This is a genomic window from Streptomyces sp. NPDC000134, assembly GCF_042899225.1.
Classification (GTDB): domain Bacteria; phylum Actinomycetota; class Actinomycetes; order Streptomycetales; family Streptomycetaceae; genus Streptomyces.
Genome location: NZ_JBIAZN010000010.1, coordinates 113,262 through 170,932, shown reverse-complemented (window position 1 = coordinate 170,932; position 57,671 = coordinate 113,262). Strand labels below are relative to the sequence as shown.

Here is a 57,671-nt window from a genome sequence, read left to right as displayed (position 1 = left end):
ACTGGTGCATCCCGCAACCTGAGGCAGAGGGGTATCCGCCCATGCACCGCTCGCGTATCACCGGCGTCGGCCACTACCAGCCCGCCCGCGTCCTCACCAACGAGGACCTGGCCGGTCTGGTCGACACCAGCGACGAGTGGATCACGAGCCGGGTGGGCATCCGCACCCGCCGCATCGCCGGCCCCGACGAACCGGTCGACGAGCTGGCCGCGCACGCCGCCGCCAAGGCCCTCGCCGCGGCCGGGGCCGCCCCCGGCGAGGTCGACCTGGTGCTGGTCGCCACCTCCACCGCCATCGACCGCTCCCCGAACATGGCCGCCCGTGTCGCCGCCCGGCTCGGCATGGCCGCGCCCGCCACCCTCGACATCAACGTGGTGTGCGCCGGCTTCACCCACGCCCTGGCCAGCGCCGACCACGCCGTGCGCGCCGGTGCCGCGCGCCGCGCCCTGGTCATCGGCGCCGACAAGATGTCCGACGTCACCGACTGGACCGACCGCACCACCTGCGTCCTCGTCGGCGACGGGGCGGGCGCCGCCGTCGTCGAGCCCTGCGCCCCGGACGCGGAACCCGGCATCGGACCGGTGCTGTGGGGCTCGGTCCCCGAGATGGGCCACGCGGTACGCATCGAGGGCACGCCCCCGCGCTTCGCCCAGGAGGGGCAGAGCGTCTACCGCTGGGCCACCACCAAGCTGCCCGCCGTCGCCCGCGAGGTCTGCGCCCGCGCCGGGACCGACCCCGCCGACCTCGCCGCCGTCGTCCTGCACCAGGCCAACCTGCGCATCATCGAGCCCCTCGCCGAGCGGATCGGCGCCCACCGCGCCGTCGTCGCCCGCGACGTCACCGAGTCCGGCAACACTTCGGCCGCCAGCATCCCGCTCGCCCTCGCCAAGCTGGTCGAACGCGGCGCGGTCGGCAGCGGCGACCCGGTCCTCCTCTTCGGCTTCGGCGGCAACCTCTCCTACGCGGGCCAGGTCGTCCGCTGCCCCTGACCGCCCTGACCGCCCTGGCCGCCCGGCTGCGCCGTAGACTGTAGACGAAAGACAATTGACACTTCCTTTACTGTCTTTACCATCTGCATTGTCTCTACCGTCTGCCGTCGTCTGCGCCGAGGGGACCGCGATGTTGTCGACCGGACTGCCCCAGGGGGCGGTACCCAAGCTCGAACGCCCCGGCCCGCTGCGGGACCGGGTCTATGAGGCGCTGCTCGAACTCATCACCACCCGCGCCCTCGGTCCGGGCCAGCACCTCGTGGAGAGCGAACTCGCCGGCCACCTCGGGGTCTCCCGCCAGCCCGTGCGCGAGGCCCTCCAGCGGTTGAACACCGAGGGCTGGGTCGATCTCCGCCCCGCCCAGGGCGCCTTCGTGCACGAGCCGACCGAGGCCGAGGCCGACCAGCTCCTGACCGTCCGTACGCTGCTGGAGGCCGAGGCCGCCCGGCTCGCCGCCGCGGGCGCGTCCAGCGCGGGCGTGGCCGCCCTGGAGGAGCTGTGCGCCGAGGGCGAACGGGCCGTCGCCGCCGACGAGGTGGACGCCGCCGTCGCCCTCAACGCCCGCTTCCACGCCAAGGTGATGGAGCTGGCGGGCAACGCCGTCCTCGCCGAACTGGCCGCCCAGGTCGACCGCCGGGTCCGCTGGTACTACACGCCGATCGCCCGGCGGCGCGGACAGCAGTCCTGGGTCGAGCACCGCGAACTGATCGCCGCCATCGCCGACCGGGACGAACAGCGCGCGACCCGGCTGATGCGGGAGCACACCGAGCACACCCGGCGGTCGTACCACGCCCGTTCGGCGTCCTGAGGGGTCCCCGCCGGGCTTCGCGGGGGGCCGCGCGGGGCCCTGAGGGGTCCTCCGTCACACCGCTCTTTGTCCTGTGAGTGGAGAAAGTCGGCGGCAATCTGTGCACAGCTTCTTCCCAGTCTGGGCAGCCGCTGCTACGTTCCCTTCGAAAGCACCACAGCAGGCGGCCGATTGAGGCGGGGAGGGGCTCGTGAGACGCATGACCGCACGACCCGCCAACGCCCACCAGGCCAGGCTGCTGAAGCTGTTGCGCGACGGCGGCCCCAACTCCCGGGCCCAACTGGGCGACCAGGTCGACCTCTCCCGGTCGAAGCTGGCCGTCGAGGTGGACCGGCTGCTGGAGACCGGGCTGGTCGTGGCCGACGGACTCGCCGCCTCCCGCGGCGGGCGCCGCTCGCACAACATCCGGCTCCACCCGCACCTGCGTTTCCTCGGCGTCGACATCGGCGCGACCTCGGTCGACGTCGCCGTCACCAACGCCGAGCTGGAGATCCTCGGACACATCAACCAGCCCATGGACGTCCGCGAGGGACCCGTAGCGGTCTTCGAGCAGGTCCTGTCCATGGCCGCCAAGCTGCGGGCCTCGGGGCTCGCGGAGGGCTTCGACGGCGCCGGCATCGGCGTCCCCGGGCCGGTCCGCTTCCCCGAGGGCGTCCCCGTGGCGCCGCCGATCATGCCGGGCTGGGACGGCTTCCCCGTGCGGGAGGCGCTCAGCCAGGAACTCGGCTGCCCGGTCATGGTCGACAACGACGTGAACCTGATGGCGCTGGGGGAGCAGCACGCGGGCGTCGCCCGCACCGTGCAGGACTTCCTCGTCGTCAAGATCGGCACCGGTATCGGCTGCGGCATCATCGTCGGCGGTGACGTCTACCGCGGGACGACGGGCAGCGCGGGCGACATCGGACACATCCAGGCCGTGCCCGACGGCCGCCCCTGCGCCTGCGGCAACCGGGGCTGCCTGGAGGCCCACTTCAGCGGCGCGGCGCTCGCCCGCGACGCCGAGGAGGCCGCCCAGCAGGGCCGGTCGGCCGAACTCGCGGCCCGGCTGGAGACGAACGGGGGCCTCAGCGCCGCCGACGTCGCCGCCGCGGCCGCCGCGGGCGACGCCACCGCCCTCGATCTGATCCGCGAGGGCGGCAACCGCACCGGCCAGGTCATCGCCGGCCTGGTCAGCTTCTTCAACCCCGGACTCGTGGTGATCGGCGGCGGGGTGACCGGCCTCGGCCACACCCTGCTCGCCGCGATCCGCACCCAGGTCTACCGCCAGTCGCTGCCCCTGGCGACCGGCAACCTGCCCATCGTGCTCGGCGAACTGGGCCCCACCGCCGGCGTCATCGGCGCGGCCCGGCTCATCAGCGACCACCTGTTCTCCCCCGCGTAGAGCCGCACCACCGTACGCACCACCGTACGCACACCCCTGGCAAGAGAACGCCTTCCCGCGCAGCGCTCCGCCCCGCTGTGCCCAGTGACACCAGCGATTCTCGGCAGAGCCGCACGACGCCGAGCACCGCCCGGCCACGTCCCGCCCTACCGCTCCGCCCTGATCTGCCCTGACACCGGCCCGCACGCCCGCCGAGGGGACCACACATGGCACCAGAACCACCGCTGCTCAGCATGTCCGGCATCACCAAGTCGTTCCCCGGAGTCCGGGCCCTGGACGGCGTCGACCTCGACGTCCAGGCCGGCGAGGTGCACTGTCTGCTCGGCCAGAACGGGGCCGGCAAGTCCACCCTCATCAAGGTCCTGGCCGGTGCCCACCAGCCCGACACCGGCACCATCCGCTGGCGCGGCGAGGAGGTGACGCTCCGCTCGCCCATCGCCGCCATGCGCCTGGGCATCGCCACCATCTACCAGGAACTCGACCTGGTGGAGCACCTGTCGGTCGCCGAGAACGTCCACCTCGGCCACGAACCGACCGCCGCCGGATTCGTCGTCCGCGGCAAGGCGGCGCGCGCCTCCACCGGCGCCCTGCTCAAGCGGCTCGGGCACCCGGAGATCGAACCCGGCCGCCTGGTGGGGGAGTTGTCGGCGGCGCAGCAGCAGATCGTGTCCATGGCACGGGCCCTCTCCCACGACGTACGGCTGATCGTGATGGACGAGCCGTCCGCCGCACTCGACCCGGACGAGGTCGACAACCTCTTCCGGATCGTCGGCGACCTGACCGCCGCCGGTGTCGCCGTCGTCTACATCTCGCACCGCCTGGAGGAGATCCGCCGCATCGGCGACCGGGTCACCGTCCTCAAGGACGGCCGCGCCGTGGCCCGCGGACTGCCCGCCAGATCGACGCCGACCAGCGAGGTCGTCGCCCTGATGACCGGCCGCAACGTCGCCTACGTCTTCCCGGACCGGCCTTCCTCGCCGCCCTCGGCCGAACCGGTGCTGAGCGTGCGGGGGCTGACCCGCGAGGGCGAGTTCGCGGCCCTGGACCTGGACATCCGCCCGGGGGAGATCGTCGGGCTCGCCGGACTGGTCGGCTCCGGCCGCTCCGAGATCCTGGAGACCGTCTTCGGCGCCCGCAGGCCCACCGCCGGGCAGGTCCTGGTCGAGGGACGGCCGTTGCGGCCCGGCAGCGTACGGGCCGCCGTCCGCGCCGGACTCGGCCTGGCCCCCGAGGAACGCAAGGCCCAGGCCCTGCTGATGCTGGAGTCCGTCACCCGCAACGTGTCGGTCTCCACCATGTCCCGCTTCGCCCGCGCCGGCTGGATCGACCGCCGCGCCGAACTGGGCGCCGCCCGCGCCGCCACCCGCGAACTGTCGCTCCGGCCCGACAACCCGGACGTGCCCGTGCGCACCCTGTCCGGCGGCAACCAGCAGAAGGCGGTCCTCGCCCGCTGGCTGCTGCGCGGCTGCCGCGTCCTGCTCCTGGACGAACCCACCCGCGGCGTCGACGTCGGCGCCCGCGCCGAGCTGTACGCGGTCATCCGGCGCCTCGCCGACGAGGGCCTCGCCGTGCTGCTGGTCTCCAGCGAGGTCCCCGAGGTGCTCGGCCTCGCCGACCGCGTGCTGGTGCTGCGCGAGGGCCGGGTCGTGCACGAGGCGCCCGCCCGCGAACTCGACGAACACCGCGTACTCGACCTCGTGATGGAAGGAAGCCCGGCGTCATGACGCAGCACGCATCCCCGCCCCGGGACGGCACCGGCAAGGCGGCACCCGTGGACGGGCCGCCCGCCTGGCGGGGCGTGATCGCCCGCGCCGACGTCCGCACCCTCTCCCTGCTCGGCGTCCTCGCCGTCCTGGTGATCATCGGCGGTGTCACCAAGCCCGACGAGTTCCTCGACACCCGCAACCTCCAGCTCGTCCTCACCCAGGCGTCCGTGATCGGCGTCGTCACCGTCGGCATGACCTTCGTCATCATCTCCGGCGGCATCGACCTCTCCGTCGGCGCCATCGTCGCCCTCGCCTCGGTGTGGGCCACCACGGTCGCCACCCAGGAGTACGGATTCCTCGGCATCCTGTTCACCGCGATCGTGGTCGGCGTCGGCTGCGGACTCGTCAACGGCGTCCTCATCGCGTACGGCGCGATGGTCCCGTTCATCGCCACCCTCGCCATGCTCGCCTCCGCCCGCGGCCTGGCCCTGCAGATCACCGACGGACGGACCCAGATCGTCACCGTCGACGGCATCCTCGACCTCGGCGAACGCGACTCCTACGTGCTCGGCGTCCCGCCCCTGGTGCTGGTCTTCGCCGCCGTCACCGTCGTCGGCTGGCTGGTGCTGAACCGCACCACCTTCGGCCGCCGCACCGTCGCCGTCGGCGGCAACGCCGAGGCCGCCCGCCTCGCCGGCATCGACGTCCGCCGCCAGCGCCTCTACCTCTACCTGCTGTCCGGGCTGTGCTGCGGCATCGCCGCCTTCCTGCTGATCGTCCTGTCCGGCTCCGGCCAGAACACCAACGGCAACCTCTACGAACTCGACGCCATCGCCGCCGCGATCATCGGCGGCACGCTGCTCAGCGGCGGCCGGGGCACCATCGTCGGCTCCGTGCTCGGCGTCCTGATCTTCACCACGATCACCAACATCTTCGCCCTGAACAACCTGCAGAGCGACGTCCAGCAGATCGCCAAGGGCGCGATCATCGTCGCCGCCGTGCTGGTCCAGCGCCGTACCGCGAGCACGACCTGAGGAAAGGGTTCACCGCCATGCCCGAGCACACGCCCCTCGCCAGCCGCAGAGGACTGCTCTTCGGAGCCGCCGCCGTCTCCGCCGGCGCCTTCCTCACCGGGTGCACGAGCAACGAGTCCGACGACGACAAGGAGGCCGCCGCCGACACCCGGCCGGCCGCCGACGACAAGCCCGGCAAGCCGGTCACCATCGGCTACGCCGGTCCGCTCGCCGACCACGGCTGGCTCAACGCCATCAACGACCAGGCCAAGAACCGGGCGGGGAAGTACTCCGACGTCACCCTCGAAGTCACCGAGGGCTCCAACGACACCGCCCAGCAGATCGGCCAGATCGAGACCCTCATCAACAAGAAGGTCGACGTCCTGGTGGTGCTGCCCGCCGACGGCAAGGCGCTCACCCAGGTCGGGCTGAAGGCGATGCGGGCCGGGATACCGGTGGTCAACCTGGACCGGGTCTTCAACACCCCGCAGGCGTACCGCTGCTGGATCGGCGGTGACAACTACGGCATGGGCCTCAACGCCGGGCACTACATCGGCGAGAAGCTCAAGGGCAAGGCCGGCGCCCGGGTGGTCGAGCTGGCCGGCCTGGACAACCTGGAGCTGACCAAGCAGCGCAGCCAGGGCTTCGACGACGCCCTGAAGAACTACCCCAACATCAAGAAGGTGGCCCGCCAGGCCGCCGACTTCACCGTGGAGTCCGGCCAGGCCAAGATGGCCCAGCTCCTCCAGGCCCAGTCGAAGTTCGACGCGCTGTGGAACCACGACGACGACCAGGGCGTGGGCGCCCTGCGCGCCATCGAACAGGCCGGACGCGACGACTTCCTGATGGTCGGCGGCGCGGGCGCGCTCTCCGCGTTCCAGGCCATCAAGCAGGACAACGGCGTCCTGAAGGCGACCGTCCTCTACCCGCCGACCATGGCCGCCTCCGCGATCGACCTCGCCCGCGCCCTCGGCCAGGGCAAGGGGATCGGCGGCCTCGCCGAGTACGAGATCCCCGCGTCGATCACCCTCTACTCGGCCGTCGTCGACAAGGACAACGTCGACCAGTACATGTCCACCGGCTTCAAGTGAGGAGCCCCGCCCCACGGGCCTGACCAGCCCTTCGGGGTGGGGACCACCCCCCACCGCGCCACCACGACGAGGAGGACAACCGCATGGGACAGCCGCAGCAGCCCGAGGGGGCCGGGGCGCAGACACCGGCCCCCGGGGCGCAGGCACCCGCCCCCGGGACCGGGACCGCCGCAGCCACGGGGACGACGGCCGGTGAGGCCACCGGAACGGCGCCGCCGGCCCCCGGGGCGGTCGGCACGGTGACGCCACCGGCCCCGGAGGCGGCCGGTGCGGTGCCGGCCCCCGGGGCGGTGGGCCCGGTGCCGTCGGCCACCGGAGCGGTCGGCACGGCGCCGCCGACCGCCGGGGCCGTGGACGGCGCGGCCACGGGGGCGTCGGCCGTCGGGGGCGTGGTGTCGTCGGCCGTCGTGGGCGCGGTGACGCCGACCGTCGGAGCCGTCGAAGCCGGCGGAGCCACCGGCACCGAGGCGTCGGCCGTGGTGGTGCCCCGGCCCGCCGGGGCGTCCGTCGGCAGGCCGGCGCTGCGGGTCGGCATGGTCGGCTACGCCTTCATGGGCGCCGCCCACTCCCAGGGCTGGCGCACCGCCGGCCGGGTCTTCGACCTGCCGCTGAACCCGGTGCTCGCCGCGATCTGCGGCCGGGACGCGGACGCGGTGCGCGCCGCCGCCGACCGGCACGGCTGGGCGGCCGCCGAGACCGACTGGCGGGCGCTGATCGCCCGGGACGACGTCGACCTCGTCGACATCTGCACCCCCGGCGACAGCCACGCCGAGATCGCGCTCGCCGCGCTCGCCGCCGGCAAGCACGTCCTGTGCGAGAAACCGCTCGCCAACACCGTCGCCGAGGCCGAGGCGATGACCCGCGCCGCCGACGAGGCCGCCGCCCGCGGCCAGCTCGCCATGGTCGGCTTCAACTACCGCCGGGTACCGGCCACCGCGCTGGCCCGGCGGATGGTCGCCGAGGGCCGGATCGGCAGGCTGCGGCACGTGCGGGTGACCTACCTCCAGGACTGGCTGGTCGACCCCGAGGCCCCGCTGACCTGGCGGCTGCGCAAGGAACTCGCCGGGTCCGGCGCGCTCGGCGACCTCGGCGCGCACATCGTCGACCTCGCCCAGTACCTGACCGGCGAGAAGCTGGCCGGTGTCTCCGCCCTCACCGAGACCTTCGTACGGCGGCGCCCGCTGCCCGCCGGCGCCGCCCGGGGCCTGACCGCCGGGTCGGCGGACGGCACCACCGGAGAGGTCACCGTGGACGACGCCGCCGTCTTCACCGGCCGCTTCCCCTCCGGCGCCCTCGCCTCCTTCGAGGCCACCCGGTACGCCACCGGCCGCAAGAACGCCCTGCGCATCGAGCTCAACGGCGAACACGGCTCCCTCGCCTTCGACCTGGAGCGGCTCAACGAGCTGGCGTACCACGACGGCACCGAGCCCGGAGAGCACGCCGGTTTCCGCCGCATCCTCGTCACCGAACCCGAACACCCCTACCTGGCCGCCTGGTGGCCGCCCGGCCACGGCCTCGGCTACGAGCACACCTTCGTCCACCAGGCCCGCGACCTGGTCCACGCCGTGGCCGACGGCCGCCGCCCGGAACCCTCCTTCGCCGACGGACTCCAGGTGCAGCGCGTGCTCGCCGCCGTGGAGGAGAGCGCCCAGAAGAACTCCGTCTACACCCCGATCGCCCCCTGAGGAGGCTGGCAGCGACATGCCGCGCAACTTCACGCTCTTCACCGGCCAGTGGGCGGACCTGCCCCTGGAGGAGGTCTGCCGACTCGCCCGCGACTTCGGCTACGACGGCCTCGAACTCGCCTGCTGGGGCGACCACTTCGAGGTCGACAAGGCCCTCGCCGACCCCTCCTACGTCGACTCCCGCCACCAGCTTCTCGACAAGTACGGCCTGAAGTGCTGGGCCGTCTCCAACCACCTGGTGGGCCAGGCGGTCTGCGACGCCATCATCGACGAACGCCACCAGGCGATCCTGCCCGCCCGCATCTGGGGCGACGGCGACGCCGAGGGCGTACGGCAGCGGGCCGCCGCCGAACTCAAGGACACCGCGCGGGCCGCCCGCCGGCTCGGCGTCGACACCGTCATCGGCTTCACCGGCTCCGCGATCTGGCACCTGGTCGCCATGTTCCCGCCCGCCCCCGAATCGATGATCGAACGCGGCTACCAGGACTTCGCCGACCGCTGGAACCCGATCCTGGACGTCTTCGACGCCGAGGGCGTCCGCTTCGCCCACGAGGTCCACCCCAGCGAGATCGCCTACGACTACTGGACCACCCGGCGCGCCCTGGAAGCCGTCGACCACCGCCCGGCCTTCGGCCTCAACTTCGACCCCTCCCACTTCGTCTGGCAGGACCTCGACCCGGTCGGGTTCCTGTGGGACTTCCGCGACCGGATCTACCACGTCGACTGCAAGGAGGCCCGCAAGCGCCTCGACGGCCGCAACGGCCGCCTCGGCTCCCACCTGCCCTGGGGCGACCCGCGCCGCGGCTGGGACTTCGTCTCCGCCGGGCACGGCGACGTGCCCTGGGAGGACGTCTTCCGGATGCTGCGCTCCATCGACTACCAGGGCCCGGTCTCCGTGGAGTGGGAGGACGCCGGCATGGACCGGCTCCAGGGCGCCCCCGAGGCCCTCGCCCGCCTGAAGACCTACGACTTCGAGCCGCCCAGCGCGTCCTTCGACGCGGCGTTCGGCAACTAGCCCGCACCCCTTCCGGGGTGACGGCGCACCCCGGCGCCCGCACCGCACCCACCCGTACGGCACACCCGTTTCCGGAGGGACTTCGTGCACAGAACCAGGCTCCGCAGCACCCGCGCGCCCAGAAGGCGCAGACTCCGCACCAGCCTCGCCCTGCTCACCGGCCTGCTCCTGGCCGTCGGCACCCCCGCCACCGTGGCCGGCGCCCACCCCGGCCACCCGGAGCACGACAGCCCGGCCCCCGCGGCCGAGGGGCAGTTCCAGCAGGTGCCGCTCGCCAAGGGCGAACCCGAGATGGGCGAGCCGATGTCGCTCGCCGTGCTCCCGGACCGCAGCGTCCTGCACACCTCGCGCGACGGCACCCTGCGCCTCACCGACCAGGGCGGCGTCACCAAAATCGCCGGCAAGCTCGATGTCTACAGCCACGACGAGGAGGGACTGCAGGGCGTCGGCATCGACCCGGACTTCGAGCACAACCGGGCGATCTACCTCTATTACGCCCCGCCGCTCGACACCCCTGAGGGCGACGCCCCGGAGAACGGCACCGCCGCCGACTTCGCGAAGTTCGACGGCGTCAACCGCCTCTCCCGCTTCGTGCTCAACCCCAACGGCACGCTGGACCTGGCCAGCGAGAAGAAGGTCCTGGACGTCGCCACCTCCCGCGGCATCTGCTGCCACGTCGGCGGTGACATCGACTTCGACGCCGAGGGCAACCTCTACCTCTCCACCGGAGACGACTCCAACCCCTTCGCCTCCGACGGCTTCACCCCGATCGACGAGCGGTCCAGCCGCAACCCGGCCTTCGACGCCCGCCGCAGCTCCGGCAACACCAACGACCTGCGCGGCAAGATCCTGCGCATCAAGGTCGCCGAGGACGGCTCGTACACCGTCCCGGAGGGCAACCTCTTCGCCCCCGGCACCGCGAAGACCCGCCCCGAGATCTACGCGATGGGCTTCCGCAACCCGTTCCGGATGAGCGTCGACGACGAGACCGGCATCGTCTACGTCGGCGACTACGGCCCCGACGCCGGCGCCGCCGACCCGAACCGCGGCCCGGCCGGACAGGTCGAGTTCGCCAAGGTCACCGAGCCCGGCAACTTCGGCTGGCCGTTCTGCACCGGCGACAACGACCCGTACGTCGACTACGACTTCGCCACCGGCACCTCCGGCGAGCCCTTCGACTGCGCCGCCCCGAAGAACACCTCGCCGCACAACACCGGCCTGGTCGACCTGCCGCCCGCGCAGCCCGCCTGGATACCGTACGACGGCGGCTCCGTGCCCGAGTTCGGCACCGGCTCCGAGTCCCCGATGGCCGGACCGGTCTACCACTACGACCCCGACCTCGACTCCGAGGTGAAGTTCCCCGAGGCGTACGACGGCGACTTCTTCGCCGGTGAGTTCGGCCGCCAGTGGATCAAGCGGATCGAGCAGAACGAGGACGGGACGGTCGCGTCGATCAACGACTTCCCGTGGACCGGCACCCAGATCATGGACATGGAGTTCGGCCCCGACGGGGCGCTCTACGTCCTGGACTACGGTCTCTCCTGGTTCCAGGGCGACGACGACTCCGCCCTCTACCGGATCGAGAACGCCGAGGACGGCTACTCCCCGATCGCCGAGGTGAGCGCCGACAAGACCTCCGGCGCGGTGGGCCTGAAGGTCGCCTTCACCGGCTCCGCCAAGGACGCCGACTCCACGGACCTCACCTACCGGTGGGACTTCGGCGACGGCACCACCGGCACCGGCCTCACCCCCACCCACCGCTACAAGAAGGCCGGCACCTACACCGCGGTCTTCACCGCCGAGGACCCCGAGGGCAACACCGGCAACGCCAGCGTCCGCATCGTGGTCGGCAACACCGAACCCAAGGTGCGGATCGACATACCCGGCAACGGCACCCTGGCCGCCTTCGGCGAGCCCGTCCCGTTCAAGGTGACCGTGACCGACCCCGAGGAGACCGTCGACTGCTCCAAGGTCAAGGTCACCTACAGCCTCGGCCACGACCACCACGCCCACGAGCTGACCAGCGAGATGGGCTGTGAGGGCACCCTGAAGCCGCCGGCCGGCGAGGGCGGACACGACCCCAACGCCAACATCTACGGCGTCGTCGGCGCCAGCTACACCGACGGCGGGGCGAACGGCCAGGAGGCGCTGACCGGCACCGCCCGCGCCGTGCTCCAGCCGCTGCACCGCCAGGCCGAGCACTTCACCACCCAGTCCGGCATCCAGACCTACGACAAGTCCGGCGCCAACGGCGGCAGGACCGTCGGCGACATCAACGACGGCGACTGGATCTCCTTCAGCCCCTACAAGTTCGACGGGCAGAAGAAGATGACCGTACGCGCCTCCTCCGGCGGCTCCGGCGGCTACCTCGAACTGCGCACCGGCTCGCCCACCGGCCCGTTGCACGGCTCGGCCTACATCCCGCCGACCGGAAGCTGGGAGACGTTCCAGAACGTCGACGTGCCCCTGCGGGCGCTGCCCAGGAAGACCACCGACATCTACCTCGTCTTCCGGGGCGGCGACGGCGCGCTGTTCGACGTGGACGACTTCGAGTTCTCCAAGGAGCCCTTCAAGAACGGCAAGAAGGTCCTGGTCTTCTCCAAGACGGCCGGCTACCGCCACGACGCCATCCCGGAGGGCATCGCCGCCCTGAAGGAACTGGGCGCCCCGGCCGGCATCACCGTCACCGCGACCGAGGAGGCCAAGCAGTTCACCACGGCCAACCTCGCCAAGTACGACGCGGTCGCCTTCATGTCCACCACCGGTGACGTCCTCGACGCGGAACAGCAGACGGCGTTCGAGAACTACATCAAGAACGGCGGCGGCTACCTGGGCGTGCACGCCGCCGCCGACACCGAGTACGACTGGCAGTTCTACGGCGGCCTCGTCGGCGCCTACTTCGCCTCGCACCCCGCCATCCAGCAGGCCACCGTGCGCGTGGAGGACCACGACCACCCGGCCACCGCCCACCTGGACGACACCTGGGTGCGCACCGACGAGCTGTACAACTACCGCAGCAACCCGCGCGAGCGGGCCAAGGTCCTCGCCACCCTCGACGAGACCACCTACCAGGGCGGCACCATGAAGGGCGACCACCCGATCGCCTGGTGCCAGAGCTACCAGGGCGGCCGCTCCTTCTACACCGGCCTCGGCCACACCAAGGAGTCCTACGCCGACGAAGCCTTCCGCGCCCACCTGCTCGGCGGCCTCCAGTACGCCACCGGCCAGGTCAAGGCGGACTGCAAGCCGGACAAGGGCTACCGCGAGATCTTCAACGGCCAGACCCTGGACGGCTGGAAGCAGGCCGGCCCCGGCGGCTTCGACGTCAAGGACGGCACGCTGGAGTCCGACGGCGGCATGGGACTGCTCTGGTACCAGGCCAAGGAGCTGAAGTCGTACTCGCTCACGCTCGACTGGAAGATGCGCGGCGACGACAACTCCGGGATCTTCGTGGGCTTCCCCGCCTCCGACGACCCCTGGTCCGCGGTGGACAAGGGCTACGAGGTCCAGATCGACGCCACGGACGCCGCCGACCGCACCACGGGCGCCGTCTACTCCTTCAAGTCGGCGAACATCAAGGCCCGTGACCAGGTCCTGCGCCCACCCGGGCAGTGGAACTCCTACGAGATCAAGGTCCAGGGCGAACGCCTCCAGGTGTTCCTCAACGGAGTCAAGATCAACGACTTCACCAACAAGGACCCCGAGCGGAGCCTGACGGACGGCTACATCGGCCTCCAGAACCACGGCGCCTCGGACAAGGTCTCCTTCCGGAACATCCAGTTGAAGGAGCTGTCCTCCTAGCCCCTCACGGGGCCATCGGACGGCGACGGGCGGGGGACGCCGGACCCCCGCCCGCCGCCACCACCACCCGGCCGTCCGGCCGGTTCCCCAGGGGGCCCGCCGGTCGGCCGGCTCTCCGGGGCCACCCCGGTGTCCCCGGGGCCACCACCCGGTCCTTCCGGTGCTCTGCCCGGTGCGTCCGGGGTTCCACCACGACGCGTTCGACAAGGAGGCTGCCCATGTCCGCGTCCCCTTCCTCATTCTCTTCGTCCTCCGTCTCCCGTACTGGCGTGTGGCTGATCGGTGCGCGCGGTTCCGTCGCGACGACCGTGGTGGCGGGCGCCGCCGCGCTGACCGCCGGCCTGCACCCCCCGACCGGCCTGGTCACCGAGACCCCCCACTTCGCCGGGTCCGGACTCCCGCCCCTGACCTCCCTGGTCTTCGGCGGCCACGACACCGTCGACTGCCCCCTCCCCAAGCGCGCCGAGGCTCTGGCCGCCGGTGGTGTCCTGCCCCCCGGCCTGCCCTCCGCCGTCCGCGCCGAACTGGCCGCCGCGGAACGCGAGATACGCCCCGGCGGTCCCCTGCCCGGCGACACCCGGACCGCCGAGGAACTGATCACCGCCTTCGCCGCCGACATCCGCGACTTCGTCCGCCGCACGGGGGTCGCGCGGGCCGTGGTCGTCAACGTGGCGTCCACCGAGCCGCTCGCCACCGGCCGGGACCTGCCGCCCAGCTCCCGCTACGCGGCGGCGGCCCTGCGCGCCGGATGCCCGTACGTCAACTTCACCCCCTCCACCGGCCTCCACCACCCGTCCCTGGCCGACGAGGCGACCGCCTCCGGCCTGCCGTACGCGGGCCGCGACGGCAAGACCGGCCAGACGCTGCTGCGGTCCGTCCTCGGCCCGATGTTCGCCCAGCGCGCCCTCACCGTCCGGGCCTGGTCCGGCACCAACCTCCTCGGCGGCGGCGACGGCGCCGCCCTCGCCGACCCGGCCGCCGCGGCGGCGAAGAACGCCGGCAAGGAACGCGTCCTCGCCGACACCCTCGGCGCCCCCGTCGAGGGTGAGGTCCACATCGACGACGTCCCCGCGCTCGGCGACTTCAAGACCGCCTGGGACCATGTCGCCTTCGACGGCTTCCTCGGTTCCCGCATGATCCTCCAGACCATCTGGCAGGGCTGCGACTCCGCGCTCGCCGCCCCGCTCGTCCTCGACCTCGCCCGCCTCACCGCCCGCGCCCATGAACGGGGCCTCACCGGTCCGCTGCGCGAACTGGGCTTCTACTTCAAGGACCCGGTGGGGGACGGGCCCTCGGGGCTGGGGGAGCAGTACGCGGAGCTGCTGGGCTTCGCGGAGAAGCTGCGGGGGGACGCGCCGTCGCCGACCGGTTCGGGCTCGGCCGGGTCGGGTGCCGGTGCCGCTGTCCACGCGGATGCCGCCGCCGACGCCGGGGAGCGCCGGTGAGCCGGGGGAGCGGAGCGACCGGGTCCGCCGGGTCGGCGCGGCACGGTGCGACAGGCGTCGCGGCGAACCGGAACCCGGGCGATGCCGTCGACGCGACCGGCGCCGGGGACGCGGGCGGTGTCGATGACTGGACCGGCACAGGGGACGTGACCGGTGCCGGGGACGCGACCGGCGCCGGGGACGCGACCGGCGTCAGGGACGCGGGCGGTGTCGATGACTGGACCGGCACAGGGGACGCGACCGGTGCCGGGGACGTGACGGGTGCCAGGGACGCGACCGGTGCCGTTGCCGCGGGCGGTGCCGGCGTCCGCCCCTCCCGTGCGCTCGCCTGGGCCGAACTGCTGCGCCTGCCCGCCCTGTTCACCGTCCCCGGTGACGCCCTGGCCGGCGTCGCGGCGGCCGGGGCCCGGCCGGGACCCCGCACCCTCCTCGCCATCGGTTCCTCCGTCTGCCTGTACGAGGCCGGCATGGTCCTCAACGACTGGGCCGACCGCGCCGAGGACGCCGCCGAACGCCCCCACCGCCCCCTCCCCTCCGGCCGCGTCCACCCGTCCGCCGCCCTCACCGCCGCGGGCGCCCTCACCGCGGCCGGCCTGGCCCTCGCCGCGAGGGCGGGCCGCCCCGCGCTCGCCGTCGCCGCACCCCTCGCGGCGACCGTCTGGGCCTACGACCTCGCCCTGAAACACACCCCCGCCGGTCCCGTCGCCATGGCCGGTGCCCGCGCCCTCGACCTGGTCCTGGGCGCCGCCACCACCGGGCGCGTCCGCCCGGCGCTGCCCTCCGCCGCGCTGCTGGGCACCCACACCCTCGCGGTCACGACCGTCTCTCGCCGCGAGACCACCGGCGGCTCGGCACTGGCCCCCCTCGCGGCCCTCGCCACCACCGCGCTGCTGGCCCGGCTGACGGCCCGGCAGCCCACCCGGCTCCCGGCAGGCCGACGGGAAGCAGCCTCCCGCGGCCTGCCGGGCCTTTCCGCGACGGGCCGCGCGGCCCCCGCGACACGGCACCCGGGGCGGCGCCCCGCAGGGAGCGGTGAGCGGCTCGCCGCCGCCCTCGCCGCCGCTTACGCCGCCACGGCGGCCCGCCCCTTTCTGCACGCCGCCCTCAACCCCTCACCCCCGCTCACCCAGCGCGCCGTCGGCGGCGGCATCCGCGCCACTATCCCCCTCCAGGCCGCCCTCACCGCCCGCTCCGGCGCGAACGCCCTCGCGGTGCTGGTCGCGGGACTCGCCCCGCTGGGCCGGCGGTTCGCGAGGAAGGTGAGCATCACATGACGCGCCGCACACCCCCCGTACCGGCCCGTCCCGCCGTCCCCCCGTTCCGCTTCGGCTACGGGACCAACGGCCTCGCCGACCTCCGCCTCGACGACGCGCTGACCCTGCTCGCCGACCTCGGATACGACGGCGTCGGGCTGACCCTGGACCACATGCACCTCGACCCGCTCGCCCCGGACCTGGCCGCCCGCACCCGCCGGGTGGCACACCGCCTGGACGCGCTGGGCCTCGGTGTCACCGTCGAGACGGGCGCCCGCTATGTCCTCGACCCGCGCCGCAAACACGGTCCCTCCCTCCTCGATCCCGACCCCGACGACCGCGCCCGCCGCGTCGACCTGCTGCTGCGGGCCGTCCGGGTCGCCGCCGACCTCGGTGCCCACGCCGTGCACTGCTTCAGCGGTGTCACCCCCACCGGCACGGACACCGACACCGCGTGGAAGCGCCTCGCCGAGGCCCTCGCCCCGGTCGTGGACGCCGCCGCGGCCTGCGGAGTCCCGCTCGCCGTGGAACCCGAGCCCGGTCACCTCCTCGGCACCCTGGCCGACTTCCACCGGCTTCGCCGTGCCCTCGGCGACCCCGAGGCCCTCGGCCTCACCCTGGACATCGGGCACTGCCAGTGCCTGGAACCGCTCTCTCCCGCCGACTGCGTACGCGCCGCCGGTCCCTGGCTGCGGCACGTCCAGATCGAGGACATGCGACGCGGCGTCCACGAACACCTCCCCTTCGGCGAGGGCGAGATCGACTTCCCGCCCGTCCTCGCGGCCCTGGCCGCCGCCGGCTACCAGGGCCTCACGGTCGTCGAACTCCCCCGCCACTCCCACGCGGGCCCCCACTTCGCCACCCACTCCCTTCCCTTCCTCCACATAGCGGCGACCTCGGCCGTCGCCACCTCGCCGACGACGGCCGCCACCACTGCGGCGACGACGGCCGGTGCCACCTCGCCGGCGACGGCCGCCACCACTCCGGCGACGACGGCCGCCACCACCCCGGCAACAGCGGACGGCGCCACCCCGGCGCCCCCCGTCCGTCCCCCCGCGCCGCCCCCCACCGGCGCCACCCCGGCGGCCTCCGACGCCGCCACCGACGTCCAGCCGTCGGCCGCCCCACCCACCGGCGTGCCCTCGGCCACCCCACGAGGGAGCACCTCATGAGCCACCCCCACACCACCCACGGGACCGCACACCCGGACCCCAGCACCGCCCCCCGGCCCCCGGAGGACCCGGCCGCCCCCCACCGCGAGGACGCGCCCCCCACCGCCCCGGCCACCCCCACCACCCCGGCCCACACGCCCCCGGCCGCCCTGCGCACCGCGCTCGACGCCCACCTGGCCGGGGCCGCCCGTGCCTGGCTGGACCAGGCGCTGGACGAGGCGGCCACGCACCCCGGCGGGCACGGGCCGATCTCCGTGTGGGAGCTGCGGCTCGCCGAGGCCGCCCGCCGCTGCGGCCCGGTCCACGCCGACGCGGCCCGCGTGCTGATCCTGCACGCGGCCGGCGCCGACACCGACGCCCTGGCCCGGGTCTACCAGCAGGGCACCGCCGACGAACGCCGTGCCGTCCTGTACGCGCTGCCCCACCTCGTGCCCGGACCCGAGGCCCTCCCGCTGGTCGAGGACGCCCTGCGCACCAACGACACCCGGCTGCTGGCCGCCGCCGTCGGGCCGTACGCGGCCCGTCACCTCGACGCCCACCAGTGGCGGCACGCCGTGCTGAAGTGCCTGTTCACCGGCGTCCCGGTCGGTCACGTGGCGGATCTGGACCGCCGGTCCCACGGGGACGGCGAACTCGCCCGGATGCTCGCCGACTACGCCGCCGAACGCACCGCCGCCGGCCGTCCCGTGCCCGAAGACCTGCACCGCGTCCTGGCCCTGACCGGCCCCGCGACCCCGTCGCCGAGGCCGGCCGGCCCCCACGGCAAGGAGTCCTGATGCGCATCTTCGACCCCCACATCCACATGACCTCCCGCACCACCGACGACTACCAGGCCATGTACGCCGCGGGCGTCCGCGCCGTCGTCGAGCCCGCGTTCTGGCTCGGCCAGCCCCGCACCTCGCCCGCCTCCTTCCACGACTACTTCGACTCCCTCCTGGGCTGGGAACCCTTCCGCGCCGCCCAGTACGGCATCGCCCACCACTGCACGATCGCCCTCAACCCCAAGGAGGCCAACGACCCGCGCTGCGCCCCCGTCCTCGCCGACCTGCCCCGCTATCTCGTCAAGGACCGCGTCGTCGCCGTCGGCGAGATCGGCTACGACTCGATGACGCCCGCCGAGGACACCGCGCTCGCCGCCCAGTTGCAGCTCGCCGCCGACCACGGGCTGCCCGCCCTGGTGCACACCCCGCACCGCGACAAGCTGGCCGGCCTGCGCCGCACCCTCGACGTGGTCCGCGAGTCCGCGCTGCCCCCCGGGCGGGTGCTGGTCGACCACCTCAACGAGACCACCGTCAAGGAGGCCAAGGACAGCGGCGCCTGGCTCGGCTTCTCCGTCTATCCGGACACCAAGATGGACGAGAAGCGGATGGTCGCGATCCTCCGCGAGTACGGCCCCGACCGGGTCCTGGTGAACTCCGCCGCCGACTGGGGCCGCAGCGACCCGCTGAAGACCCGCAAGGTCGCCGACCTGATGCTCGCCGAGGGCTTCGGCGCGGACGACGTGGACCGGGTGCTGTGGCGCAACCCGATCGCGTTCTACGGGCTCAGCGGACGGCTCGACCTCGACGTCACCGCGCCCGACGCCACCCACGAGGGCAACTCGATCCTGCGCGGCGGGGAGTGAGCGATGCGCTTCCGGCACCCCGACGGCTCCGTCGTCCACCTCGCCTACTGCACCAACGTGCACCCCGCCGAGACCCTCGACGGCGTCCTCGCCCAGCTTCGCGACCACTGCGAGCCGGTCCGCCGCCGCCTCGGCCGGGACCGCCTCGGCATCGGCCTGTGGCTGGCCCGCGACGCCGCCCACGCCCTGGTCACCGACCCGTCCGCGCTGCGCGCCCTGCGCGCCGAACTCGACCGGCGGGGCCTGGAGGTGGTCACCCTCAACGGCTTCCCCTATGAGGGATTCGGCGCCGAGGAGGTCAAGTACCGCGTTTACCAGCCGGACTGGGCCGACCCCGAACGCCTGGACCACACCACCTCCCTCGCCCGTGTCCTCGCCGGACTGCTCCCCGACGACGTCACCGAGGGCAGCATCTCCACCCTCCCGCTCGCCTGGCGCACCGCCTACGACGACGCCCGCGCCGAGAAGGCCCGCGCCGCCCTGCTCACCCTCGCCGAGCGCCTGGACGCCCTGGCGGAGCTGACCGGCCGCTCCATCCGCGTCGGCCTGGAACCCGAGCCCGGCTGCGTCGTGGAGACCACCCGGGACGCCATCACCCCGCTCACCGCGATCGGCCACGACCGCGTCGGCATCTGCGTGGACACCTGCCACCTCGCCACCTCCTTCGAAGATCCGCGCACCGCCCTGGACGCCCTCGCCGCCGCCCGCGTCCCCGTCGTCAAGTCGCAGCTCTCCGCCGCCCTGCACGCCGAACACCCCCGTCTCCCCGAGGTCCGCGCGGCCCTCGCCGCGTTCGCCGAACCCCGCTTCCTGCACCAGACGCGCACCACCACGCCCGCCGGCCTGCGAGGCACCGACGACCTCGACGAGGCCCTCACCGGTGCCGCCCTGCCCGACTCGGCGCCCTGGCGGGCCCACTTCCACGTCCCGCTGCACGCCGACCCCGCCGCGCCGCTCACCTCCACCCTCCCCGTCCTGAAGTCCGCCCTGACCGAGCTGGTCGGCGGCCCGCACCCCCGCACCCGGCACCTGGAGGTCGAGACCTACACCTGGCAGGCCCTCCCGCCCGAGCTGCGGCCCCGCGTCCGCGCCCAGCTCACCGACGGCATCGCCGCCGAGCTGACCCTCGCCCGCGATCTGCTGACCGACCTCGGTCTGAAAGAGCTGCCATGACCCGGCCCGAAGGCCCCACCCCGCTCCTCGTCCTGGACGTCGTCGGCCTCACCCCCCGTCTCCTCGACCACATGCCCCACCTCCAAGCGCTCGGCCGGTCCGGGTCCCGCGCCCCGCTCGGCACCGTCCTGCCCGCCGTCACCTGCGCCGCCCAGTCCACCTTCCTCACCGGCACCCTCCCCTCCGAGCACGGCATCGTCGGCAACGGCTGGTACTTCCGCGAACTCGGCGACGTCCTGCTGTGGCGCCAGCACAACGGACTCGTCGCCGGCGACAAACTCTGGGACGCCGCCCGCCGCGCCCACCCCGGCTACACCGTCGCCAACATCTGCTGGTGGTACGCCATGGGCGCCGACACCGACATCACCGTCACCCCCCGTCCCGTCTACTACGCCGACGGCCGCAAGGAACCCGACTGCTACACCCGGCCCCCGGCCCTGCATGACGAACTCACCGAAAAACTCGGCACCTTCCCCCTCTTCCACTTCTGGGGACCCGGCGCCGACCTGGTCTCCAGCCAGTGGATCATCGACGCCACCCGGCATGTCATCCGCACCCGCCACCCCGACCTGACCCTCTGCTACCTGCCGCACCTCGACTACGACCTCCAGCGCTTCGGCCCCGACGACCCCCGCTCCCTGCGGGCCGCCGCCGACCTGGACGCGGCGCTGGCCCCGCTCCTCGACGACGCCCGCGCCGAGGGACGCACCGTCGTCGCCCTGTCCGAGTACGGCATCACCCGCGTGAACCGGTCCGTCGACATCAACCGCGCCCTGCGCCGCGCCGGCCTCCTGGAGGTGCACACGCAGGACGGCATGGAGTACCTCGACCCGATGGCCTCCCGCGCCTTCGCGGTAGCCGACCACCAGATCGCCCACGTCTACGTCCGCCGCCCCGAGGACCTCGCCGCCGCCCGCGCCGCCCTCGACGGGCTGCCCGGCATCGAGCAACTCCTCGACGACGAGGGCAAGAAGGCCCACCACCTCGACCATCCGCGCGCCGGAGAACTCGTCGCCGTCGCGGAGCCGGACGCCTGGTTCACGTACTACTACTGGCTCGACGACGACCGCGCGCCCGACTTCGCGCGGCTCGTCGAGATCCACCGCAAACCCGGCTACGACCCGGTGGAGCTGTTCATGGACCCGCTCGACCCCTACGTCAAGGTCAAGGCGGCCACCGCCCTGGCCCGCAAGAAACTCGGCATGCGCTACCGCATGGCGGTCGTGCCGCTGGACGCCTCGCCTATTCGCGGCAGCCACGGCCGCCTTCCGGCGAGCGACGACGACGGTCCGCTCCTCATCTGCTCCACCCCCCGTGCTGTCGGTGACCGTGTCGCGGCCACCGACGTCAAGCAACTCCTGCTCCGATTGGCCGGACTCGCATGACCGCGGCCATCTGATCCCGGCTCCATTTCAGTGAAGCACGCACCACTGACAACGGCCCGCCCCGAGCACATCGGGGCAGGTCACGACCGAGAAGGCAGGCACCCGTGACCCTGTTCTCCCGCACCACCGGCACCGACGCCCCCGCGGCCGACGGCCCCGACGAGGCCCTGCGCCGCAGCCTCGGCGTCGGCCGCCGCCGGTTCCTGACCACCTGCACGGCCGTGGCCGGCGCCGCCGTCGCGGCCCCCGTCTTCGGCGCCTCGCCCGCCCTGGCCCACGACCAGGACCGCGGCAGAGGCCACGGACATGGCCACGACCACGGGCACGGTCACGGCGGTGACGTCCTGGTCCCCGCGCACAAGCGCGGCATCATCCTCTACACCGTCCGGGACGCCACCGCCCGCGACCCGCTCGCCAGCGACCTGCCCTCCGGCTTCCGCGAGGTCTTCAAGCAGCTCGCCCGGCACGGCTACCGGCAGGTCGAGTTCGCGGGCTACAACCAGCACGCCAACGCGCCCGGCGGGGCCGTTCTGGAGTCCGTCGCCGGCGCCAGGCTGCTGCGGTCCTGGCTGGACGAGTACGGCCTGCGTGCTCAGGGCAACCACGGCTTCATCCCGCCGTCCTGGCCGCTGACCAGCGCCGATCTGGACACCTTCAAGAAACACCTGGAGATCGCCAACATCCTCGGCATGGCCCACATGGGCACCGGCGGCGACCCCACGAACAGTTCCTACCGCGCCGACTGGGACGTGGCCGCCGACAAGTGGAACGCCCTCGGCGAGATCGCCCGCCGCGAGGGCATCAAGCTCTACACCCACAACCACGACGCGGCCTACGGCTTCCTCCTCGACGGCGGCCCGCTGGACGCCCAGGGACGGCCCACCCGCAGCTCCGGCATCCGCAAGCTGGAGTACTTCCTGAAGGTCACCGACCCCCGGGCCGTATGGCTGGAGATGGACATCTTCTGGGCGCACGTGGCCCAGTACAAGTTCCACACCTACACGGCCCACGACGGCTCCGCCCGCCGGAACGTTTTCGACCCGGCCGGCCTGGTGGCCCGCCACAACAAGCGCTACCCGCTGTTCCACGCCAAGGACGGCGTCGTCAGCACCACCAACGGCATGGGCTACGAGATGGTTCCCTTCGGGACCGGCGTCATCGACTACACGACGTTCTTCTCCCGGGTCGGGCAGCGCAACTACCACAACCCGATGATCGAGGACGACAACTCCCCGAGCGCCACCGATCCCGCGCAGTCGCTGCGCGAGGCGAAGATCAGCTACGACAACCTGGCGGCCCTGCGCAAGCGCCGCCGCTGACCGACGCGGCCGGCCCGACCGCCCCGTCGCCCCGGTTCGCGACCGGCAGCGGTGGCGTCCGCCGCCAGGTCACGTCATCTCCTCGCCGAGCGGGTGGGGGTTGGGGACGACGCGCCTCGCTCCGGGCCTGCCCGGTGCCTTCAGGAACAGCGCCAGCACCGCCGAGGCCAGTCCGATCGAGCCCGCCAGGACGAACGCGCCCTCGTAGTCCCAGGCGCCGACGACGACCGCGCCCAGGCCGGAACCGACGAGCCCGGAGATCAGCTTCGAGCTGTAGACCATGCCGTAGTTGGTCGCGTTGTTGTTCTCACCGAAGTAGTCCGCCGTCATCGCCGCGAACAGCGGGAAGATCGCGCCGCCGCCGAAGCCGGAGACCATGGAGCAGAACAGGAAGAACGGCATGCTGCCCATCCGGCCGGAGACCAGCACACCGAACTGGGCGCCGCCGAGCACGACGCACACGATGACCAGGGTGCTGCGGCGGCCGCAGCGGTCGGAGATCCAGCCGATGACGCCGCGTCCGGTGCCGTTGACGATCGCCTTCAGGGACATCGCCGTCGCCACGATCCCGCCGGCGAAGCCCATGTCCTTGCCGAACGGCACCTGGAAGGCGATGCCGAAGATGTTGATGCCGGCCGTGCACAGCAGGCAGAACCACATCATCCACAGCACGGGCGTGCGGGCGGCCTCCCTGGGGGCGTACTGCTTGACCGCGGGCGGGTTCTTGGCCAGCGCCCGGCGGATCTTCGGGTCGTCGGTCCACCGCAGCGGGTCGACGTGCGGGGGCCACCAGTTCTTCGGCGGGTCCCGGAAGAACCAGCCCGCCGAGCCGACCACCAGGCAGAGCCCCACGCCCGCGCAGACCAGCACCGTCTCGTAGTTGCCCAGGTCCATGTACGAGGTGAACAGGAAAACGAACGGCACGGAGCCGTAGGCGAAGCCGCCGTTGACGAAACCCGTCTTGCCGCCCTTGCGCTCCGGATACCACTTGCCGACCATGTTCACGCACGTCGCGTAGACGAGACCGGCGCCGATGCCGCTGCACATGCCGAAACCGAGGTAGGCGACGACCACATGCGGCGCGTACGCCAGGGAGACGTAGCCCGACAGGGTGCCCACCGCGCCGATCAGCATCGCCGACCGCGCGGGGAGCCGGCCGCTCTCACGCAGCCGGCCGGCCGGGAAGGCCACGGCCGCCTGGAAGAACACCCAGACGCCCATCAGCCAGAAGATGTGCCCGCTGCTCCACAGGTGCGCCTCGTGGAGGGTGTCCTCCGCGGAGGTGAACGCGTACTCGGCGGAGCTGATGCCCATCATGCCGATCCAGGGCAGGATCACCATCCACTTGCGGGGGCGGCCCATGATGTCGGTGTCGGACTCGCCGATCCGGTACACGCGGCCGTTGCGGTCCGTCACCTCCCGGTAGGGGACGGACGTCGAGATGTCGGTGGTCGTCATGTCGTGCAGCACCCCTTGCGTTCGAAAGCTCTGGCCAGCGCCCCCTGTCCAATGCCTTTCGTGCGCGCCCGGGTCCTGGGGCCGGCCGACGCGCACCGTCGGCCGGCCCCGCGCTCGCTCACCTCATGTACCGCCCCCCGAGGAGCCCCGCCGCCCGTGCCCAGCGGTACTTGGCACCGAGCACGGCGACCGGTTTCTCGGTCGTGTAGGGGTACGCCACGACCCCCCGGTCGAAGAGGTACCGGCCGGCCTCCTCGACCTCCACGTCACCCGCGAGGGAGGCCACGACCGGCTTTTCCACGCCGCGTTCGCGGAACTCGGCCACCACACGCGCGGTGAGTTCGGCGAACACCATGGGAGGCGTGACGACGGTGTGCCAGTAGCCGAGCACCAGCGCGTGGACGCGCGGGTCCGCCAGCCCCAGCCGGATGGCCGCCTCGTACGTCGACGGCGGCTCGCCCCCGGTGATGTCCACCGGGTTGCCCGCCGCCCCGAAGGGCGGGATGAACCGCCTGAAGGCCGCGTCCAGATCGGGCGGGATCTCCATCAGGGACAGCCCGTTGTCCGTCACCGCGTCGGACAGCAGCACCCCGCTGCCGCCGGCCCCGGTGATGATGACGACGTTGTCGCCCGCGGGGGTGGGAAGCACCGGCAACGCACGCGCGTACTCCAGCATGTCGTTCAGCCCGGGAGCCCGGACCACACCGGCCTGCCGCAGGATGTCGTCGTACACGGCGTCGTCCCCGGCCAGCGCCCCGGTGTGCGACCCGGCGGCCCTGGCGCCCGCGGCCGTGCGGCCCGCCTTGAGGACCACGACCGGTTTCTTCGCGACCGTCGCCCGCGCGGCGGCCACGAAGGCCCGGCCGTCCTTGAGGTCCTCCAGGTGCATCGCGATGCACTCGGTGTGCGGGTCCTCGCCGAACCAGATCAGCAGGTCGTCCTCGTCCAGGTCGCACTTGTTGCCCAGCCCGACGATCGCCGACACACCCGTCCCCATGGTGCGGGCGAAGCCCAGGACGGCCATCCCGATGCCGCCCGACTGGGAGGTCAGCGCCACGCCGCCCTTGACGTCGTACGGGGTGCAGAAGGTGGCGCACAGGTTCTGCCAGGTCGAGTAGTAGCCGTAGATGTTCGGTCCCAGCAGGCGGACGCCGTACCGCTCGGCGACGGCCACGATCTCGTCCTGGAGGGCGTGTTCGCCGGTCTCCGCGAACCCGGAGGGGATCAGCACGGCGTTCGGTATCCCCTTGCGCCCCACTTCCTCCAGGGCCGGGGCCACCAGCCGCGCGGGGATCGCGAAGACCGCCACGTCCACCTCGCCGGGCACATCGGTGACGCTCTTGTACGCCTTGCGGCCCAGGATGTCGTCGGCCCGGGGGTTCACCGGGTGGATCTCCCCGGCGAAACCGCCGTCGACGAGGTTGCGCATCACCGAGTTGCCGATCTTGCCGGGCTCGTTGGAGGCGCCGATCACGGCCACCGACGACGGCCGCATCAGGCGGCGCATCGAGGTGAGGATCTCCTCGCGCGAGTAGTGGCGCCGCTCCCTGGGCGTCCCGGTGGCCAGGATCACCCGGATGTCGGCCGCCACCGCGCCGTCCGCGGTGGCGATCACCGGGTTGAGGTCCACCTCGGCGATCTCGGGGAAGTCCGTGACCAGTTCGGAGACCCGCCGGATCTGCTCGGCCACCGCCCGCCGGTCCACCGCCGCCCGGCCGCGCACCCCGCGCAGCACCTCGGCGGCCCGGACGGAGTCCAGCATCGACAGTGCCTCGTCGGCGTCCACGGGCGCCAGCCGGAACGTGACGTCCTTGAGGACCTCCACCAGCACCCCGCCGAGCCCGAACGCCACCACCTTCCCGAACGTCGGGTCGGTCACCGCGCCGACGATCACCTCCTGCCCCGCGGGCAGCAGCTCCTGGATCTGCACGCCCTCGATCCGGGCCCCGGGAGCGTACGCGAGCGCGTTCCGCACGATCCGGTGGAACGCGGCCCGCACCTCCGCGGCCCCCTCGACGCCGACCACCACACCCCCGGCGTCGGTCTTGTGGAGGATGTCCGGCGAGACGATCTTCATCACGACGGGCCCGCCGAACCGCGCGGCGCACGCCACCGCCCGGTCGACGTCGCCCGCCACCTCCTCGCCGGGTACGGCGATCCCGTAGGCGTCGGCGATCAGCCTGCCCTCGGGGGCGGTCAGCGCGGTCCGTCCTCCGGCGCGCACGGAGTCCAGGAGTGCGCGCACCCGCGCCGTCCGGTCTTCGGCCCTCACGTCAGATCACCCCGTTCGACCTGAGCAGGCGCAGCTCCTCGTCGCCGAGCCCCAGCTCACCGACGTAGACCTCTTCGTTGTGCTCGCCCAGCAGGGGCGAGGAGGTGACCTCGACGGGGGAGTCGGAGAGCTTCAGGGGGCTGCCGACGGTCACGAACTCGCCGCGCTCGGGGTGCGGGACGCGGACGATCATCTCGTTGGCGGCCAGCGACGCGTCCTCGATGATCTCGCGGGTGGACAGGATCGGCCCGCACGGGATGTCGTGCGCGTTCAGCCGCTCCAGCACCTCCCACTTGGGCAGCGTGGCCGACCACTCCTCGATCAACTGGAACATCTTGCCCAGCTTCGGCAGCCGGGCCTCCGGCGTGGCCCACTCGGGGTCGGCGGCCAGCTCGGGCCGGCCGATCAGCTCGCTGAGAAGCCGCCAGCCGACCGGCTGCACGATCACGTACACGTAGTCGTTGGGACCGCCCGGCGCGCACTTGACCGCCCAGCCGGGCTGCCCGCCGCCGGAGGCGTTCCCGGAGCGGGGAACCTCGTCGCCGAAGTCCTCGTTGGGATATTCGGCGAGTGGACCACGGCTCAGGCGCTGCTGGTCGCGCAGCTTCACCCGGCAGAGGTTGAGCACCGCGTGCTGCATGGCCACGTTCACCCGCTGTCCGCGCCCGGTGCGCTCCCGCTGGTACAGGGCGGCGAGGATGCCCGCCACGGCGTGGACGCCCGTGCCCGAGTCCCCGATCTGGGCCCCCGTCGCCAGCGGCGGCCCGTCCTCGAAACCGGTGGTCGACATCGACCCGCCCATGGCCTGCGCGACGACCTCGTACGCCTTGAAGCCGGTGTACGGGCCCTCGCCGAAACCCTTGATGGAGGCGTAGACGATCCGTGGATTGATCTCCTTGACGCGGTCCCAGGTGAAGCCCATCCGGTCCACCGCGCCCGGTCCGAAGTTCTCGACCATGACGTCGGAGCGCCGGATCAGCTCGGTGAGGAGCTGCCCGCCGCGCTCGGTCTTGGTGTTGAGGGTGATGCTCCGCTTGTTGCAGTTGAGCATCGTGAAGTAGAGGGAGTCGGCGTCCGGGAGGTCGCGCAACTGCCTGCGCGTGATGTCACCGGTCGGCGCCTCCAGTTTGACCACGTCCGCGCCGAGCCAGGCGAGCAACTGGGTCGCGGAGGGCCCGGACTGCACGTGCGTCATGTCCAGCACGCGGATGCCCTCAAGAGCCTTGGCCGTCATGGGCGTGCCACCTCACTTGTACATCGTCTGGTTCATGGTTCCGGGGGCGTACGCGTCCGGGTCGACCCAGACGTTGATCAGCGACGGCTTGCCGGACTCGCGGGCCCGGCGCAGCGCGGGGCCGATGTCGGCGGGGTCGCGGACCTCCTCGCCGTATCCGCCGAGCATCCGCGCGAACCGGTCGTACGGCACGTCGCCGAGGGTGTTGCCGACCCGCTCGCGGTCCTTGCCGTACTTGGCGGCCTGGCCGTAGCGGATCTGGTTCATGGAGGAGTTGTTGCCGACGACGCCGACGAAGGGGAGGTCGTAGCGGACCAGGGTCTCGAAGTCCCAGCCGGTGAGCGAGAAGGCGCCGTCGCCGAAGAGGGCGACCACCTCCTTGTCGGGCCGTGCCTGCTTGGCGGCCAGCACGAAGGGGACGCCGACGCCGAGCGTGCCGAGCGGTCCCGGGTCCATCCAGTGGCCCGGCGACCTGGGCTGCACGACCTGGCCGGAGAAGGTGACGATGTCGCCGCCGTCGCCGATGTAGACCGAGTCCTCGGTGAGGAAGTCGTTGATCTCGCTGACCAGCCGGTACGGGTGGATGGGGGAGGCGTCCGACCTGAGCTGCGGCAGTCGCTCGCCGAGCGCGGCCTGTTCCGCCGCGCGCAGTTCGTCGAGCCACTCCTTGCGCTTCGGCGCGCCGCCGTCGATCCGGCCGGAGGCCGCCTCGGTCACCGACCGCAGCACCAGGCCCGCGTCGCCGACGATGCCGAGGCCGATGTCGCGGTTCTTGCCGACGGTGCGGTAGTCGAGGTCGATCTGGACGACGGTCGCGTCCGGGGAGAGCCGCTTGCCGTAGCCCATGCGGAAGTCGAAGGGCGTGCCGACCACGACGATGACGTCGGCGTGCGAGAAGGCGTACCGGCGGGAGAGCTGGAAGTGGTGCGGGTCGCCCGGCGGGAGGGTGCCGCGTCCGGCGCCGTTCATGTACGCGGGGATGTCGAGGGCGCGCACCAGTTCGACGGCGGCCTCGGTGCCGCGGGTGGTCCACACCTGGCTGCCGAGCAGGATGGCCGGTTTCTCGGCGTGCGTCAGCAGGTCGGCGAGTTTCTCGACCGCCTCGGGGTCGCCGGCCGAGCGGGTCGAGGCCCGGTAGGCGTCGGCCGTCGGCACCCGCGCGGAGGACACCGGCACCTTGGCGTCCAGGACGTCGCGGGGGATCTCCAGGAAGGAGGGGCCGGGGGCGCCGTGGTAGCACTCGCGGAACGCCATCGAGACCATGTCGGCGGCGCGGGCCGTGCCCGGCACGGTCGCGGCGAACTTGGTGATCGGCGCCATCATGTCGACGTGCGGGAGGTCCTGGAGCGAGCCCATCCTGTGCTGGCTCAGGGCGCCCTGGCCGCCGATCAGCAGCATCGGTGACTCCGCGCGGAAGGCGTTGGCGACCCCGGTGACGGCGTCGGTGGTGCCGGGTCCGGCGGTGACGACCGCGCAGCCGGGTTTGCCGGTGACCCGCGCGTAGCCGTCGGCGGCGTGCGCGGCGACCTGCTCGTGGCGGACGTCGACGACCTCGATGCCTTCGTCCACGCAGCCGTCGTAGATGTCGATGATGTGACCGCCGCACAGGGTGTAGATGCGGTCGACCCCCTCGGCCTTGAGTGCCTTGGCCACGAGGTGGCCGCCGGAAATGACGTCCTGGGTGTCGTCGGGCATGGCGAAGTCCTGTCCCTTCGGAGAGGGGTGGGAGACGCTCTCGCGGTAGATTGCATACAGTCGACGAATACTGTATGAAGCTTGTTATCCCGCATCCGGTGGGTGGTGTCCAGGGGGCGTGCGGCACTTTCGGTCAGGAGCCGAGAGGGGAACTCTTCGCGGCGAACGGGCGGCGGACTCCTGGTGTGCCCGGTCACCCGAGGACCGGCCGGAGGGCGCTTCCCCGGCGACTTCCCCGACCGTCGGCTCATGCCGTGACCACCCGCTCACCCACCGTCCCGGCCACCGCCCGGAGCAGGGAAACGCAGGTGAAAGGCACTGCGAAAGCTTGGTATGGTTGTTCTCGTCGCCGCGGGGAACACCCCCGACGGCCGACAGACACCTAGTCCGGGTGGCGGAATGGCAGACGCGCTAGCTTGAGGTGCTAGTGCCCTTTATCGGGCGTGGGGGTTCAAGTCCCCCCTCGGACACGACCCCCTTGTGCGGGCCGGGCGACTGCCCGGCCCGCACAAGGCGTTTCCGGCCGCCTCTAGTCCCGGGGCGGGGGCGGCTGAGCGGTGAACGAACCGCCGGAGATGTCGCGGGCCTGGACGACCGGCCCGTAGTAAGTCCCGCCGCTGATGCGGTTCTGTACCCCACCGTCCCGCTCCGCGGTCTGCCGCGCGCCCTGCCGCCAGTCCTCCAGGGCGCGGCGGAACTCCTCGTCCAGGGCCGCCCGGACGGCCAGCGCGGTGCTCAGCGCGTGCGCCCGCGCGGGGTCGTCCGGTGCCTGGGCCAGCGCGGCCAGCTCGGGTTCGCCCGAACTGGGGCCCGAGCCCGCTCCCGCCGCCCCGGGTTCCCCGTCCGCGCGGCGGAACGGCCGCCGGACCAGTGCGACGAGCCCCTCCCAGGTCTGCCGTCCGGCCTCGCCGCCGAGCCCGCCGGCCAGGGCGGCCAGCAGGGCCACCGAGATGGGGTCCATGGGCGTACTCCTTTGTCCTGGGAGTGCGGGGAAAGGTGCGGTGACGAATGGCTTCCGTCACCGCGGGGGCTGGCTAGACGACCGAGGTTCCGGCCGTTATGTACGAAGGGATGCAAATAGCTATTGCCATGACGATGAAGCAGATGCTAGCGAGAGCACCCCTCTTGCGGTTGTGCATAGACTTCGGTACCTAACGAGTGTGTGGTGACGACCTTTGTCGTCGGGACAGGACAGGGAAAGGTTCTACACCGATCATCGGCGCATGGCCAAATCGGTGTGGACTTCGCTGTCCGGCTATTCAAGGGCGTCCCGTTCTGCTAAAACTCTCATACCCCCGTACCTCCGCCAGACTCTCGCGCGCCCGTGCCGCCTCGTGGGCCGCTCCGGCGTGGTCGGCGACCTCGATGGCCCGCTCGATGTGGGCGGCGGCGGACGACTGCCGGCCGAGGCGGTGCTCGGCGAGGCCGAGGCCGTGCAGGGCCTGGGCCTCCTCGTGGGCGGCCCCCACGCTGCGGGCGAGGTCGAGGGCCTGGCGCTGCCGGACCGCCGCCTCGGCGAACCGGCCCGCCGTGTGCAGTGCCGCCCCCATGGCCCGCAGGGTGTCGGAGGCGCTGCGGCGGTCACCGAGCCGACGGAACACGGAAAGGGAATCGGTGTAGAGGTCCAGCATCGCGCGGAGTTCCTCGGGGGAATTCATCGTGTTCGCCAGGTTCACCTGGGCGATGGCAGCCTCCGAAGGAATTCCCGTTTCATTGCTGATGTCCAGCGCTTTCTGAAGGAGGCGGCGCGCGCTTTCCCGGTCGCCTAGCTGGATGTGGAGATCGGAGAGATTGTTGAGTACATGCGCGTATTCACGCATGTCCGCCGACCTCCGGAAGTCGGCGAGGGCCGCGTCGAAATACTCCTGGGCTTCCGCGAATTTCCCCATGTAGAGGTGGGTGATGCCCAGGTTGTTCCGGGCGCGGCCGATCTGCCAGGTGTCCCCGGAGTCGAGGCGCAACCGCAGGGTCCGGAGCTGGAATGTCCGTGCCTCGGCGAGCCGGCCGAGGTTCCAGTGCAGCACCCCGAGCCGGTGCAGGGCCTCGGCGCCCGCCGCGGTGTCCCCGGTCGCCTCGGCGCCGTCGCGGGCCTGCTGCAGCACGTCGAGCGCCTCCTCGTACCGCCCGCGGTGGCTCAGGGCGTTGGCCAGATCGATGCGGGCGTGCACCGCGGTGCGCCGCTCGCCCGCCGTGTCCCAGTGGCGTACCGCCGCTGCGTGCGCCCGCCGGGCGTCGGCCGAGTAGCCCTCCTCGTCGAGGAAGCTGGCGAGTGCCCGCGCGAGCAGGGCGGCCTCGCGAGGACGTCCGGTGGCCCGGCAGTGGCGCTCGGCGGCCAGCAGCCCGGCCCGCTCGGCCAGCAGCCAGCGGCGGGCCGCCGCCGGACCGTCCCACGGGGGCAGCGGACGCGGGGCCGGGGCGGTCGGCCGGGCGGGGCGCAGCCGCCGGGGATAGATCATTCGATCGGCGGTTTCGGATGCCTGTACGTAGAAATCGATCAATTGATGGATTGCCTGGTCGCGTGCGGTATCCGGGTCCTCGGACATCGTCAGGGCCCGCGCGTATTCGCCGAGGAGATCATGGAGTGCGTAGCGCTCGGGTGAGGGTTCTCTGATCAGGTGGGCGTCGAGAAGCGCTTCCAGGATGTCCTCTGCGGCGGGAACGGGAAGGCCCGCCAGGGCGGCCACCGCGTAGGCGTCGATATCCGGTCCGAAACGCAGCCCGAGAAAACGGAATATCATCTGTTCTTTCGGATCGAGCGTGCGGTACGAGACGTCGAAGGCGCGGGCTATTTCTCCCCGGTCGCCGTCCCGGATCTCCTTGAGCCGGCCCTGTCCATGGGTGAGCCGGCGCAGCAGGTGGGCCGTCGTCCACGCGGGCCGGGAGGCCAGCCGGCCCGCGGCCAGCTCTACCGCGAGCGGCAGATAGCCGGCCAGCCGGACGATGTCGGCGACCTCGTTCGTGCGTCGGGTGCGCTCCTCGCCGGCCACGGCTCGGAACAGGGCGACGGCGTCCTGCGGCGGCAGCACGTCGAGCTGGAGGGACCGGATGCCGGGCAGCCCGGTGAGCCGGCGCCGACTGGTGACGATGATCAGGGACGGGGAGGCGCCGGGCAGCAGCGGCCGCAACTGCTCGGGGCCGGTGGTGTCGTCGAGGACCACAACGGCACGCCGGTTGGCCAGCAGGCCGCGCCACAGGTCGACCAGGCCGTCCCGGTCGGGAGGAAGGGCGGACGCCGGTACGCCGAAGGCCCGCAGCAGCGCGGTGAGGGCGGCCTCGGTGCTGAGCGGCTCCAGCCCGGGGGCGTGGGCGCGCAGGTCCAGGTGGACGGCTCCGTCCGGGAAGGCGGCCGCCAGGCGCCGGGCGGCGTGCAGGGCGATCAGGGTTTTGCCGACCCCGGCCATCCCGGAGACGGTCTGGAGGGCGATGACCGAGGGGCGGGCGTCGGAGGTGGCGTTGTGCACGATGGTGGCCAGTTCCTGTGCGCGGCCCACCAGTTCGGCGTGGCCGGGCAGCGTCCGCGGGGCGGCCACGGCCGACTCCGGGCGGGGCAGCAGGGCCTGGACAGGGGCGCCGTCCAGGATGAGGGCCTGGAGCCGGGCGAGTTGCTCGCCGGGGTCCGCGCCGAGGTCCTCGCGCAGGCGCCGGCGCACACCGTCGTAGACGCGCAGCGCGTCCGCCTGGCGGCCGCAGCCGTAGGTGGCGGTCATGAGCCGGCCGGCGATCAGCTCGTCCGTCGGGTGCTCGGCCAGCAGGGCGGACAGGTCCGGCACCAGTTCGGCGAAGTGGCCGTTGCGCAGCTCCACCGCGGTACGGACGAGCTGCGCGGAGAGTTTCCGGTCGGCCAGCAGGGCGCGGGTGTGCGCGGCCCAGAGTCCGGGCAGCCCGGCGAGCGGCTCACCGCGCCACAGGGCGCCCGCGTCCCGCAGGGTCCGCAGGGCCTGCCGGTCGTCGCCGCCGTCGCTCAGCGTGCGGGCCCGGGTCACCAGGTCCTGGAAGCGGTGGCAGTCCACCCGTTCGGCGGGGATGTCGAGGCTGTAGGTGTGGGCGAGCTGGACGAGGCGTTCGCCGACGCCGAGGGCGCGCAGTCTGCGGCGGATACGAGCGACGTAGGCGTGCAGGCTCGCGCGTGGCTGGGCGGGCGGGGTGTCGTCCCACAGTCGGTGAATGAGAGTCTCGACGGAGACCGGTCGGCCGGCGTCGAGCGCGAGGGCGGCGAGCACGAGACGTTCCTTGGCCGATCCGAGCGAGTCGGCCTGCCGGTTTCCGCGCAGTTCGACCGGTCCCAGTATCCGGATCTCCCACTCCACCAGTGCCCCCGTCCAGCGGCCGGCTTGTGTTCAATGAGGGTAAGAATCCCACGCGGTCGATAAGTGTTCAAATATGGAAAGTGTTTATTTCTGATATTGGCTAATTCTATGCCGATGTGGGCATTGAACGATCAAAACTGGTCTGAGTCCTAGGGGGAATGTGACGTATGGACCGGGTGACGAACGTGCAATTGACTGTGCAATTACACGACGCTCTGGCGGTGGCCGCCGGGCGGCCGGAAATGCGGCAGGCGCTGGGACGGCTCGTCGAGGCGCTGCTGCCGGCCACGGTCGTCGACGTGGTCCGGGCCCGGTTGCCGCAGGGAACACCGGGCCCGGACCCCGCCGCGGCGGACGGCACCCGGGAACTGGCCGAACTGCTGGTGCGGCAGGCGGCCGGCCGGCCCGCGCTGGAGACCGCACTGCGGCAATGGGCCGAGACGGCCCGATCCGGTCCGGCCACCGGCCGCCACGACCACGTGGCCAACACCATCGGCGCCGGCGCCGAACTGAGCGGCCCGGTCGTCCAGGCCCGGGACATCACCGGCGGCCTCCACATCCACCCCCCGGCCCAGCCCTCGGCCGGCCAGGCCGGTGCCGTACCGCGCCAGGTGCCCCCCGTGCCGCGGCACTTCACCAACCGGCACGCGGAACTGTCCCGGTTGGACCGGCTGGCCGGTTCCGCGTGGGACGGTGCCGTCCTCGCCGTCATCAGCGGACCGGCGGGCGTCGGGAAGACCGCGCTGGCCCGCCGCTGGCTGCTGGCCCACGCGCAGTCCTTCCCGGACGGCCAGCTCTACGCCGACCTGCGCGGCCACTCCGCCGACGGCCCGGCCCGTCCCGGGGAACTGCTGGGGCAACTGCTGCGCTCCCTCGGTCACCACGAGGTGCCCGCGCGGCTCAGCGAGTCCGCCGCCCTGTGGCGCTCGGTCACCGCCGGGGCGCGGATCGCCCTCCTTCTCGACAACGCCCTCACCGCGGCACAGGTACGTCCGCTGCTGCCCGGGTCGGCCACCGCCCTGACGGCGGTGACCAGCCGCAACCGGCTCACCGGACTCGGCCTGGAGGGAGCCGACTTCCTGCACCTGAACGTGCTGGCCCCCGCGGACGCCGTGGAACTCCTCAGCCGCAGGCTGGGCGCGGAACGGGTGCGCCGCGAACCCGAGGCCGCCCTGGCGCTGGCCCAAGCCTGCGCGGGACTGCCGCTGGCCGTGTGCGTCGCCGGGGCCCGCCTCGCCGCCCGCCCGCGCCAGCCGCTGGCCGCGATGGCGCGGGCGCTCGGTGCGGGCGCCGGGGACCGGGCCCTGGACACGCTGCGGGTCGGGCGGGAGTCCGCCGTCCGGGCCGCGCTCCAGGAGTCGTACCGCCTCCTCCCGCCCGGACCGGCCGCCGCCTACCGGCGGTTGAGTCTCCTGCCGTTCCCCGTGTTCGGAGCGCCGGTCGCCGCCGCCGTGTGCGACACCGACCCCGGGGAGGGCGAACGGCTGCTGGACGAACTGGCCGAGGTGAACCTGATCGAGGACCTCGGCCCCGACCCCCGTACCGGAACGGACCGGTACCGCTTCCACGACCTGCTCCGGGCGCACGCCCGGGAGCGCGCGGCAGCCGAGGAGAGCGCGGCGGACACCGACCGCGCCCTGCGGCGGGTGGTCGACCACCACCTGTCGGCCGCCACGGCCGCCGAGGCCCTGCTCACCCCCAGCCACCGCACCCTGCGCCGCGACTACGCGGGCAGCCCGGTACCGCCGCCGTTCACCGACGCCCCGGGCGCACTGCACTGGCTGGACACCGAACGCCTCCACCTCATGGCCGTGCTGCGCACCGCCGCCGACCGCGACTGGCACGCGGCGGCCTGGCAACTCGCCGACGCGTGCTGGCCGCTGTTCCTGCGGTGGCGGCCGTACGACCTGTGGATCGAGGCCCATGAGATCGGGCTCGCGGCGGCCCGCCGGGCCGGGGACCGGGAGGGGATCAGCCGGATGCTCACCTCCGGCGGCGCCGGGCTGCGCAACGTGGGCCGTTACGACGAGGCGCTCTCCTGGTTCCACCAAGCGCTCGACGCGGCCCGCGCGGACCTGGCGGCACCGGACGGGGAACGGGTACTGGACCTCGCCACGGCCCGCCGGCGGGAGGCGCAGGCACTGCACGGGCTGGGGCAGACCTACCGGCTCGCGGACCGACTGGACGAGGCCCGCGCCCACTTCGCGCCCGCCCTCGCCCTGCGCGAACAGATCGGCTACCGGCGGGGGGCCGCCCTGACCCGGCTCTGCCTCGGCGACACCGCGCTCGCGGCCGGGCGGCCCGAGGAAGCGGCCGGGTACCTGGCCAGGGCCCGCGCCGAACTGGTCGCCGAGCGGGACCCGTACGACGCCGCCCGCGCCCTGGCCCACCTCGGCCGGGCCCGCGCCCGGTTGGACGGGCCGGACCACGAGGAGGCCGAGCGCGTATTGCGCCAGGCCCTCGCCGAGTTCGAGGAGACCGGATCGGTGCACTGGCAGGGACGGGTGCTGGAGATGCTCGGCGAGACGGCCGAGGAACGCGGCGACACCGAGCGGGCCAGGGACTGGTACGCCCATGCCCTGGCCCGCTACGGCCCCGTCAGCACACCGGACCGGACCCGCGTGGAGCAACGGCTGCGTGACCTGGGGTGAGCCTTCGCGGTCCGTCCGCGATCGCGTCCATGTCGAGCGGCCCCCGTACATCCGCGGTGAAACACCCACCCGTGCCCCGCACCCGCGCCAGGAAGCCGCCGTCCGTGCGGGGGATCAAGGCCAGCAGGGCGCCCGGGTAACAGCGCAGGACCAAGGCGGACAGCCGCCACGCCACGGCCGGCGGAAGGGGGCGCGCGCAGTACAGCACGTCGGCGCACTCGCGCCAGACCTCCTCCGCGGTGCCGTCCAGACGGACGGCGAGGAGGCCCTTCACGCCGGTACCCGGTCCCGTCCCGTGCCCCACAGCGGCTCCGGTTCCGGGATCGGCGGCAGGGACGGCTCGTAGGCGGGCTCACCGAGCCCCAGCAACTCGTACATCAGCCGCCGGGTGTGGGCCGCGAACCGGCCCGGTTCCGAGGAGATGCGCCGCGCGATCCGACCGTACTCCGCCGCGGGGCGGGTCGTGCGGGCGTAGGCGAGCTGCTCGGCCAGCGGGTGGGCGGGCGACACCGCAGGGGCGACGCGCGCCAGTTCGGCCCCCGGTGAGGCGGGGTCGACGTCGTCGGCCGGGTAGCGCGCCAGGAGTACGGCGCCCCTGGTGAGGGTGGCGTAGAGGGTCACCGAACCGTGGTCGCCGATCACCCAGTCGGCGGCGATGAGCAGGGCCCGCCAGTCGGTCTCCGACGCCACCAGGGCGATGCCGCGGTGTCGGGCCGCCTCCAGCCAGGACCGCACCTGCCAGTCGCCGTGCCCGGCGCACACGTTGGGGTGGACCAGCACGGCGATCCGGTACTCCGGCGAGGGCAGTTCGCCCAGCAGTCGGGGCAGCAGCGCGTCCAGCCGGCCGAAGGACGACCCGGCGCCCCAGGTGGAACTGACCAGCACCAGCTTCTGGCCGCGCCGCAGCCCGAGGGCGGCCCGGTACCGGTGGCGCAGCGGCAGACCGGCCACGATCCGGTCGTGTGTCGCGTCGCCGACCACCCGGGCCACCGGCACCGCCTCCGGGCACCGGCGCCGCAGCCGGGCCAGGTCGTCCCGGTGGGCCAGGGCCAGCGCGCTGGGTACCACCCTGCCGTCGCGGACCAGGTACTGCCGTCCCAGTCCGCCGACCGTCCGCGGCGTTCCCGGGTCCCGGTCGTCGGTGAGCCGGGAGAGCTTCGTGAACCCCGCCCCGTGCGGCAGCCGCAGCAGCGGGCCGCGCAGGCGCTCCACGCCCTGGGAACCGGCGGCGAGCACCAGGTCGAAGCGGGCTCGCAGGGCGTCCTCCCAGGCCAGCACACCGCCGTGCGTCTGCGGCAGCGCGCGGGCCGCGCCCGCGTTGAAGGCGTGCGGGGCGATGGTGAAGTGGATCTGGAGCCGCAGATCCGACGCTAGCAGCGGCAGTACGTCCCGCAGCCGCCGCCCGTAGACCTCGGTGTGGACGACGACCAGCACCCGCTTGCAGTCGGGCAGCGTCAGCCACTGCGACCGGCTGCCGGTCCGGCCGGGTCCGGCCGTCGCCGGTGAGGTGTCGGTGTTGCGCGTCATCGGTACCCCCGTTGTCGTGTGTCCGCCCGTGATGGGCGCTCGGTCCCGAGATGCCCGCGCGGCGGGACGGAAGCCTTGCGACGGCCTTGGAGAAACCTTGCATCGGTGATGAGCCGTCCGCTTGTCGCCCGCATGCCGCGACCGGCTCCCACGGGCCGGCGCTGGCGACAGCGCCGAGCGGTCGGGGCGGCCCCCGACTGGCGCCGAGGGGTGCGCTCCTGGGCACCGGGCGGTGGGAAAACCCCGTGCGCCGCGTCCGGCCGCCTTTCTACACTCGCCACGACACCGGGACGAGTGAGGGGAGAGGGCCGTGCGTGACCGCGCCGCCGCCGTCGTTCCCTCGTCCCTGCACGAGGTGATCCTGGTGTCTTCGTACGTCCGGTGCTCGCTGCGCGGCCGGCACCGGAGGTCCGGGCCGGGCTGTAACTGACGCCATGTCAGTCAGACCGGACACCGTTCACTGACGCACCGTCGGTCGCCCGCGTCCGGGAATCGCGCCGCCCTGTTCGAAGAACACCCGGAAGGCCAGGGGCCATGCGCACCCACACACCCGCCACCGTCCGCAACCTGGGCATCCTCGCCCACGTCGATGCCGGCAAGACCACCGTCACCGAGCGGGTCCTCTACGCGACCGGCACCACGTACAAGCGCGGTGAGGTCCACGACGGTACGACGGTCACCGACTTCGACCCGCAGGAACGCGACCGCGGCATCACCATCTTCGCCGCGGCGGTGACCTGTTCCTGGGACGGTCACCGGATCAACCTCATCGACACCCCGGGGCACGTCGACTTCGCCGACGAGGTCGAGCGGTCGCTGCGTGTGCTGGACGGCGCGGTCGCGGTGTTCGACGCCGTCGCGGGCGTCGAGCCGCAGAGCGAGTCCGTGTGGCGGCAGGCGGACCGGCACGGTGTGCCGCGGATCGCGTTCGTCAACAAGATGGACCGGGCCGGTGCCGACCTGGACACCGCCGTGGACTCCATCCGCCGCAGGCTGCATCCGGCGCCGCTCGTCGTCCAGTTGCCGATCGGCGCGGAGGACGGCTTCACCGGTGTCGTCGACCTCGTCCGGATGCGGGCGCTGACCTGGGCTGACGGGGCGGAGGCGGCCGAGGAGGGTCCGGTGCCCGAGGAGTCGAGGGCCGAGGCCGCGCGGCGCCGCCGACTGCTGGAGGAGGCCGTCGCCGAACGGCATCCGGCCGCGCTGGAGGAGTTCTGCGACCGCGGGGCACTCGGCGCCGGCCCGCTCGCCGCCGCCCTGCGCGACCTGACCCGCTCCGGCGAGGGCGTCGTGGTGCTGTGCGGATCGGCGTACCGCAACCGGGGTGTCGAACCGCTGCTCGACGCGGTGGTGGCCTATCTGCCCTCCCCGCTCGACGTGCCGCCGGTCCGCGGCACCCACCAGGGCGAGGAGCGGGAGCGGGCCGCCGATCCGGACGCCCCGCTCGCCGCCCTGGCGTTCAAGGTGCAGGCCACTCCCACGGGTCGGCTGACCTTCCTGCGGGTGTATTCGGGAACCATGGAGAAGGGGGACACGGTGTGGGACGCCACCACCGGGCGCGGTGAGCGGATCGGCCGCATCCTGCGCGTGCGGGCCGACCGGCACGACCCGCTGGAGCGCGCGGTCGCCGGGGACATCGTCGCCGTCGTCGGCCCGAAGGCCGCCCGGCCCGGCGCCACCCTGTGCGCGCCGGACGCCCCGCTGGTCCTGGAACCGCCCGGCACGGCCGAACCCGTCGTGCACGTCGCCGTCGAGGCCCGCCGGTCCACCGACACCGGCAAGCTGGCCTCGGCGCTGGCCCGGCTCGCCGAGGAGGACCCGTCGCTGGTGGTGCGGACCGACCCGGAGACCGGCCAGACGCTGCTGTCCGGCATGGGCGAGCTGCACCTGGAGGTCGCGGCGGAACGGGTCCGCCGGGAGCACGGCGTGGAGATCACCGTCGGCCGGCCCGGGGTGGCGTACCGCGAGACGGTCGGCAAGGGGGTGTCCGGCTTTGTGTACCGGCACGTCAAGCAGGACGGCGGGGCGGGGCAGTTCGCCCACGTCGTCCTCGACGTCGAGCCCCGCGAGGGCGCGGGGTTCGTCTTCGCGTCGGCCGTGACCGGCGGGCGGGTGCCGCAGGAGTACGTCCGGGCCGTCGAGGCCGGCTGCCGGGAGGCGCTCGCCCAGGGGCCGCTCGGCGGGCATCCGGTCACCGGGGTCCGGGTCACGCTCACCGACGGGCAGACCCATGTGAAGGACTCCTCGGACACGGCCTTCCGCACCGCCGGCCGGCTCGGCCTCAGGGACGCCCTGCGCGCCTGCGCGATGGTGCTCCTGGAGCCGGTCGTCGAGGTCACGGTGACCGTGCCCGAGGACGCGGTCGGCGGCGTGCTCGGCGATCTGGCCGCCCGGCGCGGCCGGGTGATCGGTTCGGACACCCGGGCGGGCGCGGCCGTGCTGACGGCCACCGTGCCGCTGGCCGAACTGTTCGGGTACGCCACCCGGTTGCGCGGCCGCACCCGGGGCCGGGGCACCTTCACGGCCCGACCCACCGGCTACGCCGCGGCGCCCGCCACGGCGGTCCGCGCCGGGTAGGACGGTAGCGTCCGCGCCGGGCAAGGCTGTGGCCTCCGTGCCGGGCAGGACTGCGATGTCCGCGCCGGGCAGGCCGGTGGCCGGCCCCGGGGAGGTGGGGCCGGCCACGGACCGGGGACGGCCGGCCCCTCGCGGGAGGGGCCGGCCGCGTGTCACGGGTAGGACACCACCGTCGAGGGCACCGTGGAGGTGCCCGACGTCGGTGCGCCCGTGTCGTTGATGACCCGCTCGTACTGCCCGTTGCCGCCGAGGGAGACGACGAGCAGGTTGTGGAAGCGGACGCCGGACCGGTTGGGGGCGGCGAAGCCGTGGTGCTGGACGATCGTCGGGTCGACGTTGTAGTAGCAGTAGGAGCCCAGGCCCCAGCCCTCGTGCTCGGTGACCTGGTCGCCGACCTTGTAGGCGGCGTAGCCCTTGATCGAGCCGTTCTGGATGGCGGCCTGGTTGGGGGCGTCGTACGCCTTCTCGTTCTGGAAGAAGATCGTGCGGCCCCGCTGGCCGTTCCACTGCACGTCGTACTTGTTGAAGTGCTCGACGAACAGGCCGGTGATCAGCACGTCGTCGCCGTTGACGACGAGGCCGTAGTCGGCGCGGTTGGTCTCCCAGCCGACGCCCTGGCCGTGGTCGGCGCGCCAGATCCAGGTGTGGTCGACGATGGTGTGCCGGTTGTTGATCACCATGCTGGTGGTGGCCTTGCCGGCGCCCGCGCCGCCGATCCGCACGAACACGTCCTGCACGGTGGTCGGGTTGGCCGAGTGGTCCCGCCAGGCGCCCTGCGGGCCGACCTCCAGCAGGGTGGGGGAGTTGACCGGCCCGGCGTCGATGAGGAAGCCGGCCAGCCGCACCCCGTCCACGTCGGCGACCTTGAGCGCGGTGACGCCGTTGTCGGGGATGAGGGTGGCGTACCCGAGGCCGAGGACCACGGTGTTGGCGCGGTCGACCCGGATCGGCCGGTCGAGGTGGTAGATGCCCGGCGTCAGCAGCAGGTGCAGCCCCTCGGAGAGCGCCTGGTTGAGGGTGGCCGCCGTGACCCCGGGCCGGGCGACGTAGAACTGGGTCAGCGGCAGTGAGGTGCCGCGCGGGGTGCCGCTGCCCCAGGAGACACCGCGGGCGTTGGTCCGCTTCTCCGGCAGGAAGACCCGGTAGGCGCCGCCGCTGAGGTACAGGAACGGCTTCTCGCGGGAGACCGAGGTGGTGTTCAGGGTGGTGTACGGCGGGTTGGGGAAGCTCGTCGCGGGGGCGCCCTCGACGCCCGAGAACACCATGTTCCACACGGCGTTGACCCAGCCCCCGACCGCGCTGTCCCGGGTGTACCACTGCTGCTGGGAGTACGGGCCCACCTGGCCGTCGATCCGGCTGTCGGCGATGTAGCCGCCGCTGGCCCAGCCGTAGCCGTCGGGCGCGAGGTTGAGGCCGCCGCGGACGTGCATCCGGCGGAACGGGGCCGCCTGGGAGACCGCCCACCGGTTGGTGCCGTTCACCGGCACCAGGGCGAGGTTCTCCGCCGAACGCCAGAAGTTCTGCGTGGCGTTGCCGTTGAACCAGCCGGCGTCGACCGTCACGTCCCCGTTGATGGTGGTGTCGTCGGGGGACAGGCCCAGGCCCGAGATGGAGGTGTAGAACCCGATCTGGGCGTTGAGGCCGTTGTACGTGCCCGGCTTGAACAGCAGTTGATAGCGGCCGGTGCCGAACTGCGCCGACTCCTGCTGCCGGAAGATCTCGTCCAGCCTGGCCTGGATGCCGGGCGTCGAGGGGTCGAACACGATGACGTTCGGGCCGAGGTCGCCGCCGCCGGGCAGCGCGGCCCGCAGGCGCGGCTTGTTCTTCGGCGCGGCCGGGGCGGGGGCGGGCGCGGCGCCGGGGGAGGCCGAGGCGGGGGCGGAGGCCAGCCCGGCGAGCAGCGGGGCGGCAGCGGCGGCGGCACCCAGGACGGCTCTGCGGCCGGGAGCGGCGGCACCGGGCTTGGGGAGGGAGGACATCGGCGGCTCTCCTGTCGGGTGTGTTCAGGAAGTGAACGGCGGGGGAGAAGGGAGCGCTCTCTCGCCGCCGAATGCTTCAGCCTCCTGAACGCGGTCGTCAAGGGGTGCGACCGAGTTCCACGAAGCCCGTCCAAACCCTTGACGGAGCAGACCGTCACGGTTTAACTCACGTCCTAAATTAAGCCGTGAGTGCGCCGCAGCGGGCGTGCTCTGCGAAGGGAACCCCAGGAGTCATGCGCAGCATCCGAGCCGCGGCCACAGGCGCCGTCACCCTGTCTCTCGCCCTCGCCGCCTCGGCCTGCGGAGGCGGTTCACCGACGGGCGGCGGGTCCGACGACTCGCCGAAGACCCTGACGTACTGGGCCTCCAACCAGGGCGCCAGCGTGGAGATCGACAAGGAGGTCCTGCAGCCCGAACTCGACAAGTTCGAGAAGCAGACCGGCATCGAGGTGAAGCTGGAGGTCGTGCCCTGGTCCGACCTGCTCAACCGCATCCTCACCGCGACCACCTCCGGCCAGGGGCCCGACGTCCTGAACATCGGCAACACCTGGAGCGCCTCGCTCCAGGCCACCGGGGCCCTGCTGCCCTGGGACGCGAAGAACTTCGGCAGGATCGGCGGCAAGGACCGCTTCGTGGCGTCCGCCCTCGGCTCCACCGGCGTCCCGGACCAGGACCCGGCCGCGGTGCCCCTGTACTCGATGGCGTACGCGCTCTACTACAACAAGAAGATGTTCGCCGACGCCGGGATCAGCAAGCCGCCGGTCACCTGGGACGAGCTGGTCGCGGCGGGCAAGAAGCTGTCGAAGAACGGCAAGTGGGGCCTGGGCACCGAGGGGTCGAACCCCTCCGAGAACATCCACCACGCCTACATCTTCGCCAAGCAGCACGGCGCCGACTTCTTCACCGCCGACGGCAAGCCCGACTTCACCGACGACGGGGCCGTGGCCGCCGTCAAGGACTACGTCGACCTCATGGCCAAGGACAAGATCATCGCGCCGGGCAACGCCGAGTACGCCCAGAACCAGTCCGTCAGCGACTTCGCCAAGGGCAAGACCGCGATGCTGCTGTGGCAGTCCGCCGCCGCCAACCTCAAGTCCCAGGGCATGGACGAGGACGACTACGGCATCGCCCCGGTGCCGGTGCGCTCGGGCACGCCCGGCGGCGGCACCAACGTCAACTCCATGGTGGCCGGCATCAACCTGGCCGTCTTCAAGAACACCGACAACCTCGACGGCGCCACGAAGTTCGTGAAGTTCATGACCAGCGACGCGGAGCAGAAGATCCTCAACAAGGCGTACAGCTCCATCCCGCCGGTCGCCTCCGCCCAGTCCGACCCCGCCTTCAGCACCCCCGCCAACGCGGTGCTGAAGGACACCCTCACCAAGAGCGCGGTCGCGCTGCCGCAGGTCCCCGCCGAGTCCCAGTTCGAGACGGCCGTGGGTACGGCGATCAAGGAGCTGTACGCCGACGCCGCCGCCGGCCGCGCGGTGACGGAGGCGTCGGTGAAGGCCAAGCTGGAGAAGGCCCAGTCGCAGATGCCGGCGGCCTGACGGCGATGACCACCACCGCACCCGTGACCACCGGACGGCGGGCGCCGCGCGACGGCTCGCCCGCCGGCCCGGTGCCGGGCGGCCCGCGCCGCCGCCCCGGCCGTATCCGCCGGATCGGCCTGCCGTACCTGCTGCTGCTGCCCGCCCTGCTCTTCGAACTCCTCGTCCACCTGGTGCCGATGGTGATCGGCGTCGTGATGAGCTTCAAGGAGCTGACCCAGTACTTCATCCGCGACTGGGGCGCCGCCCCCTGGTCCGGCGTCGACAACTACCGGGTCTCCGTCGACTTCGACGGCCCGGTCGGCGAGGAACTGCTGCGCTCCTTCCTCGTCACCGTCGGCTTCACCCTCCTGTCGGTCGCCCTGTGCTGGCTGATCGGCACCGCCGCCGCCATCTGCATGCAGGACTCCTTCCGCGGCCGGGGCCTGCTGCGCGCCCTGTTCCTGGTGCCGTACGCGCTGCCCGTGTACGCGGCCGTGATCACCTGGGTGTTCATGTTCCAGCACGACAACGGCCTGGTGAACCACGTCCTGCACGACCAGCTCGGCCTCACCGACAAGCCGTCGTTCTGGCTGCTCGGCGACAACGCGTTCGTCGCGCTGCTCACCGTCTCGGTGTGGAAGGGCTGGCCGTTCGCCTTCCTCATCGTCATGGCCGGTCTGCAGAACATCCCCAAGGACCTGTACGAGGCGGCCGCCCTGGACGGCGCCGGCACCTGGCAGCAGATCCGCCGGATCACCCTGCCGTCGCTGGGCGCGGTCAACCAGGTGCTGGTCCTGGTGCTGTTCCTGTGGACGTTCAACGACTTCAACACGCCGTACGTCCTGTTCGGCAAGACCGCGCCGGCCTCCGCCGACCTGATCTCCGTCCACATCTACCAGGAGTCCTTCGCTACCTGGAACTTCGGCCGGGGCTCGGCGATGTCGGTCCTGCTGCTGCTGTTCCTGCTCGTCGTCACCGGCGTCTACCTGGCCGTCACCTCACGCGGACGGAGGACCGCCCGTGCCTGATGTCCGCTCTCCCATGGCCCCGCCCCGCTCCTTTTTGTGGACCCGGCGGATCGTCCTCACCCTGCTCACCGCCTTCGTGCTGCTGCCCGTCTACGTCATGGTCTCCAGCTCGCTGAAGCCCCTCGCGGACGTCACCGGCACCTTCCGCTGGCTGCCCAGCAGCCTGACGATCCGCCCGTACATCGACATCTGGTCGACGGTCCCGCTGGCGAAGTACTTCGTGAACTCGCTGATCGTGGCGGGCGCGGCGACGGTCTGCTCGGTGGTGATCGCGATCTTCGCGGCGTACGCGGTGAGCCGCTACGAGTTCCGCGGCAAGCGCGTCTTCACGGTGACCGTGCTGTCGACGCAGATGTTCCCCGGCATCCTGTTCCTGCTGCCCCTGTTCCTGATCTACGTCAACATCGGCAACGCCACCGGCGTCGCCCTGTTCGGCTCCCGCGGCGGCCTGATCCTCACCTACCTCACCTTCTCCCTGCCCTTCTCCATCTGGATGCTGATCGGCTACTTCGACTCGGTGCCGCGCGACCTGGACGAGGCGGCCCTGGTCGACGGCTGCGGCCCGCTCAAGGCCCTGTTCCGGGTCGTCGTACCGGCCGCGGTCCCGGGCATCGTCGCGGTCGCCGTCTACGCCTTCATGACGGCCTGGGGCGAGGTGCTGTTCGCCTCGGTGATGACCAACGACACCACCCGCACCCTGGCGGTCGGCCTCCAGGGCTACTCCACCCTCTACGACGTCTACTGGAACCAGATCATGGCCGCCTCGCTGGTGGTGAGCGTCCCCGTGGTGGCGGGCTTCCTGCTCCTCCAGCGCTATCTGGTGGCCGGCCTGACCGCCGGAGCCGTCAAATGACCCGCTCCGCACTCTCCGAAGGGACCCACGTGACCATCGACCTCGCCGCTCTCCCGCACGACTTCCTGTGGGGCACGGCCACCTCGGCGTACCAGATCGAGGGAGCCGTCGCGGAGGACGGCCGCGCGCCGTCGATCTGGGACACCTTCTCGCACACCCCCGGCCGGATCGCGGGCGACGACCACGGCGACGTCGCCTGCGACCACTACCACCGCTGGCGCGAGGACATCGGCCTGATGCGGCGACTGGGCACCAACGCCTACCGCCTCTCCGTCGCCTGGCCGCGCGTCGTGCCCGGCGGCGACGGCGAGGTCAACGCCAAGGGGCTCGCCTTCTACGACCGGTTGGTCGACGCCCTCCTGGAGGCGGGCATCACCCCCTCCGTCACCCTCTACCACTGGGACCTCCCGCAGGTCCTCCAGGACCGCGGCGGCTGGCCCGAGCGCGCCACGGCCGAGCACTTCGCGGCGTACGCGGCGGTCGTCGCGGAGAGGCTGGGCGACCGCGTATCGCACTGGGCCACCCTCAACGAGCCGCTGTGCTCGGCCTGGATCGGCCATCTGGAGGGCACCATGGCCCCCGGCTGGACCGACCTGACGGCGGCCGTGCGCGCCTCCTACCACCTGCTGCTCGGCCACGGCCTCGCGATGGAGGCGATCAGGTCCGCCGCCCCCGGCGCCCAGGTCGGCATCGTCAACAACCTCTCCACCGTGCACGCCGCCTCCGACCGCGAGGCCGACCTCGACGCGGCCCGCCGGATGGACGGCCACACCAACCGCTGGTGGCTGGACCCGGTGCACGGCCGCGGCTTCCCGGCCGACATGCGCGAGCTGTACGGCGTCGACCTGCCGGAGCGGCCGGGCGACCTGGAGCTGATCGGCGCCGACCTGGACTGGCTCGGCCTGAACTACTACTTCCCGCAGACCGTCGCCGCCGACCCGAACGCCCCGGCGCCGTACGTCCGCACCGTGCGCCGTCCGGGCGTCCCGCGCACCGGCATGGACTGGGAGATCGACGCGAGCGGCATCGAGGACCTGCTGCTGCGCGTGACCGAGGAGTACGGGGCGCGCAGGATCTACGTGACGGAGAACGGCTCGTCCTTCCCGGACGTGGTCCGCCCCGACGGCACGGTCGACGACCCCGAGCGCGCGGAGTACCTGGCGGCGCACATCGCCGCGTGCGCCTCCGCCGCCCGCCGGGGCGCCCCGCTGGCCGGCTACTTCGCCTGGTCGCTGCTGGACAACTTCGAGTGGGCGTACGGCTACGACAAGAGGTTCGGACTGGTCCACGTGGACTACCGGACCCAGGCCCGCACGATCAAGGGCAGCGGACACCGGTACGCCGAGATCATCGGCGAGCACGAGCGGATGCGGGGGCGCCGGGCGGCGTGAGACCGCGGGGGCGCGGACGCGGAGTCCGCGCCCCCGTACGTACAAGTTCTGAACCCAAATTGTCAGGTACATGGCACTGTCGAAGGAGATCCGATGACATCCCGCACTCTCCTCACCGCCCTCGCGGCCCTGACGCTGCTGGCCGCCGGGCCGGCGTTCACCCCGCCGGCCGCCGCGCAGCCGGCCGCCGCGGCGGCGGCCTGGGACACCGACCGCGCGGCCACGGCCTACGCCGCCGCCCCCTCCGCCGTCACCGCCTCCGGCAGCGAGAACGCCGGCACGGCCCCCGGCCTGGCCTTCGACGGCAACGCCGGCACCCGCTGGTCCAGCAACTTCGCCGACGACGCCTGGCTCCGCGTCGACCTGGGCTCGACGATCCGTGTCGACCGGGTCGTCCTGGACTGGGAGGCGGCGTACGGCAGGAGATACGTGCTGGAGGCGTCGAAGAACGGCACGGACTGGACCCCGTTCTACACGGAGACGGCCGGCACGGGCGGCTCGGTCACGGCCCACACCTACCCCCAGGAGGTGACGGCCCGTTACGTCCGGATGCGCGGGGTGGAGCGGGCCACCCCGTACGGCTACTCCCTGTACTCCTTCAAGGTGTACGGCGGCGAACCGGCGCCCGCCTCCACCACCCGCGCCAACCTCGCCCTCAACCACCCGGCGTACAGCAACCGCTACCAGCACGCGGGCAACTCCCCGGCGTTCGTGACGGACGGCGGCTGGCCCGCCGACCTCAAGGGCGACCAGTCCCGCTGGGCCAGCGACTGGAACGCCGACCGCTGGGTCTCGGTCGACCTGGGCGCCGCCTCGACCATCGACACCGTCGACCTGTACTGGGAGGCCGCGTACGCCGTCGACTACGAACTCCAGGTCTCCGACGACAACCGCACCTGGCGCACGGTGTACCGCCCGTCCGCCACCGAGGTCGCCGCCCGCCGCGCCGACGTCAAGTCCCCCGGGGAGGCGGCCGGCCGCCACGACACCGTCCGGCTGCCCTCACCCGCCTCCGGCCGCTACGTCCGCATGCTCGGCAAGGAACGCCGCTCGTTCTACAACCCGGCCCCGGCGACCGCCCAGTTCGGCTACTCCCTCTACGAGTTCCAGGTCTGGGGCACCGGCGGGTCGGCGTCGGCGGCCTACCCGGCCCTGCCGGCCGAGCAGCCGGGCACGTACCAGACCCGCTTCTTCGACGACTTCACCTCCTCCGCCCTGGACCGCTCGAAGTGGCGGGTGGTCCGCACCGGCACCGAGATGGGCCCGGTCAACGGCGAGGCGCAGGCGTACGTCGACTCCACGGAGAACATCCGCCAGGAGAACGGGGCGCTGGTGCTCCGCGCGAAGTACTGCAAGGGCTGCACCCGGGCGGGCGGCGGCACCTACGACTTCACCTCCGGCCGCATCGACACCAACACCAAGTTCGACTTCACCTACGGCAGGGTGAGCGCGCGGATGAAGCTGCCGGTCGGTGACGGCTTCTGGCCGGCGTTCTGGCTGCTCGGCAGCAACGTCGACGACCCGTCCGTCTCCTGGCCCGCCTCCGGCGAGACCGACATCATGGAGAACATCGGCTACGCCGACTGGACCAGCACCGCCCTGCACGGCCCCGGCTACTCGGCCGACGGCAACATCGGCGCCCGCCAGGTGTTCCCCGGCGGCGGCCGCGTCGACCAGTGGCACACCTACGCGGTCGAGTGGACCCCGACGGCCATGCGCTTCTACGTCGACGACCGCCTCGTGCAGGAGACGACCCGCAGCAAGCTGGAATCGACCCGCGGCCAGTGGGTCTTCGACCACAACCAGTACGTCATCCTCAACCTCGCCCTGGGCGGCGCCTACCCCGCCGGCTGGAACCAGGTCACCTCCCCCTACTGGGGCCTGCCCCAGTCCAGCGTGGACCGCATCGCGGGCGGGGGAGTACAGGCGGAGGTGGACTGGGTGCGGGTGGAACAGAAGGGCTGACGCCCACCGGGGCCCGTACACCCGTGTCTGTACGGGCCCCGGCGGCCCGTCCCGCGTACCCCGCCCGGCCCTCGGACCGTTGTACTGGCCGCGACGACTGTCACCAGCGCGGCAAGGGGGTCATCGGTCATGGCGAACAGTGGTGGGGTCGAACCGACCGACAGTCTCAGAGTGTTCGGAGCGGCTCTGAAGGCGTTCCGGGAACGCGCCCTGCTCACGCAGGAGCAGTGCGCCGAGCGGCTCGGCTACTCGCACGCTCTGGTCGCCTCGGTGGAGCAGGGGCGGCGGATGCCGTCGGCCCAGTTCGTCGAGCGGGCGGAGGAGGTGCTGGAGGCGTTCGGGGTGCTGCGGGCGATGTCCCGGCACCTGGTGCGGCAGCGGGGCCTGGCGGTGTGGTTCCGGGAGTGGGCGCGCTTCGAGGAGAGCGCGGTCGCGCTCGACACGTACGAATGCCGGGTGGTGCCCGGCCTGCTCCAGACCGAGGCGTACACGCGGGCCGTCATGCTCAACGTGCCGCCTCCGCCGACCGAGGAGCAACTGGAGCAGCGGATCGCCGCCCGCAAGGCGCGGCAGGAACTGCTCCGGCGCACCCCGCCGATCGCGTTCAGCTTCATCGTCGAGGAGTCGGTGCTGCTGCGGCACACGGGCGGTGAGGAGGTGACCCGGGAACTCCTCGACCACCTCCTCGCCTGCACCGAGCTGTGGAACGTGGAGTTGCAGATCATGCCGTTGCGGCAGCCGTATCACGCGGGGACCGACGGGCCGATGCGGCTGCTGGAGACCCCGGAGCGGCAGTGGATCGGGTACGCGGAAGGGCAGAAGACCGGGCAGCTCGTCATCGATCGGCAAGCGGTCAGCGTCATGCAGATGCGCTATGCCAAGATGCGCTCACAGGCCCTGTCCCCGGCGGACTCGGCGGAGTTGTTGCGGCGGATGCGAGGAGTGCTATGAGCACCGACAGCGAGCTGAACTGGTTCAAGAGCAGCTACAGCGGGTCCGAGGGTGACGACTGCGTGGAGGTCGCTGTCGGTTCCGGAGCCGTACACGTCCGGGACTCCAAAGAGCAGGGTGGGCCCTCATTCTCCGTATCCGGTCGCGCGTGGAGCGGGTTCGTCGCTCACCTCGGGGCCCCGCGGGGGTGACGTGCGCTTACTGCATATGATGTGCAGGTGCGCCACAGTGACTACAGTATTCGTCCCGCCGGTCCCGACGACCTCGATGCCGCTCGGGCCGTCATGCTCGACACCGTCTACCGGGACTTCGGGACGGGGTACGTGCCGCGGTGGCACCGGGACATCATCGATCTGGACCGGGCCTATCTGACGCCGTCCCGGCATACGCTGCTGGTCGCCGTGGACGCGGCGGGCGAGGTCGTCGGGACCGGGGCGCTCGACTCCCGGGGGCCCGCGCATCCGCCGAACCCCCGGGAGGTCGCCGAGCGGTACCCGTCCGGGGTGACCGCGCAGCTCCGGCGGGTGTACGTGCGGTCCGAGCACCGCAGGCGGGGGCTGGCGCGCTGGATGGTGGAGGAGCTGCTCGCCTTCGCCGCCGCGGACGGGGGGTACCGGGCCGTGTACCTGCACACCGACCCCGGCGTGGAGGGAGCCGAGCCGTTCTGGCGGTCGCTCGCCAAGGTCGTGTACGACGAGCGCGAGGAGCCCGGGGGCGGGCAGCGGGTCGTGCACTTCGACGTACCCATGGGGTAGCCGCGAAATGGAAATGGTTTTCATATAGGGTCGCTGTCGACCCCCGTAGTTCCCCGCACTGATCGAACCGAGGACCATGCGCTCCCACCGTCGCCTTCGGCTGCTCGCCCCCTTCCTGCTCGTACCGCTGATATCCAGTTGCTTCGCCTCCGGTGGCGACGGCGACAAGGGCTCCGCCGACGCCGGCGGGTCGCGGCTGCGGGTCGCGCTCGCCTTCCCGCCCGCCGAGAACCTCTCGCCGTACGGCGCCGACGCCACGCTGCTCAGCCGGCTCGGGGTGACCGAGGGGCTCACCTCGCTGGACGCCAACGGCTCCGCCGCCCCCGCGCTCGCCGCGTCCTGGCGGCAGGAGAACGCCAGGACCTGGACGTTCACGCTGCGCGAGGCCACCTTCCAGGACGGCACCCAGGTCACCCCGGAGGCGGTCGCCGACTCGCTCGCGCACGCCGCCGACGCCCGCCCCGCGCCCGCCGCCCTCACCGGCGTCGCCCTCACGGCGAAGGCCGCCGGCGACCGCGCCGTGACGATCACCACCGCCCAGGCCGACCCCGTACTGCCGCTGCGGCTGTCCAGCCCGAGCCTCGCCGTCCTCTCCGCCAAGGCGTACGACAAGACCGGCAAGGCCGACCCCGTCGGCACCGCCACCGGGCCCTTCGAGATCACCGGGGTGAACGGGGCGGCCTCCGCCTCCCTCGACCGGTTCGACGACTACTGGGGCGGGCGGGCCCAGGCCGCCGGGATCGACGCCCGGTTCATCGCCGACGGCACCGCCCGCGCCAACGCCCTGCGCACCGGCGAACTGGACATCGCCGAGGCCGTGCCCGTCGCCCAGGCCGCCACCCTGGACCGGGACGAGCGGCGGGACACCGCCACCACCCGGACCACCAGCCTGCTGCTCAACGCCCGCACCGGGACGTTCCAGGACGCCGGAGTGCGGGCCGCCGCCCGCGCCGCCCTGGACACCTCCGTCTTCGCCAAGGACGTCTACGAGGGGTACGGCGACCCCGCCGCCGGAATCTACGGGCCCGCCGTCACCTGGGCCGGGGGGAAGCGGACGGCACCCGTCGGGCGCGCGGCCGAGAAGGCGCCGAAGGGCGGCACCGTCACCCTCGCCACCTACGACAACCGGCCCGAACTCCCCGAGGTCGCCCAGGTCGTCAAGGAGCAGTGGGAGAAGGCCGGGTTCGAGGTGAACCTCGTCGTACGGGAGTACTCGCGGCTGGAGAGCGACGCGCTGGACGGGAAGTTCGACGCGTTCGTGCTGGCCCGCAACACCCTGCTCGACACCGGCGACCCCGTCGCCGTCCTCGCCAGTGACTACACCTGCGACGGCGATCTCAACATCGCCCAGCTCTGCGACCGGCGCGTCGACCGGGCCGTGGCCCAGGCCGAGCGGGCCGCCGACACCGACGAGCGGCGGGACGCGGCCATGGCCGCCGAGGCCCGCGTCCTCGGCACGGACGCCGTACTGCCCCTGGTGCACCAGCGGATCATCACCGGCGTCCGGGACGGCGTCCAGGGCGTCGTCCTCGACCCGTACGAGCGCACCCTCGTCGGCACGGGAACGCGGCGCTGAGCCGTGCGGCAGCAGGTGACGGCCGCGGTGTGGCGGCTCGTGCTCGCCGCCGGTCTGGTCTGCGGGATCGGGGTGCTGCCCTGGCTCACCCGGACCGACCCGGCGCTGACCATCCTCAAGGCGCGGTCCGCCGAGCGGACCCCGACACCCGAGGTGCTCGCCGACATCCGCGCCCGACTGGGGCTCGACGGCGGGCCCGCGCACCTGCTCGGGCAGTGGCTCGGCGGGCTGCTGCGGGGCGACGCCGGGCGGTCGTGGATCTCCGGGTCCGAGGTGCTGCCCGACGTGCTGCGGGCCCTGGGTGCCTCGGTGCTGCTGATGACGGTGGCCATCGCGGTGGCCCTGCTCACCGCCGGTGCCGTCTGCGCCCGCACCCTGCGGCGCGGGGCCGCGCGGCGGCTCGGCACCGGGCGGCGCGGCGGGACCGGGTCCGCGACGGTCGCCGCGCTGCCCGAGTTCCTCCTCGCCTCCGTGCTCGCCACCGTCGTCGGCGTACAGCTCGGCTGGCTGCCCGCCCTCGGCTGGTACGGGCCGCAGTACACCCTGCTGCCCGCGCTCGCCCTCGGCCTGCCCGCCGGGGCCGTGCTCGGACGACTCCTCGACGACCTGCTGCCCGGCGCCTTCCGCGAACCCTGGGCGGTGGCCGCCGCCGCCCGGGGACTGACCGGAGGGCGCATCGCCCGGCAGGCGGTACGCCGGTGCGTGCCCGCGCTGCTGCCCAACCTCGGCCTGTTCGTGGTCGGACTCACCGGCGGAGCGGTCGCCGTCGAGCAGATCTTCGACATCCCCGGTCTGGGCCGCACCGCCCTCCAGGCCGCCCTCGCCCAGGACCTGCCCGTCCTCCAGGCCGGCACCCTCGCCCTCGTGCTGCTCGCCGCCCTGGCGACCGGCGCCACCCGGCTCACCGCCCGGCTGCTCACCGGCCCCGCCCTGCGCGACGGCGCGCTGCCCACCCTGCACCGCCCCGCACCGCCCGCGCACGGCCTCACCCCGCTGCTCCTCGGGGCGGCGCTGGTCCTGGTGGTCGCGGCCGGACTGGCCCGGGACCCGCTCGCCGTCGCCACCGCCGACCGGCTCCAAGCACCCTCCCTCACCCACCCGTTCGGCACCGACGCCCTCGGCCGGGACCTGCTCGCCCGGGTCGGACACGGCGCCCTCGACACCCTGCTGCTGGCCGGCGCGATCAGCGCCGCCGGCCTCGTCCTCGGCGTCCTCCTCGGCCTCGTACCCCGGTTCTCCGGGCCGCTCGTCGACACCGTCAACGCCGTGCCGCCCGTCCTGCTCGCCCTGCTCGTCACCGCCGTCGCCGGCGACGGCGCCGCCACCCCCGCGCTCGCCGTGACCGCCGTCGCCTGGGCGCCGCTGGCCGCGCACACCTCCGCGCTGCTGCGGCAGGAACGCGCCACCCTCCACATCCTCGCCACCCGCGGCCTGGGCGCGAGCCGCTGGTACCTGCTGCGCCGCGAACTGCTGCCCGCAGTACTGCCGTCCGTCGTCCGGCACGCCCTGCTGCGGCTGCCCGGCGTCGCCCTCGCGCTCGCCTCCCTCGGCTTCCTGGGCCTCGGCGCGCAGCCCCCGTCCCCGGAGTGGGGCCTGCTGCTCGCCGAGAACCAGCCCTACGCCGAACGCGCCCCCTGGGCCGTCCTCGCCCCCGCCGCCGTACTGGCCCTGCTGGGCGCGCTCGCCGTCACCGCGAGCGGCGGGGTACGGCTGCCCCGGCGGCGCACGCCCCCCGCGCCCACCGGGTCCCCCGAGCGCGCCGTCACCGAGGTACCGGCGGGCGTGCGATGACCCGGGGGACGACGGCCACCGCGCCGCCGGAGACCGGCGGACGCGTCCGCCTCTCACCCCTGCTGCGGCTGCTCGTCCTGACCCAGCTCGCCTTCAACATCGGCTTCTACGCCGTGCTGCCCTTCCTCGCCGACCACCTCGGCCAGGGCATCGGCATGGCGGGCTGGCTGGTCGGGCTGGTGCTCGGGCTGCGCACCTTCAGCCAGCAGGGACTGTTCGTGGTGGGCGGGGCGCTCGCCGACCGGTACGGCATCCGGCCCGTCGTCCTCGCCGGGTGCGGGCTGCGGATCGCCGGGTTCGGCTGGCTCGGGTACGCCGATGCCACCTGGTCCGTGCTCGGCGCGGTGCTGCTCATCGGGTTCGCCGCCGCGCTGTTCTCACCCGCCGTCGAGTCCGAGGTCGTCCGGCAGGCGGTGCTGTGGGAGGAGTCCGGCGGGGGACCCCGCACCCGGGTGCTCGCGCTGTTCACCGTCGCCGGGCAGGCCGGGGCGTTCGTCGGGCCGCTGCTCGGGGCGCTGCTGCTGGGCGTGGACTTCCGTACCGCCTGTCTGGCCGGGGCCGGGGTCTTCGTCCTGGTCCTCGCCGGACACGCGTGGCTGCTGCCGCAGCGCGTCCCGGGACGCGCCCGGACCCGGGTGCGCGGCGGGGCGAAGCTGCTGCTGCGCAACCGGCCCTTCCTCGCGCTGTGCTGCGCGTACGGCGCCTATCTGCTCGCCTACAACCAGTTCTATCTGGCGCTGCCCGCCGAGGTGGAGCGGGCGGCCGGGTCGCAGGCGCCACTGGCCTGGCTGTTCGCGCTGTCCTCGCTGCTGGTGGTGACGGCGCAGTTGCCGCTGACGCGGTGGGCGGGGGAGCGGCTGACGCTGCGCCGGTCCATGGCGGCCGGACTGGTGCTGATCGGGGGCGGGTTCGCGGTGGTGGCGGCGGCCCGGCCCGCCGGGTGGACCGGGACGGCCGGGCTGCTGCCCGCCGCCGCCTTCGTGGTGCTGCTCACCCTCGGCCAGATGCTGGTCGCGCCGGTCGCCCGCGCCTGGGTGCCCGACCTCGCGCAGGACGGACGGCTCGGGCTCTACACCGGCGCGCTGTCCTCGGTGTCCGGGCTGATCGTGCTGGCCGGCAGCTCGGTCGTCGGCTCCCTGCTGGACAGCGGCCTGCCGGCCGCCGTGCCGTGGCTGGTCCTGGCCGCCGTACCGCTGGCGGCGGTGGGGCTGCTGCCCCGGCGGCGGCCGTCCTGAGCGCTCAGGGGACAGCCCCGCGGTGACCGTCCTGAGCGCTCAGGAGGGGCAGCCCCGCCGCGGCCGTCCCGAGCGCTCGGGGGGGCGCCGGCTCCCGTCCCGGCCGCGGGCCGTCAGTCCCTGACCGCCTCGTGGACGAGCCGCTTGAGGTCCCGGAACACGGTGTGCGAGGACCTCGGCCGCACCTGGGTCAGGAACTGCACGGTCAGTTCGCGGCCCGGGTCGACCCAGAACGTCGTCGTCGCCACCCCGCTCCACCCGTACGTGCCGAGCCCCGAGGGCACCCGGGTGCGGGCCGGGTCGGTCACCACGGAGACCCCGAGGCCGAAGCCGACCCCGTCGTTGCCGGGTTCGTCGTGTGCCGGGCGGGAGCCGAAGGCGCGCAGGTCGGCGCCGCCGGGCAGGTGGTTGCGGGTCATCAGGTCCACGGTGGCCGGGGCCAGCAGCCGGGTGCCGTCGACCTCGCCGCGGCGCCGCAGCAGCTCGGTGAAGCGGTGGACGTCGTACGCGGAGGCCACCAGGCCGCCGCTGCCGGACAGGAACCTCGGCCGGCCCCGCAACGGCAGCCCGGCGACCGGCGCGATGCCGCCGCCGTCCTGCTCGCCGTACAACTCCGCGAGCCGCCCGGCCTGTTCGTCGGTGACCTGGAATCCGGCGTCCGTCATGCCGAGCGGGCGGAAGATCCGCTCGGCGAAGAACTCGTCCAGCGGCCGGCCGCTCACCACCTCCACCAGACGGCCGAGCACATTGCTGGCCACGGAGTAGTTCCACTCGGTGCCCGGGTCGAACTGCAGCGGCAGGCTCGCGTACAGGTCGACCGTTTCCGCGAGGTCCGCGCCGGGGAGCACCGAGGACTCCAGGCCCGCCGCGCGGTAGAGGGCGTCCACGGGGTGGGCGTGGTAGAAACCGAAGGTCAGCCCGGCGGTGTGGGTCAGCAGATGCCGGATCAGCACGGACCCGGCGGCGGGGCGGGTCGTCACGTCCGGCGCGGCGCCCCGGGCGTACACCCGCGGCTCGGCGAAGGCGGGCAGGTACGCGGCGACCGGATCGTCCAGGGACAGCCGCCCCTCCTCCAGCAGTATCAGCACGGCGACCGCGGTGACCGGCTTGGTCATGGAGTAGATCCGCCACAGCGTGTCCGCCTGCACCGGCAGTCCGGCCGCGATGTCCCGGTGGCCGTAGGCGGTGAGATGGGCGATCCGTCCGCTGCGGGCGACGGCCACCAGGAAGCCGGGGAGCCGGCCCTCGTCCACCTCGCGGGCGAAGTGCCGGTCCAGCCCGTCCAGCGCCTTGCCGTCCAGCCCGGCCCCGCCCGGGTCGATCTCCTGCCGCAGCCCTGCCATCGTCCGCTCTCCTCCGTGACTCATGACGCCCGACGCGCGTCCGGTACCCATCGTCCGTGCGCGGGACGCGGGGGAACAGACGGACGCGCCCGTCCGTTGACCGAGGCATGACCGAAGACGCCGCGCAGGACGCCCTGTTGAAGCTGTTCGCCGAGGAACGGAACGGAGTGCTGGTCACCCTCAAGCGGGATGGCCGCCCCCAGTTGTCGAACGTCATCCACACCTACGACCCCGAGGAGCGCGTCCTGCGGGTCTCGCTCACCGATGACCGCGCCAAGACCCGCAACCTCCGCCGCGACCCCCGCGCCTCCTACCACGTGACCACCGCCGACCGGTGGTCCTACGCGGTCGCCGAGGGCACCGCCGACCTCTCCCCGGTCGTCGCCGACCCGCACGACGAGACGGCAGAGGAACTGGTCCGCCTGCACCGCGAGGCGCTCGGCGAGCACCCGGACTGGGACGAGTACCGCGCCGCCCTCGTCCGCGACCGCCGCGTGGTCCTGCGTCTGCGGGTGGACCGGGTGTACGGCGTGACCGACCTCCCGCGCTGAGAATCGGCGGCGCGACCCGCACGGGTGCCGGTCAGGCCGTCACTTCCTCCGGCCGGGGCGACCGCGCGGGGACCCGTTCGCCGAGGTGTTCCGTCGCCACGGTGTGGGTCTCGCGGGCGGTCAGCGCGGCGATCACCGGG

Annotated in this window: 41 protein-coding genes and 1 tRNA gene (1 of these 42 only partly in view); 32 read left to right on the top strand and 10 right to left on the bottom strand. The window is 73.0% G+C overall.

Annotation, left to right across the window (positions count from 1 at the left end; genetic code table 11):
- Nucleotides 1-41: 41 nt before the first annotated feature.
- The 17 genes from ACFY32_RS17160 to ACFY32_RS17080 all read left to right on the top strand — a co-directional run bounded on the left by ACFY32_RS17160 (nucleotide 42) and on the right by ACFY32_RS17080 (nucleotide 22,860).
- Nucleotides 42-989: a beta-ketoacyl-ACP synthase III gene (locus tag ACFY32_RS17160; protein ID WP_390674592.1), complete on the top strand. Its 948-nt coding sequence runs from the start codon at nucleotides 42-44 to the stop codon at nucleotides 987-989.
- A gap of 130 nt (nucleotides 990-1,119) precedes the next feature.
- Complete coding sequence (locus tag ACFY32_RS17155; RefSeq protein WP_359196986.1) at nucleotides 1,120-1,797, top strand: GntR family transcriptional regulator; 678 nt, start codon at nucleotides 1,120-1,122, stop codon at nucleotides 1,795-1,797.
- A 199-nt stretch (nucleotides 1,798-1,996) separates the two neighbouring features.
- A complete protein-coding gene (locus ACFY32_RS17150) occupies nucleotides 1,997-3,178 on the top strand; it encodes an ROK family transcriptional regulator (protein WP_359196983.1) in 1,182 nt (393 codons plus the stop codon).
- 206 nt (nucleotides 3,179-3,384) lie between these two features.
- Complete coding sequence (locus ACFY32_RS17145) at nucleotides 3,385-4,902, top strand: sugar ABC transporter ATP-binding protein (RefSeq protein ID WP_359196980.1); 1,518 nt, start codon at nucleotides 3,385-3,387, stop codon at nucleotides 4,900-4,902.
- On the top strand, nucleotides 4,899-5,918 hold the full coding sequence (locus ACFY32_RS17140; protein ID WP_390674591.1) for an ABC transporter permease: 1,020 nt from the start codon (nucleotides 4,899-4,901) through the stop codon (nucleotides 5,916-5,918). The genes ACFY32_RS17145 and ACFY32_RS17140 overlap by 4 nt, the downstream gene beginning before the upstream one ends.
- Before the next feature lie 17 nt (nucleotides 5,919-5,935).
- Nucleotides 5,936-6,988, top strand: coding sequence for a substrate-binding domain-containing protein (locus ACFY32_RS17135; RefSeq protein WP_359196974.1), 1,053 nt, complete (start codon nucleotides 5,936-5,938; stop codon nucleotides 6,986-6,988).
- Nucleotides 6,989-7,521: 533 nt separating this feature from the next.
- Nucleotides 7,522-8,673 carry a Gfo/Idh/MocA family protein gene (locus ACFY32_RS17130; RefSeq protein ID WP_390674654.1) on the top strand — a complete coding sequence of 384 codons (1,152 nt, stop codon included), beginning with the start codon at nucleotides 7,522-7,524 and terminating at the stop codon, nucleotides 8,671-8,673.
- A 16-nt stretch (nucleotides 8,674-8,689) separates the two neighbouring features.
- Nucleotides 8,690-9,688 carry a sugar phosphate isomerase/epimerase family protein gene (locus tag ACFY32_RS17125; RefSeq protein ID WP_359196971.1) on the top strand — a complete coding sequence of 333 codons (999 nt, stop codon included), beginning with the start codon at nucleotides 8,690-8,692 and terminating at the stop codon, nucleotides 9,686-9,688.
- Between the two features lie 84 nt (nucleotides 9,689-9,772).
- Complete coding sequence (locus ACFY32_RS17120) at nucleotides 9,773-13,489, top strand: ThuA domain-containing protein (RefSeq protein ID WP_390674590.1); 3,717 nt, start codon at nucleotides 9,773-9,775, stop codon at nucleotides 13,487-13,489.
- 218 nt (nucleotides 13,490-13,707) lie between these two features.
- Nucleotides 13,708-14,934 (top strand): inositol-3-phosphate synthase, encoded by a 1,227-nt coding sequence (locus tag ACFY32_RS17115; RefSeq protein WP_390674589.1) that lies wholly within the window; start codon nucleotides 13,708-13,710, stop codon nucleotides 14,932-14,934.
- A 254-nt stretch (nucleotides 14,935-15,188) separates the two neighbouring features.
- On the top strand, nucleotides 15,189-16,208 hold the full coding sequence (locus ACFY32_RS17110; protein WP_390674653.1) for an SCO3242 family prenyltransferase: 1,020 nt from the start codon (nucleotides 15,189-15,191) through the stop codon (nucleotides 16,206-16,208).
- Complete coding sequence (locus tag ACFY32_RS17105) at nucleotides 16,205-17,359, top strand: sugar phosphate isomerase/epimerase family protein (protein WP_390674588.1); 1,155 nt, start codon at nucleotides 16,205-16,207, stop codon at nucleotides 17,357-17,359. The genes ACFY32_RS17110 and ACFY32_RS17105 overlap by 4 nt, the downstream gene beginning before the upstream one ends.
- A complete protein-coding gene (locus ACFY32_RS17100; protein ID WP_390674587.1) occupies nucleotides 17,356-18,135 on the top strand; it encodes an EboA domain-containing protein in 780 nt (259 codons plus the stop codon). Before ACFY32_RS17105 ends, ACFY32_RS17100 begins: the two co-directional genes overlap by 4 nt.
- Nucleotides 18,135-18,983 (top strand): TatD family hydrolase, encoded by an 849-nt coding sequence (locus tag ACFY32_RS17095; protein WP_359196956.1) that lies wholly within the window; start codon nucleotides 18,135-18,137, stop codon nucleotides 18,981-18,983. Before ACFY32_RS17100 ends, ACFY32_RS17095 begins: the two co-directional genes overlap by 1 nt.
- A gap of 3 nt (nucleotides 18,984-18,986) precedes the next feature.
- Nucleotides 18,987-20,156, top strand: coding sequence for a metabolite traffic protein EboE (gene eboE / locus ACFY32_RS17090; protein ID WP_390674586.1), 1,170 nt, complete (start codon nucleotides 18,987-18,989; stop codon nucleotides 20,154-20,156).
- Nucleotides 20,153-21,541, top strand: coding sequence for an alkaline phosphatase family protein (locus tag ACFY32_RS17085; protein WP_390674585.1), 1,389 nt, complete (start codon nucleotides 20,153-20,155; stop codon nucleotides 21,539-21,541). The genes eboE and ACFY32_RS17085 overlap by 4 nt, the downstream gene beginning before the upstream one ends.
- Nucleotides 21,542-21,645: 104 nt before the next feature.
- Complete coding sequence (locus ACFY32_RS17080; protein WP_359196947.1) at nucleotides 21,646-22,860, top strand: sugar phosphate isomerase/epimerase family protein; 1,215 nt, start codon at nucleotides 21,646-21,648, stop codon at nucleotides 22,858-22,860.
- Nucleotides 22,861-22,929: 69 nt separating this feature from the next.
- Here ACFY32_RS17080 and ACFY32_RS17075 read toward each other — a convergent pair whose 3' ends face one another.
- The 4 genes from ACFY32_RS17075 to ACFY32_RS17060 all read right to left on the bottom strand — a co-directional run bounded on the left by ACFY32_RS17075 (nucleotide 22,930) and on the right by ACFY32_RS17060 (nucleotide 29,519).
- Nucleotides 22,930-24,318, bottom strand: a complete 1,389-nt coding sequence (locus ACFY32_RS17075) for an OFA family MFS transporter (RefSeq protein ID WP_359204827.1) — start codon at nucleotides 24,316-24,318, stop codon at nucleotides 22,930-22,932.
- A gap of 118 nt (nucleotides 24,319-24,436) precedes the next feature.
- On the bottom strand, nucleotides 24,437-26,590 hold the full coding sequence (locus ACFY32_RS17070) for an acetate--CoA ligase family protein (protein ID WP_390674584.1): 2,154 nt from the start codon (nucleotides 26,588-26,590) through the stop codon (nucleotides 24,437-24,439).
- Between the two features lies 1 nt (nucleotide 26,591).
- Complete coding sequence (gene frc, locus ACFY32_RS17065; protein WP_359204833.1) at nucleotides 26,592-27,824, bottom strand: formyl-CoA transferase; 1,233 nt, start codon at nucleotides 27,822-27,824, stop codon at nucleotides 26,592-26,594.
- 12 nt (nucleotides 27,825-27,836) lie between these two features.
- The gene (locus ACFY32_RS17060; RefSeq protein ID WP_390674583.1) at nucleotides 27,837-29,519 is read right to left on the bottom strand and encodes a thiamine pyrophosphate-binding protein; all 1,683 of its coding nucleotides are present in this window, start codon (nucleotides 29,517-29,519) and stop codon (nucleotides 27,837-27,839) included.
- Between the two features lie 385 nt (nucleotides 29,520-29,904).
- Between ACFY32_RS17060 and ACFY32_RS17055 the strand changes: the two genes are divergently transcribed.
- A tRNA-Leu gene (locus tag ACFY32_RS17055) sits at nucleotides 29,905-29,989 on the top strand.
- Between the two features lie 59 nt (nucleotides 29,990-30,048).
- Here ACFY32_RS17055 and ACFY32_RS17050 read toward each other — a convergent pair.
- Nucleotides 30,049-30,480, bottom strand: a complete 432-nt coding sequence (locus ACFY32_RS17050) for a hypothetical protein (RefSeq protein WP_390674582.1) — start codon at nucleotides 30,478-30,480, stop codon at nucleotides 30,049-30,051.
- A 298-nt stretch (nucleotides 30,481-30,778) separates the two neighbouring features.
- Complete coding sequence (locus tag ACFY32_RS17045) at nucleotides 30,779-33,826, bottom strand: BTAD domain-containing putative transcriptional regulator (RefSeq protein WP_390674581.1); 3,048 nt, start codon at nucleotides 33,824-33,826, stop codon at nucleotides 30,779-30,781.
- A gap of 185 nt (nucleotides 33,827-34,011) precedes the next feature.
- On the opposite strand from ACFY32_RS17045, the gene ACFY32_RS17040 reads away from it, so the two are divergent.
- Entirely contained in the window at nucleotides 34,012-36,477 is a 2,466-nt protein-coding gene (locus ACFY32_RS17040; protein WP_390674652.1) for a tetratricopeptide repeat protein, read from the top strand.
- Between the two features lie 270 nt (nucleotides 36,478-36,747).
- On the opposite strand, the gene ACFY32_RS17035 is transcribed toward ACFY32_RS17040, so the two are convergent.
- Nucleotides 36,748-38,004: a hypothetical protein gene (locus ACFY32_RS17035; protein ID WP_390674580.1), complete on the bottom strand. Its 1,257-nt coding sequence runs from the start codon at nucleotides 38,002-38,004 to the stop codon at nucleotides 36,748-36,750.
- Nucleotides 38,005-38,538: 534 nt separating this feature from the next.
- Here ACFY32_RS17035 and fusA point away from each other — a divergent pair.
- Nucleotides 38,539-40,581, top strand: a complete 2,043-nt coding sequence (gene fusA, locus ACFY32_RS17030) for an elongation factor G (RefSeq protein WP_390674579.1) — start codon at nucleotides 38,539-38,541, stop codon at nucleotides 40,579-40,581.
- A 152-nt stretch (nucleotides 40,582-40,733) separates the two neighbouring features.
- Here the strand turns inward: fusA and ACFY32_RS17025 are convergent, their stop codons facing one another.
- Entirely contained in the window at nucleotides 40,734-42,560 is a 1,827-nt protein-coding gene (locus ACFY32_RS17025) for a coagulation factor 5/8 type domain-containing protein (protein WP_390674578.1), read from the bottom strand.
- A 233-nt stretch (nucleotides 42,561-42,793) separates the two neighbouring features.
- On the opposite strand from ACFY32_RS17025, the gene ACFY32_RS17020 reads away from it, so the two are divergent.
- The 11 genes from ACFY32_RS17020 to ACFY32_RS16970 all read left to right on the top strand — a co-directional run bounded on the left by ACFY32_RS17020 (nucleotide 42,794) and on the right by ACFY32_RS16970 (nucleotide 55,637).
- The gene (locus ACFY32_RS17020) at nucleotides 42,794-44,110 is read left to right on the top strand and encodes an ABC transporter substrate-binding protein (RefSeq protein ID WP_390674577.1); all 1,317 of its coding nucleotides are present in this window, start codon (nucleotides 42,794-42,796) and stop codon (nucleotides 44,108-44,110) included.
- 5 nt (nucleotides 44,111-44,115) lie between these two features.
- Nucleotides 44,116-45,120: a sugar ABC transporter permease gene (locus ACFY32_RS17015; protein WP_359204237.1), complete on the top strand. Its 1,005-nt coding sequence runs from the start codon at nucleotides 44,116-44,118 to the stop codon at nucleotides 45,118-45,120.
- Nucleotides 45,121-45,133: 13 nt separating this feature from the next.
- Nucleotides 45,134-45,973 (top strand): carbohydrate ABC transporter permease, encoded by an 840-nt coding sequence (locus ACFY32_RS17010; RefSeq protein WP_359204252.1) that lies wholly within the window; start codon nucleotides 45,134-45,136, stop codon nucleotides 45,971-45,973.
- Nucleotides 45,970-47,364 (top strand): GH1 family beta-glucosidase, encoded by a 1,395-nt coding sequence (locus ACFY32_RS17005; protein WP_359204234.1) that lies wholly within the window; start codon nucleotides 45,970-45,972, stop codon nucleotides 47,362-47,364. Before ACFY32_RS17010 ends, ACFY32_RS17005 begins: the two co-directional genes overlap by 4 nt.
- A gap of 93 nt (nucleotides 47,365-47,457) precedes the next feature.
- On the top strand, nucleotides 47,458-49,329 hold the full coding sequence (locus tag ACFY32_RS17000; RefSeq protein WP_390674576.1) for a discoidin domain-containing protein: 1,872 nt from the start codon (nucleotides 47,458-47,460) through the stop codon (nucleotides 49,327-49,329).
- 129 nt (nucleotides 49,330-49,458) lie between these two features.
- Nucleotides 49,459-50,280 (top strand): helix-turn-helix transcriptional regulator, encoded by an 822-nt coding sequence (locus ACFY32_RS16995; protein WP_359204228.1) that lies wholly within the window; start codon nucleotides 49,459-49,461, stop codon nucleotides 50,278-50,280.
- The gene (locus ACFY32_RS16990) at nucleotides 50,277-50,471 is read left to right on the top strand and encodes a DUF397 domain-containing protein (protein ID WP_359204225.1); all 195 of its coding nucleotides are present in this window, start codon (nucleotides 50,277-50,279) and stop codon (nucleotides 50,469-50,471) included. Before ACFY32_RS16995 ends, ACFY32_RS16990 begins: the two co-directional genes overlap by 4 nt.
- A 27-nt stretch (nucleotides 50,472-50,498) precedes the next feature.
- A complete protein-coding gene (locus ACFY32_RS16985; RefSeq protein ID WP_359204222.1) occupies nucleotides 50,499-51,035 on the top strand; it encodes a GNAT family N-acetyltransferase in 537 nt (178 codons plus the stop codon).
- 76 nt (nucleotides 51,036-51,111) lie between these two features.
- Nucleotides 51,112-52,611 carry an ABC transporter substrate-binding protein gene (locus ACFY32_RS16980; RefSeq protein WP_390674575.1) on the top strand — a complete coding sequence of 500 codons (1,500 nt, stop codon included), beginning with the start codon at nucleotides 51,112-51,114 and terminating at the stop codon, nucleotides 52,609-52,611.
- 3 nt (nucleotides 52,612-52,614) lie between these two features.
- On the top strand, nucleotides 52,615-54,402 hold the full coding sequence (locus ACFY32_RS16975) for an ABC transporter permease subunit (protein ID WP_359204216.1): 1,788 nt from the start codon (nucleotides 52,615-52,617) through the stop codon (nucleotides 54,400-54,402).
- A complete protein-coding gene (locus ACFY32_RS16970) occupies nucleotides 54,399-55,637 on the top strand; it encodes an MDR family MFS transporter (RefSeq protein WP_390674574.1) in 1,239 nt (412 codons plus the stop codon). The genes ACFY32_RS16975 and ACFY32_RS16970 overlap by 4 nt, the downstream gene beginning before the upstream one ends.
- Nucleotides 55,638-55,750: 113 nt before the next feature.
- Here the strand turns inward: ACFY32_RS16970 and ACFY32_RS16965 are convergent, their stop codons facing one another.
- Nucleotides 55,751-56,980: a serine hydrolase domain-containing protein gene (locus ACFY32_RS16965; protein ID WP_390674573.1), complete on the bottom strand. Its 1,230-nt coding sequence runs from the start codon at nucleotides 56,978-56,980 to the stop codon at nucleotides 55,751-55,753.
- A gap of 107 nt (nucleotides 56,981-57,087) precedes the next feature.
- Here ACFY32_RS16965 and ACFY32_RS16960 point away from each other — a divergent pair, with 107 nt between their 5' ends.
- Nucleotides 57,088-57,531 (top strand): TIGR03618 family F420-dependent PPOX class oxidoreductase, encoded by a 444-nt coding sequence (locus tag ACFY32_RS16960; protein WP_390674572.1) that lies wholly within the window; start codon nucleotides 57,088-57,090, stop codon nucleotides 57,529-57,531.
- A 31-nt stretch (nucleotides 57,532-57,562) separates the two neighbouring features.
- Here ACFY32_RS16960 and ACFY32_RS16955 read toward each other — a convergent pair whose 3' ends face one another.
- Nucleotides 57,563-57,671, bottom strand: partial view of an MFS transporter gene (locus tag ACFY32_RS16955; protein ID WP_390674571.1) — the end only. Its footprint extends 1,244 nt past the window's final position; 109 of the gene's 1,353 nt are visible here — the last part of the coding sequence; the start codon falls outside the window, past its right edge; the stop codon is at nucleotides 57,563-57,565.

Bases quoted from the DNA above. Each gene is read 5' to 3' on its own strand.
- ACFY32_RS17160 (WP_390674592.1), top strand. From the start codon at position 42: ATGCACCGCTCGCGTATCACCGGCGTCGGCCACTACCAGCCCGCCCGC.
- ACFY32_RS17155 (WP_359196986.1), top strand. From the start codon at position 1,120: ATGTTGTCGACCGGACTGCCCCAGGGGGCGGTACCCAAGCTCGAACGC.
- ACFY32_RS17150 (WP_359196983.1), top strand. From the start codon at position 1,997: ATGACCGCACGACCCGCCAACGCCCACCAGGCCAGGCTGCTGAAGCTG.
- ACFY32_RS17145 (WP_359196980.1), top strand. From the start codon at position 3,385: ATGGCACCAGAACCACCGCTGCTCAGCATGTCCGGCATCACCAAGTCG.
- ACFY32_RS17140 (WP_390674591.1), top strand. From the start codon at position 4,899: ATGACGCAGCACGCATCCCCGCCCCGGGACGGCACCGGCAAGGCGGCA.
- ACFY32_RS17135 (WP_359196974.1), top strand. From the start codon at position 5,936: ATGCCCGAGCACACGCCCCTCGCCAGCCGCAGAGGACTGCTCTTCGGA.
- ACFY32_RS17130 (WP_390674654.1), top strand. From the start codon at position 7,522: ATGGTCGGCTACGCCTTCATGGGCGCCGCCCACTCCCAGGGCTGGCGC.
- ACFY32_RS17125 (WP_359196971.1), top strand. From the start codon at position 8,690: ATGCCGCGCAACTTCACGCTCTTCACCGGCCAGTGGGCGGACCTGCCC.
- ACFY32_RS17115 (WP_390674589.1), top strand. From the start codon at position 13,708: ATGTCCGCGTCCCCTTCCTCATTCTCTTCGTCCTCCGTCTCCCGTACT.
- ACFY32_RS17105 (WP_390674588.1), top strand. From the start codon at position 16,205: ATGACGCGCCGCACACCCCCCGTACCGGCCCGTCCCGCCGTCCCCCCG.
- ACFY32_RS17100 (WP_390674587.1), top strand. From the start codon at position 17,356: ATGAGCCACCCCCACACCACCCACGGGACCGCACACCCGGACCCCAGC.
- ACFY32_RS17095 (WP_359196956.1), top strand. From the start codon at position 18,135: ATGCGCATCTTCGACCCCCACATCCACATGACCTCCCGCACCACCGAC.
- eboE (WP_390674586.1), top strand. From the start codon at position 18,987: ATGCGCTTCCGGCACCCCGACGGCTCCGTCGTCCACCTCGCCTACTGC.
- ACFY32_RS17085 (WP_390674585.1), top strand. From the start codon at position 20,153: ATGACCCGGCCCGAAGGCCCCACCCCGCTCCTCGTCCTGGACGTCGTC.
- ACFY32_RS17075 (WP_359204827.1), bottom strand. From the start codon at position 24,318: ATGACGACCACCGACATCTCGACGTCCGTCCCCTACCGGGAGGTGACG.
- frc (WP_359204833.1), bottom strand. From the start codon at position 27,824: ATGACGGCCAAGGCTCTTGAGGGCATCCGCGTGCTGGACATGACGCAC.
- ACFY32_RS17060 (WP_390674583.1), bottom strand. From the start codon at position 29,519: ATGCCCGACGACACCCAGGACGTCATTTCCGGCGGCCACCTCGTGGCC.
- ACFY32_RS17050 (WP_390674582.1), bottom strand. From the start codon at position 30,480: ATGGACCCCATCTCGGTGGCCCTGCTGGCCGCCCTGGCCGGCGGGCTC.
- ACFY32_RS17035 (WP_390674580.1), bottom strand. From the start codon at position 38,004: ATGACGCGCAACACCGACACCTCACCGGCGACGGCCGGACCCGGCCGG.
- fusA (WP_390674579.1), top strand. From the start codon at position 38,539: ATGCGCACCCACACACCCGCCACCGTCCGCAACCTGGGCATCCTCGCC.
- ACFY32_RS17025 (WP_390674578.1), bottom strand. From the start codon at position 42,560: ATGTCCTCCCTCCCCAAGCCCGGTGCCGCCGCTCCCGGCCGCAGAGCC.
- ACFY32_RS17020 (WP_390674577.1), top strand. From the start codon at position 42,794: ATGCGCAGCATCCGAGCCGCGGCCACAGGCGCCGTCACCCTGTCTCTC.
- ACFY32_RS17015 (WP_359204237.1), top strand. From the start codon at position 44,116: ATGACCACCACCGCACCCGTGACCACCGGACGGCGGGCGCCGCGCGAC.
- ACFY32_RS17010 (WP_359204252.1), top strand. From the start codon at position 45,134: ATGGCCCCGCCCCGCTCCTTTTTGTGGACCCGGCGGATCGTCCTCACC.
- ACFY32_RS17005 (WP_359204234.1), top strand. From the start codon at position 45,970: ATGACCCGCTCCGCACTCTCCGAAGGGACCCACGTGACCATCGACCTC.
- ACFY32_RS17000 (WP_390674576.1), top strand. From the start codon at position 47,458: ATGACATCCCGCACTCTCCTCACCGCCCTCGCGGCCCTGACGCTGCTG.
- ACFY32_RS16995 (WP_359204228.1), top strand. From the start codon at position 49,459: ATGGCGAACAGTGGTGGGGTCGAACCGACCGACAGTCTCAGAGTGTTC.
- ACFY32_RS16990 (WP_359204225.1), top strand. From the start codon at position 50,277: ATGAGCACCGACAGCGAGCTGAACTGGTTCAAGAGCAGCTACAGCGGG.
- ACFY32_RS16980 (WP_390674575.1), top strand. From the start codon at position 51,112: ATGCGCTCCCACCGTCGCCTTCGGCTGCTCGCCCCCTTCCTGCTCGTA.
- ACFY32_RS16970 (WP_390674574.1), top strand. From the start codon at position 54,399: ATGACCCGGGGGACGACGGCCACCGCGCCGCCGGAGACCGGCGGACGC.
- ACFY32_RS16965 (WP_390674573.1), bottom strand. From the start codon at position 56,980: ATGGCAGGGCTGCGGCAGGAGATCGACCCGGGCGGGGCCGGGCTGGAC.
- ACFY32_RS16960 (WP_390674572.1), top strand. From the start codon at position 57,088: ATGACCGAAGACGCCGCGCAGGACGCCCTGTTGAAGCTGTTCGCCGAG.